Raw genomic sequence first — 57,671 nt, forward strand, 5'->3', positions numbered from 1 at the left:
CCGCTGTCGGCGGCGGTGATCGTCAGGACGCTTGCCCCGCCACTGTTCATTACGGCGCCGACAGTCAACTTGCCGTCGCCGACCGCCTCGTCCACCGCGTCCTGAAGAGAATCGAGGCCGGTCACGCCGCTCAGGTCGACAGTATACGCTGTGCCGTCGAGCGTCAGGACGATGCTCTTGCCGTCCAGGTCATCGTAGCTGGCGGCCACGCTGCCCCGCACAGCGGCGGAGATGCTGGCGCTGCTCGCCCGGCTGGCGGCGGCGGCCAATTGGCTGACCGTGACGGTGTGGCTGGCGGCGGTGGCGGCGCTGGTGTAGCTGGCCGCTACGTCGCTGCTTGACGAGGTGACGGTGAACTGTTTGAAGTTCTTGGCGCTCAGGAGGCTGGTGGAGGAGGTGAGGTTGAAATACTTGTTGGCGAAGGACTGGAGCTCGCCGATGACTTCCCGGTAAGCCTCCTGCCGCCAGGCGGCCAGTTGCTCCTTCTGCTGCAGCTTGTTCAGCTTCTTTTCCTTTTCGGCCGCCATGAGCTGCTCGACGATCGAATCGACGTCGAGGCCCGATGCTAACCCCGTGATCCGCGTCGTCCCGTTGACGGTGGTTGACGTGATGCTGCTGCTGGACATCGTGATCGCCTCCTGCGTTATCCGTGTTTTCCTACGCCATATAATCCACGAGCGTCTTGGTGATCGCCTTGGCCCCTACCGACAGCGACGCCTGGTAGACAGTCTGGGCGGTGGCTTCTTCCATTGTGGCCGTGCTGATGTCGACGTCCTCGTTTTGGCTCATCAGGGTGGTGTAGGTGGTATAGTCGTTGCCGAGACGCTCCGCCACGCTGTTGACGTAGTTCATGCGGGCCCCGAGGGTGGCCTGGATGGTCGTTATCTTCTCCCGGTTGACGTCCAGGTCGTCGAGCAGGTCGTCGATACCGTCGATGGCGGCGGTGGTAACCATGCCGCTGCCGGCGTCATAGGTTTTATAGCTTGTCTCGCCGTCGAGGGCGAGGAGCAGTTTGGCGAACGTGTCGAACAGGTTGCCGGCGCCTTCGCCCACGACGTCCTGACCCTCGATGTTGACGGTTACTTCGTTGTCGAAGCCGATGTTGTACTTGATCGAATGGGCGGACGCGGTCGTGTAGCTGTTGGCGGCTTCGGCGGCGTAGCAGGCGCTGATGTCCGCGTCGGCGACGGAGGACGGCACTACGCCGCACAGGCTCAGCCAGCCGCCCTTGAAGGCGGCGGTGTCGCCGACGGTTGTCGATTCCAGCGCGTAGGGCGGTTCGGCGGTGTTGAAGCCGGCGAACACGTATCGATCGCCGTAGGCGGTGTTCATTATCTCGATCGCCTGGTCGCGAAGCTCGGCGATCTCGGTTTTGATGTCGGTCAGGTCGCTGTCGGTGAGTGTGCCGCCCGCAGCTTTGACGGTCAGCGTCCGTACCTGGGTGATGACGTCGTTGAGGGTGTCGAGCGCGCCTTCGGTCACCTCCTGCCAGGAGGCGGCGTCTTCGGCGTTTTTCTGGAACTGTTCGATCCTGGCCACGTAGTTGCGGTATTTGATCGACCGCGTCGCGATGACCGGGTCGTCGGAGGGCAGGGAGATGTTTTTCTCCGACGAGATCCGCTCCTGGGCCTCATTCAAGCGCCTGGCGGAGCTGTTGATATTGCGGACGGTGTTGGCGATCATCATGCTGTTGGTGATCCGCACTCCTATCCCTCCTAATCGGACACCATGTTGATGGTTGTCTGGTAGATTTCGTTCCAGGTGGTGACCATCGCGGCCGACGCCTCGTAAGCCTGCTGGTACTTGGTCATATAGGCCGTTTCCTCGTTGGTGGAGACGCCCGCGACCGAGGACCGGCTGTCGTCAAGGTAGGCGACGAGGTTGGCCTGCACGTCGCTTTGCCGCGAGGCGTAGGCGGCGGTCGTGCCGAGGGTGGCGATGATGGAGTTGTAGTAGTCCTCGGGCGAGCCGCTGGCGAACATGCGGGCGTCCTGGCAAATACTGAGCAGGTCGTCGCTGTTCTCGTTGTTGCCTTCCTCGCCGCCGGCGGACGAAGCCGCGATCGCGGCGAGGTCTTGCTCGATGTCTGCCGACAGCGAGATACTGGCGGCGGTTATATTGGCGTAGACCGCGTCGGTGGTGGCGCCGCTCGCCATCAGGTCGGCGGACGACAGGCCGTCGCAGGAGAAGAAGCGGATACCGGTCGTGGCGTCGGCGCCGTAGCCGGCGGCGTGGCCGCCGTAGTAGCTGCTGCCGTCCTTGTAGATGCCTTCGTTGAATGCTTTGGCGAATGTGCCGGCGAAGGTGTCGAGCTGCGCTGCGAAGTAAACGATCCCTTTGTATTCACCGTTCGTGCCGCTGCCGTCGCGGAGGTCGAGGTACGCCTTCAGCGAGCCGTTTTTGCCGGCCGCGAAGGCGTCGCCCGAGCCGGCCCAGCGGATGCCGTACATGCCGTACGCCGTACCGCCGCTGACGGTGTAGCACTCCAGTTGGCGGGCGTTGTCGCCGCTCACCAGGGCGATGCCGTTGACCGCCACTGTGTAGGCGGTTATTTCCGTGCCGTCGGCGGCTGTGCCGGTTTTGGTCTTGGTCACGGTCACGTCGGTCAGGGCGGAAAGCTTGTCGATCAACAGGTCGCGTTCGTCGCACAGCTCGTTGGCGGCGGCGCCGTTCGCGGTCGCCACGCCGATGCGGTGGTTGAGATCGGCGATCTGGCGGGCGTAGGAATTGATCTGGTCGACCGCGGTGTTGATTTCGGTGTTGATATCCTGCCTGAGTTCGCTGAGCTGGCTGGCGGCGTTGTTGAGGTATTCGCACACCGCCCGGCCCGTTTCGCGCACCACCGTCCGGGCCGATGTGCTGGCGGGGTCGCCGGACAGCGTTTCCAGCGCGTCGTAGAACTCGTCCATCGTGGTGTTGAACACATCGTCGCTTGATGAGGTGCCGAGAACTTCCTGCAGTTCTTCCAGATAACCCGCTTTTGTTTCCCAGGTGCTTAGGGCGCTGTTTTCCTGCCAGTATTTCTGGTCGAGGCGGAAGCTGCGGATGCGGTCGACGCTGGTGACCTCGGAGCCGGCGCCGACCGTGCTCTTGCTGCTGTAGACCGCGGCCGGGCCGACGGAGAGCTGGGTCGCTGTCTGGCGGGAATAGCCGCTGGTGTTGACGTTGCTGATATTATTGGTTGTCACCGACAGCCCGGCCTGGCTGCTTGACAGGCCGCGGTTGGCGATGCTCAGTCCTGCGAAGGTCGAAGACATGCGGGCTACCTCCTTTATTAGCCGAGTTCGCTGATCATTTCGCCGAGCAGCGAGTCGAGCGTGCTGAGCACTCTGGCTGCGGCGGTGTATGCCTGCTGGTACATGAGCATGTTGGCCATCTCCTCGTCCATGGAAATGCTCATGGTCGCCAGCCGTTCATTGTCCACCTGGGTGGTGAGGGCCGACTGGGTGTCGTAGTTGGTCGCCACGTCGTCGCCGGTCGTTCCCAGCCAGGAGATGAGGTTTTCGTAAAAGTCGCCGATATCGACCGCTAGGCCGCCGTACTTGTAGCAGTCCTCGCCGGCCAGGGCGCAGATGGCGTCGGCGACGGTGTTGTCGCCGGAGGCGTCGCTGCCGGCGGCGGCTAGCTTGTCGGGGTCGTCGGCGATGGTGGGGTTGATCTGAATGTTGGTGATGCTTAGAGGCTTGCCGGAGTCGACGACGGTGAAGAAAGCCTCGCCTGCGTCGCCGTTCAGGTTGTAGCCGGCGCTGTGCAGTTCGTTTATTTCGATGGCCAGGGTGGTGACGAGGTCGTTGATGCCCTGACGGAGGTTGCTGATCGAGCTGGTGGCGCCGGCGGTGAAGTTATAGGGAAGGTCGGCCGCGGTTATCGCCGCGTAGCCCGTTTGGTCGGCGTCCTCCAGGTAGGCTTTGATGCTGCCGCCGGATATCTGCGTTTCGTAGCCGGAATCCGCCCAGGTTATCTGCAGCGGGCTTGTTGTCCCGCCGTCGCCCGTCACCTCCAGGGTGTGGCAGGTGGCGCCGGTCACCATCGTCATGCCGCCGATGGATACCTTCACCGAGCCGTCTTTCTGCTCGGCGGCCGTTATGTTGGCCAGGGCGCTCATCTCGTCCAGCAGGGCGTCGCGCTGGTCGCGCAGGTAGCTGGCCTCGCCGCCGCTGACTTCTTCGGCGACGATCCGGCTGTTCAGGTCGGCGATCTGGCTCGCCAGGTCGTTGAGGCTAGCTACCCCGTCCCTCACCCCGCTGACCGCGTCTGCCTGCAGCTGGCGGAGTTGGTTGTCGAGCGCGCTCAGGGCGCCCAGGAGGGAGGCGGCCGCCTCGGTGACCGACTGGCGCTCGGTGGCGCCGGCGGGGGTTTTGGCCAGTTCCTCCCAGGCGGTGAAGAAATCATCGACCATGCCCTGCAGGCCGTCGGTCGACGTTCCGTCCTCGGCGGCGAATTCGCTGATGATTTCCTGCATGTATTCCAGGTCGCCGTTTTTGACCGACCAGTAGCCGGTTTTGGCGTTCTGCTGGCGGTAGGTGCTGTCGAGCAGTTGGTTGCGGGCCCGGTTGATCTCGGCCACGCTCACCCCCGACCCCACCGACGGGCCCACGAGCTGGTCGGTCGTTTTTTCGGCGGCGGCCACACGCACGCGCGACGCGCCGGTGGTGTTGATGTTGGCGAGGTTGGCGCCGGTGGCCGTCAGGCCGGCCTGATTGACGTACATGCCGCTGTAGGCGATGCTGTAAGTGCCGAAGGTCGAGGTCATGGCTTACACCATCTGGATGACGGACTGCAGCATCTCGTCGGCGGTGGATATGACTTTGCTGTTGGCCTGGTAGGCGCGCTGGCTGATCATCATTTCGCTGAATTGCTGGGCGAGGTCGACATTGGACATCTCCAGCGTGCCGGTGCTCAGCGCCCCCGAGCCGCCGCTGCCGGCGACGACGCCGCCCGTAAAGTTGCCCGAGTTGGCGGTCACGGCGTAAAGGCTGGCGCCGATCTTCTCCAGGCCTTCCGGATTTGTGAACACCGCCAGGGCGATCATGCCCAGCGGCTGGGTCTGGCTGTTGCTGTAAGTGCCGATGATCGTGCCGTCCGAGGAGATGCTGATGCCCTGGAGTTCGCCGGCCGCGTAGCCGTCGTCGGCGGTGCCGGTGACGGCGGCCGTGGTCGTGGTGGTGTTCTGGAGGATGTTGTTCAGGTCCATGTCGACGGTGAAGGCGGCGGTGCCGAGAGAGGCGGCCGGGGTCAGCGTAAGGGTCGGGTCGGTGTCGAATGTGTAGGTGGTGGCGCCGCTGGTGACGGTGCTGACCATCTGGCCGCTGCTGTCGAAGGCGACGTAGCCGCTGGCGGGGCTGACCGTCAGGTCGTCGGAGGTTATCGAGTAATACCAGCTGGTCGTATTTGTGGCGGTGTCGACATAGCACTTCTTCCAGTTGATCTTGATGCTGTGCTCGTTGCCGAGGGCGTCGTAGATGTTGTCGACCGTCGTCGTGCTGTCGTAGGTCGTGACGGCGCCGATCGTCTGCAGTGCGGTGCCGGAGGCCGTGGCCGAGGTGTCGAGGTTGCCGCTGAGCGTCAGGCCGGTTGTGGCTTTGGCGGCGATGACTTTTTTATTGCCGTTGTAGCTGTCGGAGTAGAGGTTGATCGCCTCGACGGCCTTGCTGGTGTTGTAGACGTAATCGCCGCTCGCGGCGTCGACGTCGTAATCCTGCCAGCCGCAGACTTTATAGCCGTTGACGGTAAGATTGCCGCCCTCGTCGACGCTGAAATTGCCGGCGCGGGTGAACTGGTACTGCCCCGACGAGCCGCCGCTGACGATGAAGAACCCGCTGCCGCTGATCGAGCAGTCGGTGTCGACGCCGGTGGACTGGGTGCTGCCGGTCGTCATGATGGTGTCGGTGCTGGAGACGCCGACGCCCAGGCCGAGCTGGATGGCGTTGGTGCCGCCCTTGTTTCCGCTGGCGCCGGTGGCGCCGCTAAGCGTCTGGCTGAGCACGTCGCTGAAGCTGACCCGCTGCTGTTTGAAACCGGTGGTGTTGACGTTGGAAATATTGTTGGCGATAACGTTGAGGCCGGTCTGCTGTGATTTCAGGCCCGAAACCGCCGAGAAGAACGCGGACATCATGATGGTATTCCTCCTGATACACTATTTCGTCTGTCGGTCGGAAATAGTCGTCAGCCTCTCCGCGCGGGGTCCGGCTGAGCGGTGTGCGGTATTTCCCGGCGTTACGCCGTGGCGCTGTCCGTGGCGGCGGCGCCGACTTCGTAGACCGCCGAGAGCTCCACGGAGGCGCCGTTCACGACAACATAGGTGGCGCCATTGGAGGTCATCACCGAAGTGACCGTGCCGGTGGCGGTCGATGTGTCGCCGGCCGCATCGGTGACGGTGTAGGCGACCTCCCGGCCGATCATGCTGAAGGCGGAAGTGTTGTTGATCGCCGCGCTAATCTCGTTCATCTGCGACAGGGTGCTGAGCTGGGCCATTTGGCTGATGTATTCAGTGCTGCTGACCGATTCGGTGGGGTCTTGGTACTTCAGTTCCGCTGACAGGATTGTCAGGAACGAATCGTAGTCGAGGGCGTTATTGCTGGATTCGCTTGTTGTACCGGCGGTCGTCGCGGCCGAGTTGAGCAGGCTGGAAATCGCTGTGCTCATGCTGTAAATCCTCCCTATTGCTTTGAGTGACTCTTCGTCATCCTTGCTTTCGCGGCGGAATGTTAAGTTTTTGTTTAGTAAAGGGCTCAGGGGTGGAGTTGGCGAAAAAAAAGAAGCTCTCTGAGGAAGCTTCCAGGGGAACTGCCGTTTATTTGCTAAGCGACTGTACTTCTTAGAGGCCTTGTCAACGGGGTGATAATGGGATTGAAGAGAATCCCGATGGAATCTTTGTTTTGCCGAGGGCCAACCGGGATTGCGGTTGCTATATTTGTCGCAGAATGTCTTTTTTGCAGGAGCTTTCGTCCATTATACAGAAAACATGGTAAATACGACAATTCGCTTGGGATGTGACGCGCCGATGTTCTCCGCAGGTTTGAAGGCCGCAATAGCCGGAATAGGCATATACCTCCCGGACAAGGTTGTTACGAACGATGACCTGGCGGCGCGGGTGGATACCTCCGACGCCTGGATCCGGGAACGGACCGGCATCAGGGAACGGCGGATCGCCGCGGATACCCAGGCGGCTTCGGATCTCGGCACGATTGCCGCCGCCAGGGCGATCGAGGATGCCGGGGTCGCGGCGGGGGAAATCGATCTCGTCATTGTCGCTACGGCGACTGCCGATATGCAGTTTCCCGCCACCGCCTGCATCATCCAGAATAATCTCCGGCTCGAAAATGCCGCCGCCTTCGATCTGACGGCCGGCTGTACGGGCTTTATTTACGCGCTGGCGGTGGGCAGCCAGTTTATCGGAACAGGCCTTTATCGCACCGTGCTGGTGATCGGCGCCGAGGTATTATCGAAAGTCACCGACTGGACGGACCGCGAAACCTGCATTCTGCTTGCCGATGGGGCCGGGGCCGTCGTTTTGCGGCCCGCTCAGCCGGGGTACGGCCTTTTGGCGGTAAAACTCGGGGCCGACGGTTCGGGCGGCAGACATCTGCTGCTGCCGGCCGGCGGGTCGCGGCTGCCGCATACGCCGCATACGCTGGCCGCAAAGCTTGATAAGCTTCATATGGATGGCCAGGAGGTCTTCCGTTTTGCGATGAGGGCGCTCCCGGAGGCTACGCTGCAGGCGCTGGCCGCCGCAGGCATCCCCAAGGAAGAGGTCGCTCTCGTCGTTCCCCACCAGGCGAACGGGCGCATCATCGAGGCGGCGGCCAGGAGAATGGACGTGCCGATGGAAAAGTTCATGATCAATCTGGACCGATACGGCAACACGTCGTCGGCGTCCGTGCCGATCGCTCTCCACGAGGCGCTGGAAACCGGCCGCCTGAAGGACGGCGATATCGTGGCTCTGACCGCTTTCGGCGCCGGACTGACCTGGGGGTCGGCGATCCTCCGCTGGCAAAGTCGGGCCGGACGCGTTAGCTGAGAGAGGGGAGGGTGCGATATGTCCGAACCATCGTTTAACCTTGTGAAGATTGACGAGCTAAACGCCGGTCTTGTCGGCGAAGTTTTCCGCGCGGCGTACGGCGAAGCCTTCCCGGTGAAATATGTTTACCGGCCGGAAGCGGTTCTGGAGGAAATCCGCCACAACCGGCTGGCGGCCTTATTGGCCGTCGATGAGGGCAACAGAGCCGCCGGTTATGTTTCCGTTTTTAAAAGCGCCCCCAACCCGCGTCTCTGGGAAGCGGGCAATCTTGTCGTCGTTCCCGCCTACAGGCAGACGGATGTCAGCATGCTGCTGGCGGCGACCTACACGGACGGCGCTCTCTTTGCGAAGGCCGCGAGCGACGGACTGTTCGGCGAATCGGTGTGTTGCCATTATTTTACCCAGGTGAGCAGCATCAAGGCCGGCCACGCCGATTTCTCCCTCGAGCTTGACCAGCTCGACGGGCCGAGCTTTAAGGACAACCGGACAGGCAGCGCCCGGGTGTCGTGCGTGCTTAATTTCAAGGAATATTCTTCGCCGACCGGTCCTGTTTATCTGCCGCCGGTGTACGAGCGCTTTATCAGACAACTGGCCCTGCCGCTGGACCCCCGGAATTTCCTCACAGCGACGGCGCCGCTGCCGACGGGTACGCTTACCCGACATGAAGACCGCTATTACGAATCAGCCCAGACCTGGAAGGTAGCCGTCGGCGAGATCGGCGCCGATTGGGCGAAGTTCACGGCCGGGCTGCTGGCCGAGGCGAGACGGCGCGGCGCAATCAGTCTGCAGGTCACGCTGAATACGGCCTGCCCCGGGATCGGCGCCGCTGTGGAAATACTGCGGTCTCAGGGCTTCTTTTTCGGCGGCCTCGCCCCCCGCTGGTTCGGCAGCGACGGTCTGCTGATGCAGCAGGTGCTGGGCATCGATACCGAGTACGAGCACATCAGGCTTTATTCCCCGACCGCCAAAGAACTGCTTGCCTATATTCAGGCTGACCGGGCATCTCTACTGGCTGGGGCAGGAAACTGAAGCCTGCGGCTTCGACCTGTTTCAATATAAAACTAAGGAGGAATTACCTATGTCGACAATCGAGAAGCTGAATCAAGTTATCCTTAAATTGCGGAAGAAAAACATCACCGCGGACATGCTGACCCCCGAAGCCCGTTTCCAGCAGGACCTGGGTTTCGACTCCCAGGACCAGACCGAACTGCTGGTCTTGGCGGAAGACGCCTTCAAGATTTCCATGGAGCTGTCGGATGTTAAAGATTTGACCACCATCGCCGCCGCCGTGGCGTACATCGACAAAAAGCTCGCGAAGTAGGCACTTTGCAAAAAACCGGAGATGGAGGCGGGGTACGTGTCTGACGAACAGTTTCGCCTGGTCCCTGTCGGCCCGGATAACGCCGCCCTTGTCGGGGCGGTTTTCCGGGCGGTTTATGGCGAGGATTACGTCGACTCAGCCGTCTACCGGCCGGAATGCTTGCTGCAAAAAATCGCCCAAGGTCGGCTGGCCGGCCTGCTTGCCTTTGATTCCGCAGGCCGGCCGGCGGGCTATGCCGCCTTGGGGCCCACCGCGCCCAACCCTTTCCTCTGGGAGGAGAAAGGGTTGATTGTCGTTCCCGCGTACAACAAAACAGACGCCGGAACCATGCTTGCCTGCTATTTCGGTGATCCGGCGGTATGGCCGGCGGGCGTCGCCGGTGTTTTCGCCTCGACGGTCTGCCATCATTATTTTTCCCAGGTAATCTGCGCCAAGGCCGGCTGGATTGCGTCGGCCATCCAGCTGGATCTTTTTGACGCCGCCATTCTTCACGACCGGCCGGCAGATATCGACCGCATTTCTTGCGCCCTTTTCTTCAGCCTGATGCCGCCCGCCGGCGGCCGTTCATATTGGCCGGCCGCTTATCGCGCGGTACTGTCGGCGCTGGCCGCCGCCAGGCACGAACCCCAGGGCGAACTATCGACCGAACCGCTGCCCGCCGCTGCGGCGACAGCGCTGGAGATTATACCGGTTACTGCTTCGCGCAGCATGAAGGTCAATGTATTGCGCGTCGGCGGCGACTGGGCCGCCGTGGCCGACAGGCTGGTGGACGAAGCCCGGCGCCGGCGGCTGCTATCTGTCCAGCTTTTTATCGACACTTCCTGCCCCGCCATCGGCGAGGCTGTTGAGATATTGCGCACCCGCGGGTTTTTCTTCGGCGGGCTCGCGCCGCGCTGGTTCGGCAGCGACGGCCTGCTGATGCAGCAGGTGTTCGCCGACACGCGCTATGATCTGATAAAACTCTATACAGATACTGCCAAAAATCTGCTCGCTTTTATCCGCGCCGACCGCCAGGCGGTCGGACAAGAAACGGGGGCGACAACATGATCGGACCTTCCCCGGTCGGCAAAATTAACGCCCGCATCGCCGGCCTCGGCATGTACGCGCCGGAAAAGATTCTCACAAGTTCCGAATTGGCCCGGCAGTTGGATATCTCCGAAGAGTGGATCACTTCCCGCGTCGGTGTCCGCGAACGGCATATCGCCGCTGCGGGCGAGGCTGCGTCAGCCATGGGCGCCGTCGCCGCCGAACGGGCGATGGCGGCTGCCGGCATCTCTCCGGGTGATGTCGATCTGCTCATCGTCGCAACACAAACGCCTGATCGGCAGATACCCTCCTCGGCCTGCATCCTTCAGCGGCGGCTGGGACTGTCCAATGCCGCGGCTTTCGACCTGAACGCCGCCTGCTCAGGCTTTGTCTACGCTGCAACTGTAGCCAGCCAGTTCATCGCCGCCGGCGCTTATCGCAACATCCTGGTCGTCGGCGCCGATGTCGTGACGCGTATCATCGATTGGACCGATTTATCAACCTGCATTTTGATCGGCGACGGCGCCGGCGCAGCCGTGTTGCAGCCAACGACGCCGGATAAAGGAATCCTTGCCTGGAAGCTGGGAGCCGACGGTAGCGGCGCCGACTTTTTAACAATTCCGGCCGGTGGGTCGGAAATGCCGCTGACCCACGAATTACTGGACACCAACCTCGGCACTGTAGTTATGAATGGTCAGGAAGTATTCATGTTCGCCCTGCGCACCGTTCCGGCCATCACGGCCGAGGTGCTGGAAATGGCAGGGCTGTCGCTTGAGGATGTTTCTTTGTTCATACCTCATCAGGCAAACAGCCATATCCTCGAGGCCGTAGCCCGCAGAATGGACCTTCCCGAGGAAAAACTGATGATGAATGTCGATCGCTATGGCAATACGGTCGCCGCATCGGTCCCCATCGCGCTTTACGAGGCCGTGGAGGGCGGGCGGATAAAATCCGGCGATATTGTCGTCCTCGCGGGGTTCGGCGCCGGACTGACCTGGGGCGCCGTTGTCATGCGCTGGTAACGATAAGACCGAGTACGTAAGAATTCGCCGGTAAAACACATAGAAACGCAGAGGCCTTATGCAACAACAAATCGACCTTGGGTCCGGGAAGGTTTCGACGGTGATTTTCCGGTTCGCCGTCCCCCTGATGGTGTCGCTGTTTTTCCAGAACTTATACGCTTATGTCGATACGGTATTCGTTTCCTGGCTGGGGGCGGAGGCGCTGGCGGCCGTTTCGCTGACCGTGCCGCTGACTTACCTGGCGCTGTCGCTGGCCAAGGGGGCTTCGTTCGGCAGTGTCGTCCTGATAAGCTACGCCCGCGGGCAAGGCGACGAGGAGGACGGGCGGGCGATCGCCAGGGCCCTGCTGCCGCTGATGACGCTGTTGATGGCGGTTTTCGCGCCGCTTTTGTCGGCCGATCTGTGCCGGGCCTTTTACGGTTTTCTCGGCGCGACAGACGCCGTGGCCGCGGCGGGGATCGGCTTTACGGCCTGGCTGGTGGCCGGGTTCCCGGTGATGGGGTATGTATTTACCGTCGAGGCGCTGTTCATGGCCCGCGGCGACACTATGACGCCGATGAAGGGGCAGATACTGGGTAATGTGTTCAACGTTTGCCTTGACCCGCTGTTCATGTTCGTTTTCGGTTGGGGCGTGACCGGGGCGGCGATCGCCACTTTCACCGGTCAGCTGGTGGCGGCGGCGTACCTGCGGCGGCGACTGGCGGTGCAGCAGGGGGAAAGGCCGGGTTTGACGCTGCCGGCCGGGGTGGCGCGGCTGTGGCGGCAAATTCTGGGCCAGGGCGTCTTTATAACGGTGGCTTATCTTGTAAGCCCGGTGGGCCTGATGCTGCTGAATATGATCCTGGCCCGGTTCGGCCCGTTGGCCATCGGCGCCTGGAACCTGATGTCGCGCACCGAGATGATGGTGCTGCTGCCGATAATGGGTTTGAGCAACGCGCTGGCCGCGTTCGTAAGCTTTAACTTCGGCCGGGGCGATTATGGGCGGATACGCGAGGGACTGGCTTTTTTCTTTAAATTTGCGCTGGCCATCGTGGCGCCGACGATGGTCGTGTTTTCGGTTTTCCCGCGCGAGCTGACGGCTATTTTCCGGCCGGCGCCGGCGCTGGTGGAATTGGGAAGCGCGGCGCTTGCGGCGTCGGCGGTGGCGGTGTTGTTCATGCCCGCGTTGTTCGCGCTGAACGGTCTGGCGCAGGGGTTCCGGCGTCCGGCCTTTATGCTGGCGATAGGTTTGGTGTATATTATCGCGGCCCGCGTGCCGCTTGCTTATTTATTTGCCGCCCACTGGGGCGAGCGGGGCGTGTTCTGGAGCCATCCCGCCGCCGCCATTCTGGCCGGCGCGCTGGCGCTGGCGCTGTCTGCGCGGCTGCTGGCCGACTGCCGGCGCAGTTTGGCGGCCGCCGCGGCGGCGAACGGGAAAGGAGCTTCAATCGATGGGTGATGAGAACACGGTCGTCCCTGGCGACGATCCGTCGCCGCCGGAGATCGACATTTTCCGGCCGGCCGACGCCGCCGGGGCGGCCGCCCTGTACCGGGCGGTTTACGGCGACAATTATCCGGTCGGCGACGTGTATGACCCGCAGAAGCTCATCAGCCAGGACGAAAGCGGCGAGGCTTACCGGGCGGTGGCCCGGACGGGTGCCGGCGAGGTGGTCGGCCACATCGCCCTGTACCGTTCCTCGCCACCCAACCGCAACCTGTACGAGATCGGCCAGATGATGGTCAGACAGGATCACCGGGTCGGCCCGCTGGCCAGCCGGCTGTTCGCGTATGCGCTGGCCGAGCTGCCGGCCAGCCACGATATCGAGCAGTTGTGGGGGGAGGCGGTCTGCAACCACCTTGTCACCCAGCAGATGTCCGCTGACGGCGGTTTTCTGCCGGCGGCCCTCGAGGTCGATCTGATGCCGGCCGAGGCTTATACCAGGGCGTTCGCGCGGCCTCTGGACACGGTGGGACGGGTGGCGACGCTGGCATTGTTCCGGGCGTTCAGAGCCAAGCCGCAGACGATCTATCTGCCGCCGATGTATGAAGAGGCGCTTGGGTTCGTATATTCGCTGTTCGCGTTCGGGCACAGTTTCGAGGTTTCCCGCCAGGAGCCGCCGGCCGACGTATCGACCCGCGGCCGGACGGAGGTTTTCGCTGCCGCCGGCGTGGCGCGGTTTACTTTATCGGCCGCCGGCCGCGATTTGGCCGCCTATATCGCGGAAGCCGAGGGGCGGGCGCGGGCCGGGGGAACCGTCGTCTTCCAGGTCTATTGTCCGCTGACGTGGCCGTGGGCCGGGGCGGTTGCCGGTATTCTCCGCCGCCAGGGCTATTTCTTCGGCGGCGCTCTGCCCCGCTGGTTCGACGACGACGGGCTGCTGATGCAGAAGGTGCTGGCCGAGCCCGACTTCGACGGGATTTTCCTTTACCGGAAACCGGCTAAAAGGCTGCTGGATTATGTCAGACAGGACTGGCTGGCCGTCCGCGAGAGATAAAACTGCGACCGCCCGGTTGCGGAAAGGGTGAGTGCTATCAGCTTCAAGACTCTCGGCGCCATGCTGTCCGCCCAGGCCGGGGCGCGGGCCGACAAGCCGGCGCTTATCTGCCGCCACGGCCAGGAAATCCATACATTCGGCGAGCTTGAGGGCAGCGCCCGCCGGGTGGCGGCCGCCCTGCTGGCCCTGGGCGCGGCGCGCGGCGAGAACGCCGCTCTCTGGGCCCCGAATATGACGGCGTATATGGGGATAGCGTTCGGCTGCGCCAAGGCCGGCGTGCCCCTGGTGCTGGTGAACACCAACTTCCGGACTTACGAACTGGAGCAGGTGCTGCGCCAGACCGAGGCGGCCACGCTGTTCATTGCCGACGGCGCCGGCCGGCCGGGGGAGTTCCCGGAAGCGCTCGGGGAGCTCTGCCCCGAGCTCGCGGGTGCGGTTGCCGGCCGGGTGGCGGCCGCCCGCCTGCCCTATTTGCGCCGCGTCGTCTTCCTTGGCGAAGAAAGCCGGCCGGGGATGTTTTCCTGGCCGGAGTTCCTGGCGCTGGCGGACGACGCCGACGAGGCGCTGGTCGCCGCCCGCGAGGCGGCGGTCACGGCTGAAGATGTCTTCGCCATCCTGCTTACTTCGGGAACGACCGGCACTCCCAAGGGGGCCATGCTTACCCACGCCAACTTCGCTTATGTTGCCGCGGCGGTGGGGGAGGGACTGGGGCTGACGCCGGCCGACAGGCTGTGCATCCCTTTGCCCTTTTTCCACGCGTACGGTCTTGGGATGGTGATGGCCGCGGTCGCCACCGGGGCTGCCGTGGCGCCGCTGGACCGCTTCCGGGCGCCGGAACTGCTGGCGACGATCGAGGACTGCCGCTGCACGATGGTTTTCGGCACGCCGACGATGTTCGTGGCCGCTCTGGAGGAGCTGGCCAGCCGCGAGTACGACCTGTCTTCCCTGCGGGGGGGCAATACGGCCGGCGCTTTTTGCCCCCCGGAACTGGCCACGGCGGTCATCGACAAGCTGGGGGTGCGGGAGTTCGGCGTCTTTTTCGGCATGACCGAGTCTTATTGTACGATAAACCGGCCGGAGGACCCGACGGGCCGCCGTATCGGCACAATCGGCCGGGCGATGCCGGGCATGGAGATCAGGGTGGTCGACCCGCGGACGGGCCGGGAGGCGCCGGCCGGCGCGGCGGGCGAGTTTTGCATGCGCGGCCCGGCGGTTATGAAGGGCTACTACAAAATGCCGGAAGCTACCGCGCTGGCCATCGACGCCGAGGGCTGGCTGCATAGCGGCGACCTGGCTCAGGCCGACGCCGGAGGCTATTATTGCATAACCGGGCGGATAAAGGATATGATCATCCGCGGCGGGGAGAACATCCACCCCGCGGAAATCGAAGAATTCCTTTTCACCCACCCCAAGGTGGCCGACGCCCAGGTGGTGGGCGTTCCCTGCGACTACTACGGCGAGGATGTGGTGGCCTTTGTCCGTCTCAAGGCGGGTTGCACCGCGACGTCGCTGGAGCTCAAGCGTTATTGCCGCGAACGCATCGCCCTCACCAAGGTGCCGGCCAAGTTTTTCTTTGTCGACCGGTACCCCCTGACCGCCAGCGGCAAGGTCCGGAAGTTCCGGCTGCGGGAGATGGCCGCCCGACTGCTGGCCGCAGATGGGCAGAAGGGCTGAGTGGTTTCCGCCGGCAGCGGGGACAAGGCGCAATCCGTGGTTATTTAGTTAGGAGGATAGGTGTGGATAAACAGCAGATCGAAAACCTGACGAGGAATATCGTCGCCAAACGTCTGCCGCAGGTAAGTCCTGACAGAATTACGCCCGACGCCGAATTCGCCGCCCTCGGGGTCGATTCGCTGGCGCTTAGCTGGATGCTCGCCGATATTGAGGACACCTTCGATATCGAGATGCGGATCGGCGATTCCCTGAAGCTGAAAAATTTGGCCGCTGTGGTGGATTATGTCGCAAAGCGATTGGCGGAGTAACCGGCCCCCGGCCGGCGGCGTGCAGGAGATCGGCCGGGTTGCCCCCAGGGCGGATGCCGCCGCGAAGGTGACCGGGGCGGAGCGGTACGCGGCCGACTACTACCCGGAGAATTATGTGTGGGCAGGCGTGAAGCGGGCCGGGGTGCCCCACGCCCGCATTGCGGGTATCGACACGGCGGCCGCCCGCGCGCTGCCGGGCGTGGTGGCGGTGCTGACCCACAAGGACATCGGCGGGAAGAACCGCCTGGGGATATTCGAGAAGGACCAGCCCATCCTGGCCGATACCTTTGTGCGCCACTGCGGCGACGCGGTGGCGCTGGCGGTGGCCGAGACGAAGGAGGCGCTGGCGGCGGCGCTGGCGGCCGTCAGGGTCGATTATGAACAGCTGCCGGCGGTGTTCACGCCGGAGGAGGCTCTCGTCGCCGGCGCGCCGCTTGTCCACGTCGGCCGGCCGGGCGGCAATCTCCTGAAGGAGAGCGAGATTGTTTTCGGTCAGGCCGGCGAGGCGCTGGCCGCCTGCCGCCATACCGCGGAGCTGACGGTAGAGCTGGGCTGGCAGGAGCACGCTTTTCTCGAGACGCAGGCCGGGGTCGCCTGGCAGGAGGTTGACGGCAGTCTGACGATTGTCGCTTCCACCCAGACGCCTTTCCGCGACCGCCTGGAGGTGGCCGAAGCCATAGGCCTGACTCCAGACCGGATACGGGTGACCGCACCTTACCTGGGCGGCGGCTTCGGCGGCAAGGACGGCGTCACGGTGCAGGGTTTCCTGGCGCTGGCCGCTCTCCACAGCGGCGGCCGGCCGGTGAAGATGTGGTTTTCGCGGGAAGAGAGCATCCTGGCCGGTACGAAGCGCCACCCGGCGACGGTAACCTACAGGCTTGGCTGCGACGCGGACGGCATTATCCAGGGGCTGGACTGCCGGCTGGTGTTCGATACCGGCGCATACGCATCGCTGGGGACGGAGGTTTTCGCCCTGGCGCTCGAGCATGCCGGCGGCCCGTACCGGATAGCCAACGCGACCGTGCGCGGCGCGGTGGTGTATACGAATAACCCGGTGGCGGGAGCTTTCCGTGGCTTCGGCGTGCCGCAGGCGGCGGCCGGGATGGAGCAGGCGCTGGACGAACTGGCGCGGGTAGGCGGTTTCGACCCGCTGGCCCTGCGGCTGCGGAACGTTGTCGGCCGCGGCGATGCGACGCCGACCGGGGTGGTGATCAGCCGGCCGGCCGGCATGCGGGAATGCCTGGAGACGGTGGAGCGGCATCCCCTGTGGCGGGAACGGCAGGCCTGGCGGGAGAGCGCGCCGCCTTTCAAGCGGCGGGGCATCGGCGTCGCCGCCGTTTATCACGGCATGGGCTTCGGCCCGGCGGTCGCCGACTACGCTAACGCTAAGCTGGAACTGACCGCCGACGGGCGGATTATCGTGTGCGCCGGCGTGGCCGATATGGGCCAGGGTAACGCGACTACCTGCCTGCAGATCGTCAGCCACGCACTCGGCCAGCCTTACGAGGCGATGGAGCTGGTGCTGCCGGACACGGCCCGCACGCTGCCGTCGGCTTCGTCGTCGGCCAGCCGCACAACCTTCACGTACGGCAACGCTCTCGTCGGCGCCGCCGGGCTGCTGCGGGAGAGGATCCTGGCGAGGGGGGCGCTGCTGCTGTCCTTCCAGCTAATGGCGGCGGCGAACGCCGCGGATGTCGTCCTGCTCCCCGGCCGCATTTTCCATGCGCCGTCGGGCCGCAGCATCCCGCTGAAGATGATCGCCGGCTTTATGGACGCCGCCGAGCGTACGGTTACATACAGCTACACCAGCCCGGTCAACACGCAGGTTATCCCGACCGGCGAAAATCTCAGGCTCCACGGTTATCCCCACCGGATATTTTCCTACGCCGTCAAGCTGGCCAGGGTGGAGATCGATACCCTGACCGGCGAGACGCGGGTGGGCGATTTTCTTAGCTGCGTCGAGGCCGGCCGGGTGCTGAACCCGCAGCTTTACGAGCAGCAGCTCCATGGCGGCGCTGTCCAGGGACTGGGCTACGCGCTGTTCGAGGATTTTGCCGTCGCCAGCGGGCGTATAGCGACCGGCGATTTGGCCACATACATCCTGCCTACGGCGGTCGACGTGCCGGATATGGAGGTCGTGAGCGTGCCGGTGTGCGAAGACGAAGGCCCCTTCGGCATGAAGGGGGTCGGCGAGATAAGCATAGACGGCGTGCTGCCGGCGGTGGCCAACGCGGTGGCCGAGGCGGCGGGCGCTCGCGTGACCGGCGGGACGCTGACGGCCGAGAAAATTCTGGCGGCTCTGCGGGCCGGCGGGCGGGAGGCGGCGCGATGATCGTGCGGTTCATACTCAACGGCAAGGATGTAGCAATAGAGACAACGGCCGACCGGCGGGTGGTCGACCTGCTGCGCGAGGACCTCGGGCTGACGGGCGTCAAGGAATGCTGCGGCGCGGGCGAATGCGGCGCCTGCACCATCCTGGTGGATGGCGAGAGCCGCCTGTCGTGCCTGCTGCTGGCCGCCCAGTTGGAGGGGCGCGACGTCCTGACGGCCGAGGGAGTGGCGACCGGCGACAGTCTGCATGTCGTCCAGCAGGCCTTTGTGGAGTGCGGCGCTGTACAGTGCGGTTTTTGCAGCCCCGGTATGGTGCTGGCAACCCTCGACCTGCTGCGGCGAACCCCGTCGCCCACCAGGGAGGAGGCCCGCGCCGGCCTGAGCGGCAACCTATGCCGCTGCGGCAACTATCAAAAGATCGTCGACGCCGTTTTGGAAGCGGCTAGGCGGCTTCAAGGAGGGGCGGGCTGATGAAGGTTTTCTTTCCCCGCGCGCTGCCCGAGCTGTGGCCGCTGATGGCGGAATATCCCGCAGGGGCCGTGCTGGCCGGCGGCACCGATTTCCTGGTAAAAATGCGGAAAAACGGCGACAGGCCGCCGGCCCTGTTCGCTCTCGAGCGGCTGGCCGAGCTGCGGCAGATAGCCGTCCAAGGCGGCGAGCTCCATATCGGCGCCGCGGTGACGATAAGCGAGCTGATGGCCGGCGATATCGTGCGCAAGGCCTTGCCGGCCCTGTGGCAGGCGGCCGCCGTTCTTGGGTCGCCGCCGGTGCGCCACAGCGCAACGCTGGGCGGCAATGTCTGCACCGCTTCGCCGGCCGGCGATACGCTGGTGCCGCTTTACGTTTTCGATGCCGAGGTAACGGTCGCAAGCGCCGCCGGACGGCGACGGCTGCCGATCGGCGGCTTCATCGCCGGACCGGGGCGTACCGCCCTAGCTCCGGGGGAAATCGTCACCGGCGTCGTCGTGCCGCTGCCGCCTGCGGGCGCGTTTTCGGCTTACTACAAGGTCGGCAAGCGGCAGGCGATGGCGATTGCCGTGGCCAGTCTGGCCGTCTGCCTTGAGCAGGCCGGGGACGGTTCGGTGGAGAAGATCCGGTTGGCCTGGGGAAGTGTCGGGCCGACCGTGACTTCGCTGCCGGCGGTCGAAGCGTTTCTCCGCGGCAGGCGGCTGTCGCCGGCGGTCCTGCGGCAGGCCGGGGACATGGCCGCGGCGGCCGTGCGGCCGATCGACGATGTACGGGCCGGCGCCGACTACCGGCGCCAACTGGCCGGCAATCTGCTGTTGAAGATTGCCGCCGTGGGCGATCGCGAACAGGAGGATGGCCGATGAACCACGCGCTTGAGACAGAACTGACGGTACCTTTGCAGATAGAACTGCTGCCGGTGGTAACCGGCTGTGTCGAGAACGCGGCCCAGGCCTTCGGGCTGCAGCGGAGCGAGGCGCTGGCCCTGGCGCTGGCTGCGGAGGAGGTTTTCTCCTACCTGGCCGCCAAGACGGCCGCCGGCCAGAGCCTCCGCGTGACCTGCCGCGGCGGCGGTTACTACGCCGAGGTGGTCTGCCGGTTCCCTGGCCGGGCTCTGCCGGTGAGGGCGCTCAACATAACGGCCGCCGTGGCAGACGACGAGGCGTCGCTGGAGGAGATGGGCTTCCTGCTGGCGGCCCGTACCGCCGACAGGCTGGCGATCACTACCGCAGGCGATATTATGAGTATTTCGTTCGTGAAGGAAAGAGCCTACCCGCCGGCGCCGGAGGAAGCTCTTCCGCCGTTTACCGCCAAAGGAACGTTCCGCGAGTATGGCGGCGAGCCTGAGCTTATCAAGCAGTTCGCCAGGAGGGTGGCCGGCAAATACGGTCGGCAGGCGCCGCCGTTTTTCCGCTTCCCCGGTAAGGTTGTCGATATGGTGGCCGGCGGCGAGTACGGCGTCGTGATGCTGGCTGACGAAAACCGCAATGTCGGCGGTGGCATGTTGTGGCGCGGCGACGGCAAAATGGCCGAAGCTTACGGGCCGTACGTTTTCGGCGGGGGCGAAGAGCTGGCCCGCGAGGTCGTCGACGCCTGCCTGCGGAGATTCGCCCGCACCGGTACGCTTTGCCTTGTTATCCCGGCGGCCACCGCAGAGGCTCCACGGGATTATTTCGAGCGACTCGGCGAGCTGCCGCTGATGGTCGACGGCAGCCGTCGCAGCGAGCAGGCTTTGTATCGCGAGCTTGAGGAGGACAATGGCTCGCTGGCTTACGTCCATCCCGCCCTTGTCGATTTCGTGCGGGCCGCGTACGACTGCCTGTGCCTGCCCCGCCAGATCGAGGGGGTCGAGAATCTCGGCGAGGCCCGGTCGCCGCATTCCGCTTTCGCCGCGAGTATGGACCGGGCGGCGGGCAAGGCGGTGCTGTCGCCCCTGTGGGTGGGCGGGGACGCTGCCGAAAGCCTGGCTGAGCATGTGGAGGCTCTCAGGCGGGAGGGCATCGCTAATATCCTGTTCAAGCTGGACGCAGGCGTGGCCGAGCAGGCCCTTCTGGGGCCGGCCCTGCTGGCGACCGGGTTTCTTCCCCGGCTGATATTCCCCTGGGAAGGGCGGGGCGACGTCATTCTTTTCGCCTACCAAGAGGGGGGAGCGTAGTGAGCAGCCGCTTGCCGCCGCTGGAAAGCCTCGTGCCGCCCCACATCCGCTGTATCGAACCTTACATACCCAGCAAGCCGGATGACGTCCTCGGCAAGATGTTCGGCTGCCCGCGGATTTACCGCCTCAACAACAACGAGAACGCTCTCGGGCCGTCGCCCAAGGCGCTGGCGGCCTTGCAGGCGGCGGACCCCGGGCAGGCGTCGGTATATCCGAGCGGCGACGCCTATCACCTCCGCCACAAGCTGGCCGGGCGCTTCGGGCACCCGCCGGACGCGTTTATCGTCGGCAACGGCGCCAACGAACTGATTGCTTTCGTCATTAAGGCTTTCTGCCAGGAAGGCGACAATATCATAACAGCCGACCGCACCTTCGCGGTGTACGAGTGGGTGGCCGGCTTTTCCGGCTATGAGGCGCGGCTGGCGCCGCTGCGCGACTATGGCTTTGACGACGAAGCGATGCTGGCGGCTGTCGATGGTCGCACCAAGATCATTTTCGTCTGCAATCCCAACAACCCGACAGGCACTTACTGGGACGAGCGGCGGCTGCGGCGTTTTCTCGACCGGGTCGACGGCCGGCAGATAGTCGTTCTCGACGAAGCTTACGCCGAGTTTGTCGAAGCCGGCGATTTCCCCGATGGCATGTCGCTCATCAACGAATATCCTAACCTGGTTGTCTTCCGGACTTTTTCGAAGATGTTCGCCCTGGCGGCGCTTAGGATCGGCTACCTGGCCGGCAACGAGAAGGTGGTCGAGGTCATCCGCCGGACGTGCGTGGTGTATTCGGTGAACAGCCTCGCTCAGGTGGCGGCGATCGCTTCGCTGGAGGACGCCGACGAGCATATCGCCCGGACGCGGCGGATGGTGAACGAGGCCAGGGCGTTTCTGCGCCGGGAGCTGTCCCGCCTCGGCCTTTTCCACTTCGGCGACCAGGCGAACTATATGGTCGTCCGCTTGCCGATCAGCGATACGCTGGCTTATCGCAAGCTGATGCGACAGGGCGTCATGGTCAGAACGATGACCGGTTTTCGCTTTCCCAACCATATAAGGGTGACGCTCGGACCCATCCCGGTCATGGAAAAGTTCATCGCCGCCCTTGAGGCGGCTTTGGCCGAGTAGCCGGCAAGGGGGTGCGGAAAGTGACTGACAGGGAAACTACCGAGAAGAGGGCGGCGGGCGGGGATAATGGCCAGGGAGCGCTGCGGCCGGCGTCGGGGATGAGGTATCTCGACCTGGAAGGGTGGCCGCGGAAGGAGCATTTCCATTTTTTCCGCAAGTATTCGTATCCTCATTTCAATATCTGCGCGAATATCGACATCTCACGGCTGTTGCCGTGCGTGAAAGAGGGCAGGCATTCTTTTTACCATACATTCATCTATCTGGTGAGCAGGGCAGCGAACGGCATGGACGAGTTCCGCTACCGCATCAGGGGGGAGGAGGTCGTCGAGTACGACGTGGTCCACCCCGGCTTCACCGTTATGAGCGGCGACGGCCCTTACAGGAATTGCGCCGCCGCCTACGAAAGCGATCTTTACGAGTTTTACCGCTCGGCGGCGCAGGCGGTCGGGGCGCTGGAGCGCGCGGGCCTGGGGAGCGATACCGGGGGCCGGGACGATCTGCTGTATATCACCTGTATGCCGTGGGTCGCTTTCACCAGCTGCATGCATCCGCTCCACCTGGAGCCGCCGGACAGCATCCCCAGGATGGCCTGGGGCGCTTATTTCACCGAGCACGGGGCGGTGAAGCTCCCTCTCTCGGTGCAGGTCCATCACGGGCTGATGGACGGGTATCATCTCGGCAGGTACTTTGCGGCGATACAGGAGCTTGCCGATTACCCGGAGCGGTATTTCTGACAAGCCGCGAGGGGCGCTAGGGGCCGCAGAGGCCGCAGGGGATAAAGATTATTTTGGGTCGGAGGGAAAGCCGGACATGGGTAGAAAAGGGCTGGCGTTGTTTTTATTGATTTTCGGGCTGGCGATTGCGGCCGCCGGGTGCTCGGGGGCGAAGGAGGCCAAAGCTCCGGCGACGGAGAGCCTCAAGGCGGGGATGATTACCGATGCCGGCACGATCGACGACCGGTCCTTCAACCAGGGGACATGGGAGGGCATCGTCAGGGCGGGGAAGGAATTCGGCTTTACGCCCAAGTATCTGCGCCCGGCGGGGACGACGGAAGCGGATTACGACAAGGAGATCGCCAATCTCCATGACGCGGGGTACCGCCTGATCGTCACCCCGGGGTTCAAGTTCGAGAGCTCTATTTATCGAGCGCAGGAAAAGTATCCGGATACGAAATTCGTGCTGCTCGACGGCGTGCCGGCGCCGGGGAACGATTATGGCAAGGCGAAGATCGGCCCCAACACGGTGGCGATCAATTTCGCCGAGCACGAGTCGGGGTTCCTGGCGGGTATCGCCGCCGCCATGCAGGTGAAGAACGGCGAACTGGGTTTTATCGGCGGGATGGAGATTCCGGGCGTACAGAGGTTCAACTGGGGCTTTCAGCAGGGGATAAAGTACGCCAACGCCAACTTCGGCACCGATATCAAGGTTAAGGCCGAGAACTTCATTTATCAGGGGACTTTCAACGATATCGCGGCCGGCCAGCAGCTGGCGGCGCAGATGTACGACCGCGGCGTCAAGGTTATTTTCGCCGCCGCCGGTATCGTGGGCGTCGGCGTGATCAACGAAGCGGTCGCCAGGGCCAAAACCGGCCGCGCGGTCTGGGTGATCGGCGTGGATGTGGACCAATACGCGCAGGGTTACTATGACCAGGGGAAAACAAAGTCGGTTATTCTGACCTCGGCGATGAAGTGCGTGAACCAGGCTTCTTACGATATGGCCAAAAGCGTGGTTAACGGCACTTTCCCCGGCGGCAAGGCGATCGAGTTCAACGTGAAGAACGACGGGGTAGGGCTTCCCGACCAGAACCCCAATCTTTCCGCCGCGGCCGCCGCCAAGGTTAACGAGGTGCTCGCCGCTATGAAGGCAGGCAAGATAGCCGTGGCCGATAAAGGCGCGGGGCTGCTGCGTTAAGGCTGCAAGAATCCGGATGAGGAGAGGGGTCCGGTGGAAGGGGCGCCGTTGAGCGGCTCTTTTATCCGGGCCCGCGTTTATGTGGCGCGGTTATTAGCGGGATGGGGGGGGGGTGGCGGCTTGGCGTATGTCGTGGAAATGCAGGGCATCCGCAAGGAGTTCGCGGGCATCGTTGCCAACGACGACATCACTTTGGCCGTCCTGGGCGGCGAGATCCACGCGCTGCTGGGCGAGAACGGCGCAGGCAAGTCTTCGCTGATGAATATTCTGTTCGGCCTGTATCAGCCTGACGGCGGCCGGATACTGGTGCGCGGGCGAGAGGTGCGGATCGACGGCCCGAACGTCGCCAAGAAGCTGGGGATCGGTATGGTCCATCAGCATTTTCAGCTTGTGCACAATCTGACTGTTGCCGAGAATATCGTCCTGGGGATCGAGCCAGGCAGGTTCGGCGTCGTCGACACCAAGGCGGCGGGCAGGCGGATACGGGAGCTGTCGGCGCGCTACGGGTTGAACGTCGACCCGGAGGCGAAGATCGAGGATATTTCCGTGGCCATGCAGCAGCGGGTGGAGATTTTGAAGATGCTGTACCGCGACGCGGCGATCATGATTTTCGACGAGCCGACGGCGGTGCTGACGCCGCAGGAGATCGCCGAGCTTATCGCGATAATGAAAAACTTCGCCGCCGAGGGAAAGGCGATCATCTTTATCACCCACAAGCTGAAGGAGATAATGGCGGCTGCCGACCGCTGCACGGTTATCAGGCGCGGACGCCGCGTGGGCACGGTGGCGGTGGCGGCAAGCGGCGAGGAGGAGCTGGCCGAGATGATGGTCGGCCGCCGGGTGCTGCTGAAGGTGGAAAAGAAGCGGCGCTCGCCGGGCGAGGCTATCCTGGAAATCGAGAACCTCACCGTCCTCAGCCACAAAAGGCTGCCGGCGGTGAAAAACTTTTCGCTCAGCGTGCGCGGCGGCGAGATCGTCGGCCTCGCCGGTGTAAGCGGCAACGGGCAGGCGGAACTTGTGGAGGCGATAACCGGCCTCCGGGGGATACAGGCGGGACGGATACTGCTGGGAGGCGAAGATATTTCGTCCCTGACGGTGAAGGCGAGGATCGGGGCCGGTCTGGCCCATGTGCCGGAGGACCGTCATAAACGCGGCCTGGTGCTCGACTACAGTGTGGAGGATAATCTGGTGCTGGAGGTGTACGACCGGCCGCCGTTTTCCCGCGGCGGCGTGCTGAGGAGGCCGGCGATCCGGCGCTACGCCGAGGAGATAATGGCGCAGTTCGACGTCCGCGCCCCGCTGGGAGCGGCAACGGCCGCCAGGTCGCTGTCGGGCGGCAATCAGCAGAAGGCGATAATCGGGCGGGAGATAAGCCGCGACCCCAAGGTGCTGATCGCCGTCCAGCCGACGCGCGGGCTGGATGTCGGCTCGATCGAGTATATCCACCGGCGGCTTATTGCCCAGCGGGACGCCGGGCGGGCGGTGCTGCTGGTGTCGCTTGACCTGGAGGAGATATTGACTCTTTCCGACCGCATCGCCGTTATCAGCCACGGGGAGCTTGCCGGCCTGGTGAGGGCGGAGGACGCCGACGAGAACGATCTCGGCCTGATGATGGCCGGCATCCGGAAGGGGGCGGGCTGATTTGCCGATCTTCGACCGGCGCAGCCGCAAGGAGGCCCTGCTGCTGGTGCTGACCATCCTGGCGGGCCTGGCGGCCGGGGCTGTGCTGATGCTTTTGACCGGCAACGACCCGGCCGCCGGCTACGGTTATTTGTTCCGCGGCGGGCTGATGAGCCTGGAACGGGCGGGCAATACGCTGGCGACGGCGGCGCCGCTGATCTTTACCGGGCTGTCGGTGGCTGTCGCTTTTAAGACCGGGCTTTTCAATATCGGGGCAGCCGGCCAGATGCTGATCGGCGGCTTTTGCGCCGTCGCCGTGGGGCTGACGGCGGATTTCCCCAGGCCGCTGCTGCTGGCGGCGATGACCGCGGCGGCAGCTGTGAGCGGCGGGGTGTGGGCGGCGGCGGCCGGCTGGTTTAAAGCCAGGTTCAACGTGCACGAGGTGGTTTCGACGATAATGCTGAACTGGATAGCGTACTGGCTGGTGTACTATCTGGTGCCGGCTTATTTTAAAGGCCCGTTCGCGACCGAATCGCGCAATATTCCGGCGGCGGCTTCGCTCCGCACCGACTGGCTTTCCGGGCTGTTCGACGGCTCGTACATCAATCTGGGCATTTTCCTGGCGATCGCCGCCGTGCTGCTGTGCGCGTTTTTGCTGCAGCGGACGACGCTGGGTTTCGCGCTGAAGGCAGTGGGCTTCAACCGCCTCGCGGCGGAGTATGCGGGGATCGATGCCGGCCGCAGCATCGTGGCGGCGATGGCGCTAGCCGGGGCGCTGGCCGGGCTGGGCGGGATGACGCTGTACTGCGGCTATGCCGCCAGCCTGCAGATTGGGGTGCTGCCGTCGCAGGGCATCGACGGGATCGCGGTGGCGCTGCTGGCGTCCAATTCGCCGTGGGGGGTGCTGGCGGCGGCGCTGTTTTTCGGCGTGCTGTATTCCGGCAAGGGGTTCATGAACGCGATGACCAGCATTCCGCCGGAAATCGCCGATACGATTATCGCCACCATTATCTATTTTGCGGCGACGAGCGCGCTGATGGAGAAGGGCGTCGACAAGGTCGTGAAGCGGCTGAAGGGAGGGGTCTGACGTGTGGGAGCTTGTTGAGCGGATCTCGCCTTATGCGGTCGCATTCACCGTGCCGCTGCTGATAACGGCGACCGGCGGTCTGTACTCCGAGCGCAGCGGCGTGATCAACATCGGGCTGGAGGGCCTGATGGTCGTCGGGTCTTTTGCGGCGGCGCTGACGATAGCCGCGCTGCAGCCGGTCATGGGCGGCGAGGCGCTGTGGCTGGGGCTGCTGGCGGCGGTGGCGGCGGGGGCGCTGTTTTCGCTGCTGCATGCGTTCGCGAGCGTCAGCCTGCACGCCAACCAGGTGATCAGCGGAACGGCCATTAATATGATCGCCGGGGCGCTCACGGTGTTCATCGCCCGCAACGTGACCGGCAGCGGCAACATCCAGGTAAGCCCGTTCGCCCGCTTCGACATTCCGGGGCTGAGCGATTTCCCGGTGGTTGGGAAGCTGCTGTTCGCCAATACCTATCCGACGACCTGGCTTTGTCTGCTGATTTTCGCGGCGGCTTATTTCGTCCTGTACAGGACGGTTTTCGGGCTGCGCCTGAGGGCTTGCGGGGAGCATCCCCAGGCGGTGGCCTCGGCGGGGGTGGACGTCGGGCGGATACGCTATGCGGCGGTGGTGATATCGGGCGCCTGCGCCGGACTGGGAGGGGCCATCGTGCTGACGACGTTTTCGGGGGAGTTTAACGGCACGGTCTTCGGGCTGGGCTTCCTGGCGCTGGCGGCACTGATCTTCGGGCAATGGAAACCGCTCGGCATTCTGGGGGCGACTTTTTTCTTCGGCTTCGCCAGCACGGTCGCGACGTCGGCCCAGGCTATTCCGGCGCTGGCGTATATTCCCGGCGTGGCGCTCAAGACTTTCCCGTATGTCTTGACGCTGCTCGTGCTGGTGGTGTTCTCGAAAACGACCCGGCCGCCGCGCGCGTCCGGCGAGCCCTTCGAGCCGGGGAAACGCTAGCGGCGCGGCCGGGGAGACGGAAGAGATAAGATGACAGGGAAATGGCGTGGGACTGCGGCCCAAGGCATATAATGAAGGAAACGGAAAGGATGATGGGGATGGCGCGGTTGACACGGGATTTTTTCGAGAGCGGCGAGGTGCTGTTTGTCGGCTTTTCGAGCCGGAACGCCGGCTTCAGCCGCAAGCTTTACAATGCCTTCACGGCGGCGGGGATAAAGGTCTATCCGCTGAATCCCAAGGGGAGCGCCGATCCGGCGGTGAAGGTGTACCGCAGCCTGGACGAACTGCCGGCCGTCCCGGAGGCGGCGTACGTACTGCTCGGCGGCGGCAAGGCCGGGGGTCTCGTCCGCGAGCTGGCGGCGGGCGGCGTGAAGCGCATCATGTTCCACCTCGGCAAGACGGCGGACGCGGCCGTGCTGGAGGAGTGCCGGGCGCTCGGGGTGGAGACGGCGGTGGCCTGCCCGCTGATGCTGCTCGGCGGCGGCATCCACCGGCTGCACGGCTGGCTGGCCGGCGTGCGGCGGTAGGATGGATAGGACGAAAGCCCCGGTCGGGAGGTACCCGGCCGGGGTTGTGTTTTTGCGGGTAAGGGCAAGCAGGATAAAAGAACGGCATGCCGAAGGAGTTTGTGCGAGCGTTGGGGGCTAATGTCTACGCAAATTGTGGTGGGAGGCGTCGATATGAAAAAAAGGGTTGCCTGGTTACTGGTGCTCTGCCTGATCGTCCTGGCAAATACGGCGTTCGCCGCGAACTGGGTATATGTTTGTCAAGATGATACATTTGGCTTCCCCGTATACATCGATAGCGAATCGGTGGTCAAAGACGGCGACAAGCTGAGCTTCTGGTGGGAGATAGTGGAGACCGATAAGACGAAGAATGTGTGGAAAATCGAGGCCACGTTGGCAAGCCCCCGCATGTACCGGGAAATATACGACTGGGGCGCCAGCGGCTGGAGAAAGGTGCGGGCCGGCTCCGACCACGACAAAGCAATCACAGCCGCGCTCAAGTATGCCAAAGAAGGCAAAGACAGCGGACAAAAGCCCACGCCATAGATTGCCGCCGTGGGTAGGGGTGCGAACAGACCGGCCGGGAGGTACCCGGCCGGTCTTTGTATCTATCGCCGCTTTTCTACCTACACTATGGATAAAGCTTGGGAAAGGTGGTTGCGCGATGCCGGTATACAGGGTATTTGTGGACGACGAGGATACGGGGGACTATGTTACGGCCTCCAGCCCCGAAGACGCTTACATGGATGTGGCCGCGGCGTGGCCGCTCACGTACGAATCGAAAGTGCGGCTGGAACAGGTCGATTCTCCCGAGGGCCGGCCGGGCTTGCCCGCAGGGCGGCGGACGATAGCGGACGCGGGGCTGTCTCTGCCGGAGCAGGAGCTGAAGCTGCCCGGCCCGCGGCAGGAGGGGTAAGCTGGCGTCTCAGGTGATTTCGCAAGACAGGGGATGGTTTCGTGGGGGATTCGTTCAAGATCGTGCCGACCAAGGACACGGCCAACACGCGGGTGAGCGGCCAGAAGTTCGCCGATTACCGCGGCCCCGACGGCGGCGGCCCGACCGTGCGGCGCAAAACGCCAGCGGGCAGGGGGAAGTGAGGGGGAGCTACAAAGACCGGCCGGGAGATGCTCGGCCGGTCTTTGTTTGGGTGTGTGGGGGTAATGGCCGGCCGCTTATCCGTCGCTGGCAGCCGGTACTGCCCTTCGAGGGCCGCAGGCTTCTTGCTCGTCCTCCGGGCGAACGCGCCGTACGGCTTGGGCCTTCGCCGCGAGCACCGTCGCCTACGGGCGTCCATGCCCGAAGGCTCCTCGCGCGTCCGTCCATGGACGCGCGCACCCGCAGGGGGTAGGCCGCAGTTCTAAGCGCTAAAGCGCCAAGAACATGCGCACTGCGGCGGCGTGCGGCCCTGCGCCAACGGCGCGTATTCGCCCTTCGCAATGAGCAAGCGCGCCTGCGACCCTCGAAGGGCAAGCCTTCAAAATTCTCCCTCAATATTTTGTCCATGTTTGGCGGGGGCGGCGCTGGGTGCGGCCCCGTATAGCGAGCGGAGGCGGCGGCCGCTACTTAGCGAGAGAGCCGGTAGCAGCACCGCGCGAGCGGCCATGGACGGCCGCGAGAACCGACAAATGAACATGGAAGTGATTTTGGCGGTGGCGCGGTGCTGTCGGCGACGAGCTTACGTAAGACCGCCGCCGGAGCGTGGGGCAATCCAGCGCCGCCCCCCGCCGGCTAGATAAGCCCGGAGAACGAGGAAGAGAACCTGTAGGTTTCGAGGAAAGAGAAAAAAACCCGACTGGAATTTACTCCGGCCGGGTCTTTCGTTATTTTACCAGTTCCTGCGCCCGTTCGAGGTCTTCGGGGGTGTTGATGTTGATGAAGGCGGTGTCGTCGGGGAGGAGGGCGCGGATTTCGGTTTCTTGGAGGTAGCGGACGTTGACTTGGGGGAAGAAGGAGATGACGCGCCGGTCGCCGCGGGCTAGGCACGCTTCGGCGGGCGCGAGGCAGGCCGCCGAGTAGATGGTGTGCAGCGGCTCGGGGCGCTCGCCGAACTGCGGCATGACGACGTCGAAGCCGGGGGCGAGGGCGGCCATGTGGCGGACGAGCTCGGGACTGATGAACGGCATGTCGCAGCCGAAGACGAAGATGCGTTTGGCCGGCCATTGTTTGAGAGCGGCGTGGATGCCGCCCAGCGGCCCCATGTCGCGGTAGAGGTCGCTTACCGCCGGCAGGCCGAGGTAGGCGTATTCCTTGGGGGTGTTGGTCACCAGCAGGGGCGGGAGGGAGAAGAGGGCGGCGACTTTTTCGGCGATGATGTCGATGAGCTTTTTGTCGCCGAGGGTGATGAAGGATTTGTTGCGGCCCATGCGGCTGCTTTTGCCGCCGGCCAGGATCACCGGGGCGATGCCCGCAAGTTCCTTGTGCATTCCTTTCGCCTGCCTTAGTTGACGTTATCCGGCGTTAACCAGCCGGCCCGTTCGAAAACGGCGAACATCGCCGGATGCAGGCCGCTTTCCCGCGCGGCGAGGTCGAGCTCCCAGGTTGTGAGGTAGTGGAGGGGGTAGGTGACGATGTCGGGGATGGTTTCGCGCATGTCGGCGACTTTGAGGTAGTGGCCGCATTCGTCGCAGGTTTCGATGAACCAGTCGGGCAGGTCGTCGGCGGACAGGACGGTGGCGCCCCGCTCGGCGACGTGGCCGCACAGCCCGCAGGCCGTCCGCAGGTAGATCCAGGCGGTGTGGCAATGGCTGCAGACAAGGTTCTTCTTGCCGGAGGCGGCGATGAGGCCCATGCCGGCGGGAGCGCCGCAGATGGGGCAGTAGGGTTCGAGCCAGTTGATGGTTTCTTCGTCGCCGGCGACGAGTGTTTCGCAGTAGGAGGCGAGGGCGGAATGGACTTCGGCGAGCACGAAGCCGGCTTCGTCGGGGGTGAGGGCGAGGTCGGCGGCCAGGGGAACGGTCTCGCCCCAGGAGACGGTGCGGGGGACGAGGCCCATGGCGCGACAGAAGGTTTTCGCGAGCGCGTCCAGGTCGCCTGCGCCTAAACGGATTTGCTCATAGGCGAATAACGGTTTTCCCTGGTCGATATTTTGCGGGAAAGCCGAGGTTTTCAGTTTTTGCAGCGCGTCCATCCGGGAGAACAACCCGAAGAGCTCGTCGCGGGCTTTGTTGTACTTCTCCCAGAAGGGGAGGTTGCCTGTGAGGAAGGGGTATTTGGCGCCGAAGTCTTTTAGCTGCATTATTTTCTCCTCATTTCTGACAGGGAAGAAGGCGGGAAGAGGGTAAGTCTTCCCGCCTGCCGTTTATTGGGACGATTTGGCTTTCATTTCCTTGTACCATTTTTCGTTGTGGCCCTTGGCGAATTCCTCGTCGATGTAACCGCTGCCCATCATGGTGTAGAATTCTTTGCTGGAGACGGGGTGGATGGCGGCGAGGTAGGCGTGGACGATGACGCCGCAGCCGAGGAAGATGCCGACGGCCGCATGGATGAGGATGGCCCAGCGCACGACCGCGGGGGGCATGCTGGCGTAGAAGAACATCGCCAGGCCGGTGGCGGCCAGGATGCAGGAGAGGCCGATGACCATCCAGCCGAGGGATTTCTGGCCGGCGTTGTACTTGTCCTGGGGCGGCGGGGTGCCTTTGATGAACGGCGCCAGGTAGCCGCCGGCGATCTTGAACCAGGCGATGTCGTCCTTGGTGATGTTGCCGATGACTTTGAGGAATTTGACGAACAGTTTGGGATAGAGGGCGATGTAGACGAGCGGGGCGATGAAGTACACCCAGCCGAGGTATTTGTGGACGGTGGCGGCGTTCTTGAGGCCGCCGAAGGGGAGGGCGAGGAAAGCGAGGTTTTTGTTGAAGACGGCCAGCCCGGAGAGGAGCAGGAGGACAAAGACGATCAGGTTGACCCAGTGGAAGATGCGGGTCGGTTTTTCGTGTTTCAAGATGTACCCTGGTTTCATCCTTTCATCTCCTCCTTCCCTTTGCTGTCGTCGCCGCCGTGGTGGTGATGGTCGTCCCTGGCCTGGCGGCGGGCCAGCAGGTAGTGGCCCGCGGCCGCGCCGACTGCGCCGGCGAGCATCAGGAGGCCCATCGGGTTGAAGAGGTCTTTCCAGACGAACAGCTCGAGCGGCATGGTCGGGTTGGCCGGCAGCCCGTAGCTGGCGGGCGGGTACTTGAGGACGGACATGACCCCGAGACCGCCGAGGACCTTTTCGCCGTAGAGGTTGGCGTCTTTGTGGCCGCGCGTCTTGAGCCAATCGACCCGCTTGTGGGCTTTGGCGACGAGGGCGTCGCGGTCGCCGAATTCGAGGGCGCCGGCGGGGCAGGTTTTGACGCAGGCCGGGGTGGAGGTTTTCTGCTTGTCGTCGCCGTGCTCGGTGCGGCTGAAGCACATGTCGCATTTGTTGACATGTTTGCCGATGGCCGGGACGGTGAAGGGGCAGGCGCTGTGGCAGTAGCCGCAGGCGATGCATTTGGCGGCGTCGACGGCGGTGATGCCTTTGTCGGTCTTGCTGAGCGCGCCGCTGGGGCAAACCTTGACGCAGGCCGGCTCGCCGCAGTGGTAGCACTGGACTTTAAGGATGTTGAGCTGGGGGATGGTGTCCTGCTCGAAGTTTTCGTAGAAGCGCATGATGGTGCGCGTGTCGGGGCTGAGGGAGGGGGGGTTCTGGTAGCTGCCGGTGAAGGTGGTGCGCGTCGCTTGTTCTTCGTTCCACTGCTTGCAGGCGATCTGGCAGCCGTGGCAGCCGACGCATTTGGAGCTGTCGAAGAGATACGCCAGTCTGGCCATTGCTACGCCCTCCTTACGTTGACCATGAAGGCCTTGTACTCTGGTATCCGTACGTTGGGATCACCGGCCTGGGGGGTGAGCATGTTGGCGCTGGTGACGGTGTTGGCCAGGCCGGAGGGGTCTTCGCCGAAGAAGCCGTAGTTCCAGGGGATGCCGACGACATGGCATTTCTTGCCGTCGATGACCATCGGCTGGAGGCGCGGGGTGACAAAGGCCTTGACCTTGATCTTGCCGCGGGCGGAGGAGACTTCGACGTATTCGCCGTTCTTGATGCCCTTGGCTTTGGCCAGCTCGGGGTCGATTTCCAGGAAGGTTTCGGGCATGGCTTCGGTGGTGGTGAGGAGCTTGCGGGTGATGTTGCCGGTCTGGTAGTGTTCGGCAACGCGGTAGGTGGTGCAGATGTAGGGGAATTCTTCGCCGCCGACGGCTGCCCATTTGTCGCGGTCGGATTTGTAGGTGACAGCCAGCGGGTTGTTCTGAACCGGGCCCATGGCGTTTTTCACCGGCGATTCCATCGGTTCGTAGTGCTCGGGGAAGGGGCCGTCGCTGGTCATGCCGCCGGGAGCGAACAGGCGGCCGAGGCCGTAGGGGACCATGATGAAGGGGGCCGTGCCCAACGGGTCGGTCGGCGCCCTGGTGCCGATGAAGTCGGGGACGTCGATGCCGGTCCATTTCTTGCCGGCGGCGTCCCAGTGGACGAGGTACTTTTTGTCGCTGAACGGTTTGCCGTCAAGGTCGCAGGAGGCGCGGTTATAGAGGATGCGACGATTCATCGGCCAGGCCCAGCCCCACTCGAGGTTAAGGCCGATGCCCTGTTTGTCGGGCTTGCGCCGCTTGGCGAGGTTGCCGGCCGGCGGGTACATGCCGCAGTAGATCCAGCTGCCGCTGGCGGTGGAGCCGTCGGCTTTGAGGGTGGCGAAGCCGGGGAGCTGTTGCTTGGTTTTGACGTCCCAGCCGTTCATTTCTTTGAAGACTTCGTCAGCGTTGTAGTGTTCGCCGCCATAGCCCCAGGTGATGTCGAGGATGGGGCCGGGGAAGACGGCGTTGGCGTCGGCGGCATAGAGCTTTTTGAGCTCCTTGATGAGCATGTACATGACGGCGCCGTCTTCCTTGCAGTCGCCGATGGGGTCGACGGAGCGGTAGCGCATCTGCAGCCAGCGGCTGGTGTTGGTGGCTGAGCCGTCTTTTTCGACCATCGAGGCGGCGGGGAGGAGGAAGACTTCGGTTTTGATGTTCTTGGGGTTGGCGCCAGGGCGCTTCCAGAAGCGGTGGGTTTCGGATTCGAACAGGTCGATGCCCATCATCCAGTCGAGCTTTTCGAGGCCGGCGGCGGTTTTTTCGAAGTTCGGCCCGGAGACGAGCGGGTTCATGCCCCACAGCAGCAGGCCTTTGATTTTGCCGGCGTACATGTCGTCGAAGATGTCCATGAAGCTGTGCGGGCGCGAGAACTTGGGCAGGTAGTCGAAGCAGAAGTCGTTCTCGGGCTGGGCCTTGTCGCCCCACCACGCTTTGAGGAGGCTGACGGCGAATTTCGGGGTGTTTTCGGCAAAGCTGTTTTTGACGGTGATTTTTTCGAGGTAGGTTTTGAGGTCAGGGTGGGCGGCCGCGCCCGGCGCCGCCAGGTAGCCCGGCAGGTTGCCGAACAGCAGGCCGGCGTCGGTGGAGCCCTGGACGTTGGCTTCGCCGCGCATGGCGTTGACGCCGCCGCCGGGGAGGCCCATGTTGCCCAGGAGCAGTTGGACGATGGCGAAGGCGCGGATGTTTTGCACGCCTTTGGTATGCTGGGTGAGACCCATGGCGTAGAGGAGGGTGCCGGATTTGTCGGGCACGCCGGTGGCGGAGTAGGCGGCGGCGATCTTCAGGAAGAGGTCTTGCTTCATGCCGGTGACTTTTTCGACCAGCGCCGGGGTGTAACGGGAGTAGAACTGGGTCATGCGCTGGAAGACGCAGTCGGGGCTCTGGAGGGTGGGGTCGGTGAGCGGCGCGCCGTCAGGGCCGGTCTGGTACTGCCAGGTGGCATAGTCGTATTTCTTCTTGGCGTTGTCCCAGCCGCTGAAGTAGCCGTCCTTGAAGGCGAACTCGGGTTTGAGGAGGTAGCTGGCGTTGGTGTAGTTTTTGACGTAGGGTTCGAAGTATTTTTTGTTGGTGAGGATGTAGTTGACCAGGGCGTTGAAGAAGACGATGTCGGTGCCGGGACGGATGGGGGCGTAGATGTCGGACAGCACCGAGGTGCGGGTGTAGCGGGGGTCGACGGAGATGACGATGCCGCCTTTTTCCCGCGCCTGGTTGATGAAGCGGGCGACGCCGGGATGGTTTTCGGCGGGGTTGCCGCCGCAGACCATGATGACGTCGGCATTGGCTACGTCGGGGATGGAGTTGGTCATGGCGCCGCGGCCGAAAGATGGTGACAAACTTGCCACCGTGGAGGAGTGTCAGATACGGGCCTGGTGTTCCAGGCCGACAATGCCGAGTGCGCGGGCGAACTTCGCCAGCAGATAGTTTTCATCCGTGTCGTGGGACGCTCCGCCCAGTTGTACGAGCGCCTCGGTGCGGTTGACCGCTACGGCGCCTTCCCTGAGTTTGAAGCTGGCGTCACGGGTTTGCTTGATGCGTTTGGCGATTTCCGGGATGGCCCAGCTCCATTCTTTTTCTTCCCATTTGTCGGAGTTGGCGGCCCGGTAAAGGACTTTTTTGAGCCGGCGGGGGCTGGCGTAGACCTCGTAGGCCGACGAGCCTTTGCCGCACAGGCCTCCCTGGTTGTTGGGGTTGTCGGGGTCGCCTTCGACGTTGACGACTTTGCCGTCCTTGGCGTAGACGAGCAGGCCGCAGCCGACGCCACAGTAGATGCAGATCGAGGGGCTGACCTTGGTGTCTTTGAGGCGGTAGGGGCGCGGGGCGGCGATGGCGGGTACGGCGAGGTTGCCGTTCCATACGGTTGCTGCACCGGCACCGGCCGCCATCAGTTTAAGAAAGGTTCTTCTGCTGACGGTTCCCAAGTTTTCTCCTCCTTTGAAGCGTTATATATTTTAAATTTAGTATTCGCACAGTTCCAGCCGCGAGAGGGTGTCCGGCGAGGGCCGTCCTTCCCCGTCCCAGCCGCGGGCCTGGTAGTATTCCTGGAGCATCGCCGCGAGCGGCGGCAGGTTGCCGGCCGCTCCGCCGTCGGGACGCGGCTCTTCGAGGATGTGGCGCGGCAGGGTGTCGTCGGCGCGGCCGATGCCGCACCTGATGTTGTAGAGGCGCTTGAGGTTGAAGATGCGTTCCCCGGTGGCCAGCATTTCCTCGACGGTGTAGTCGAAGCCGGTGAGGCAGTTGAGCCATTCGGTGATTACGGTGAGGTTGACGCCGCCGTAGAGGAGGAATTTGCACAGTTTCATGGAGTCCATCAGGCACATGATGTCCTGGAGGCGGGCCTGGATGTCGCCCTGGTTGTTTGTGCGGAAGCGGTCGAGGATTTTGGTGATGCCGATTTCGGGCATGGTGGCGGCTTTTTCGAAGAAGTAGCTGCCGCCCTGGAGGTGGCACGCGCCCCGGTTGGAGGTGGCGTAGCCGAGGGCCATGGAGTTGAAGGCCCGCGGGTCGTGGGCCGGCATTTCGAGGCCTTTGACGTGGAAGGCGCATTCGTGGGCCCGGCCGCCGATGATTTCGGCGGCGCGCCTGACGCCGAGGCCGAGCACGCGGCCGATGCCCTCGCGGCGGCCGATGGCGTGGATGAGCCACAGCATCGCCTCGGCGTTGCCCCACACTGGCAGGTGACCGGGGGCGACGGGGCCGCCGTGGAGCCTTTCGAGGTCGACGAAGCCCTTTTCGTACAGGTCCATGAGGAAGGCGATGGACGCGCCGGTGGAGATGGTGTCGATGCCGTAGCGGTTGCACAGTTCGTTGGCCTGGGTGATGGCTTCGAGGTCGTCGATCAGGCATGCGCCGCCGAACATGCCGAGGGTTTCGTATTCCGGGCCGGCGCCGTCGACGCTGCCGTAGCGGCTCTTGTTTTTGACGGTGCGGCGGCAGCCGACGGGGCAGGACTGGCATTTGCTGCGGCCGGTTTTCATGGTGGCGCTCATCGTTTGCCCGGATATTTTTTCGACCGCCGGCCAGCTGCCCTGCGACCAGTTTTTCACCGGCATGTCGCCGATGCGCTCGAAGCCGGTGATGCCGCCGGCTGTGCCGTATTCCTGGAGAGCGGCGGTGCGTTTTTCGATGGTGGCGGCGAGGGCTTCGATGCTGCGTTCGAGACGCTGCCGGTCGTGGACGGGGACGGGACGGTCGCCGGCAACGACGATGGCTTTGAGCCGCTTGGAGCCCATGACGGCCCCAAGGCCGCCGCGGCCGGCGGTATGGGCTTTGCGGCCTTCGGTGACGATGGTGGCCATCAGGACCTGGTTTTCGCCGGCCGGGCCGATGGCGGCGACGGTGACGTCGGGGCCGTGGATGTTTTTGAGGGCGGCGTCGGTGTCGTAGATGTCCAGCCCCCACAGATCGAATGCGTCAAATATTTCGACAATTCCGTCGTGGACGTACAAATATACTGGCCTAGTGGTCTGACCTAAAATAATTATGCCGTCATAACCCGATGCTTTTAGCACCGTCCCCCACTTTCCGCCGGCGTCGGCTTCGCCGTATATGCCGGTGAGGGGCGATTTGGTGACGACCTGGTGGCGGCCGGCGCCGGGAATGAAGGAACCGGTCATCGGGCCGGTCGTAAAGATGAGCGGGTTGTCCGGGCCGAGCGGGTCGACGTCGGGCACCGAATGCTCGAAGAGAAGCTTCGCGCCCAGGCCGCTGCCGCCAATCCAGGTGCGGCATTCTTCCCGGGTGAGCTCCTTCCAGGAGACGGTTTTAGCCGTTAAGTTCACATAGGCGAGCTTGTTGTTGTATCCGCCCACGGTGGCGCCTCCGCATCATCCGCCCATTATCGGGGGAATAAATTCCAGTTCGTCGGTGTCGTCGAGTCTGTCGTCGGGGTTGAGCAGATACCGGCCGTTTTTGAACGCCATCCAGACGTAGGGCACGAAGCCGTCGGCCGTGCCGTCGCGGAAAACCTCGGTATGGGAGAAGCGGCCGGCCAGGATGGCGACGATTTCGTCGACCGTGAGCGGCTGCGGAGCGTCGATGGTGCATTCCCCGGCGCCCAGGCGTTTCGCTAGCGGGCTGGCAAATCTGATGCGCATCTTCATACCTCTCGTAAACCGGCAAACGCGCCGGATGAGTTTGTGAAAAAATTCGCAATATCCTGCTGATTTCGGAGTTTTGCTTAATATTTCTCTGCCTTACGATAATCTCCTCTAAATAGAAGCAAAAATTGGCCATTAACAAACGCAATTGCCATCAAAGGATTTTTTGGGCATCACCAAACCCGATTGCCATCAAAGCGGGAGACGGTAAGAGGGGTTTGTCAATCCCACGCCGCAAAGGAGGAGGATTTGAGGCAGTGGCATGGAAAGATATTGATGGCGGGAAATGTCGGAACATTTGGAAAGATGGCAGATAGACGATTTTTGGAGGTGCAAGTGATGAAACGGTTTTTCGGGGCCGGCTTGGTGCTGGTCTGCCTGCTGGCGGTTTGTCTGCCCCTGGCGTCGGCCGGGGATGGCGGGACGGCCAAGGTGACCGCCCGCACGGAGATCTGGAAGGACATCAATGCCGGGGCTACCGGCAGCGCGGCCGTCGCCATCATGGACGACGGGAAGTTCGTTTATTCCGAGGGCTTCGGGATGGCCGACCGCGAGAAAGGCATCCCGGTCGACAGGCATACCATTTTCAATATGGGCTCGGTGAGCAAGGTTTATGTGGCGACGGCGATCATGCTGCTGGTCGACGAGGGCAAGGTGGATCTCGACCAGCCGGTGACAAGGTATCTGCCCGAATTTACGATGGCGGACGAGCGCTACAAGGACATTACGGTGAGGATGACGCTCAACCATACCTCAGGCATACCGGGCACGACCGGAGCGAATAATTTCGGGTTCGCTTTTAATAAGGACGTTTACAAGGATACGCTGGACACGCTGGCGCTGTCCAACCTGAAGCACCGGCCGGGCGAGATGAACCCGTACTGCAACGACGGGTTCACATTGGCGGAGATGATCGTCGTCAGGGTCTCGGGGCAGAGCTTCCCGGATTTCCTGAATGAGCGGGTATTAAGGCCGCTGGGGATCAGCAACACCGGGCCGGGTGTCGGCATGAGGCAGGAGACGAAAACGGTGAGGGCGGCGAAGTATTATCCGCCCGGCAGGCTGCACGCCGAGCCGCTGGAGGTGCTTTCGGTGCTGGCGGCGGGCGGGCTGTCGGCGTCGGCGGAGGATCTGTGCCGGTTCGCCGATTCGTTCGCGGGAAAAGGCCCGCAGATATTGTCGGCCAAGGCGCTGGCGGAGATCAAGAAGGTGCAGTCGCCCGAGTTCAACGGCAAGCTGCGCGGCCCCGATGTGAGCTTCGGGCTGGGCTGGGACGTGACCGACCACGAACGCTACCGGGTTCAGGGGATAAAGGTGCTCGGCAAGAGCGGCGGTACGGGGACTTATACCACGATGATGTTTGCCGTGCCTGACAAGCGGATCGCGGTGGCGGTGATCGCCAGCGGAGCGCGGAGCGGCGCGATCGCCATCGCCGACAGGGTGCTGGAAGCGTATCTTGTCGACAAGGGGCTTATGAAGAAAGAAGTCAAGGCTGTGACGCCGCCGGTCAAAGCGCAGCCCGCGCCCGAATCGCTCAGGGCTTTTGCGGGCTACTACGCCACCGGCAACGCGCTGTATAAAGTGGCGCTCGATATAGAAAAGGGCGCTCTGACCGTCTACAACGTGGCCGGCGAGACGGAGACCCCGGTGGTGACGGGGGTATACAACAACGGCTATTTCCACGCAAAAGGGGAAATGCTGTATTTTACGGTTTCCGGCGACCGGCGTTATTTGGCGAAGCACGATCCGGCCTGGATGGTGGATACGATCAGCAGCGAAAAAATCGAGCCTGTTGCCGCGCCGGTAAAGCTGGCGGCCCAGGTCGAAGGCCGGAAATGGCTGCGGCGGAACGCGAAACCTTTTGAGGGCTCGATGGGCGTGGCCGATTATGTCGTCGAAGGCGGCCTGATCAAGGCGCTGCCGGGCTATATCGAGTTTGGCGGCGTGAAGAGGATCGAGTCGCCGCTTTTCGCCGGGATGCCGGTCAAGTCGATGCGCGATTTATCGGAGCTCCGCCTGGTCGACAGGGACGGACGGCTGTGGGCGTGGTGCAACGGGGCGCTGTTCATGCCTGCCGATATGGCGGCAACGCTGGAGGACGACAAGGCGACCGGCGTGATTGGCGCGGACGGGTTTGCCGAATGGCTGAAGGTGACCGAGGACAGCGTGCTGAGCTTTGCGAAACCGGCGCAGGGCCGGGTGCTGGTGTACGACGCCGCAGGGGCGCTGCTGTATGACAGCGTGTTGGACAGCGGCGAGGTGTTTGTGGCCGCCGGCGGCTTCGTGGCGATGACCGGCAACGCCGGGGATGCCTTTACGGTGATGGCGAAGGCGGCCGGCAATTAGGAACTGATTAAGCCGGCCCCGGCCAGGCGTGCTGCGCCAGGACGGGGCCGTTCTTTCGGTAAAAATTATGTGGCAGGAGGCGTGACAAGATATGGGGATAACGGCGGCGACGGAGGGGAAGATAGCGGTCAGCGGCGGGCAGGTGTGGTACCGGATCGTCGGACGGGAGAAGGCCGGGGCGCCTGTGCTCATGGTGCACGGAGGACCGGGGGCGCCCCACGATTATCTGGAGCCTTTGGCGGCGTTGGCCGACGAGCGGCCGGTGGTTTTTTACGACCAGCTGGGCTGCGGCAATTCCGACCGACCGGACGACCCGTCGCTGTGGACGACCGCTCGGTTCGTGGAGGAGCTGGCGGCGGTGCGGGCGGCGCTCGGTCTGGGTGAGGTGCATATCCTCGGTCAGTCGTGGGGTACGATGCTGGCAGTCGAGTATATGCTCGCCAAGAAGCCCGGCGGGGTCCGCAGCCTGGTGCTGACGGCGCCCTTTCTGAGCGCTCCGCTGTGGATCGCCGACCAGCGCGCTTATCTCGCCGCCATGCCGGACGAGGTGCGGCAGGTGGTGGCGGCGGCCGAAGCGAAGGGCGATTACGAATCGCCCGCGTATCAGGAGGCGGTGATGGCGTTTTACCGGAAGCACCTGTGCCTGCTCGATCCGTGGCCTGAGCCGGTGCAGCGGACATTTGAAAAGATGGGGGTGCCGGTTTACCTGAGCATGTTCGGGCCGAGCGAGTTCACCGCGACCGGCAGCCTGAAGGATGCCGACCTTGTCGGCCGCCTCGGGGAGATAACCGTCCCGGTGCTGTTCACCTGCGGCAGCCAGGACGAGGCGACGCCGGCGACGACGCGGCTGTACCAGCGAGCGCTGCCCGGGTCGGAGCTTGTGGTGTTCGCCGATACTTCCCACCAGCATCACCTGGAAAAACCCGACGAATACCTAGCGGCGGTGCGCGGCTTTCTGGCGCGGACCGAGGGCAGGAAGTAGATTAAGGAGGTGCAATTGATGCGGAAAGTGATAGGGATATTATGCCTGGCGATGTGCGTGCTGGTGGCGGGCGCAGCGCCGGCATGGGCCGGCGGCGCCGATGGCGGCAGCGCGGTGACCGTCGCTCGCACGGAGATGTGGAAGGACATAAACTCCGGGGCTATCGGCAGCGCCGCCATAGCTATCATGGATGACGGAAAAATCGTGTACTCCGAGGGTTTCGGCATGGCCGACCGCGAGAAGAGCGTCCCGGTCGACAAGAACACCGTCTTTAACATCGGCTCGGTGAGCAAGATGTATGTGACGACGGCGATCATGCTGCTCGTCGACGAGGGCAAGGTCGATCTCGACAAGCCGGTGACCAGGTATATCCCGGAGTTTAAGATGGCAGACGAGCGCTATAAGGATATCACGGTGAGGATGACGCTCAACCACACGTCGGGGCTGCCTGGCACAACCGGGGCGAACAATTTCGGTTACTCTTTCAACAAGGATGTTTACAAGGACATCCTGGAAACGCTGGCCCTTTCGAACCTCAAGCATCAGCCGGGCGAAATGAACCCATACTGCAACGACGGCTTCACCCTGGCGGAAATGATTGTGGTCAGGGCTTCGGGGCAAAGCTTCATGGATTTTTTGCACGAACGGGTATTTAAGCCGTTGTCGCTGAACCATACCGGCCCGGGTGTCGGTATGTGGCTGGCGGGTACAGGGGTAAAGGCGGCAAAGTTCTACCCGCCGGGAAAAACGGCCAGCGAGCCGCTGGAAGTCCTGTCTGTCCTGGGAGCAGGCGGACTTTCGGCATCGGCCGAAGATTTATGCCGCTTCGCCGACACTTTCTCGGGGAAAGGCGCCCAGATTCTCTCGGCCAAGGCGCTTGACGAGATGAAGAAGGTACAGCCGGCCACGTTCCGGGGCAAACTCCGCGGCCCCGACATAAGCTGGGGACTCGGCTGGGATGTTGCCGAACATGTGCCGTTCAAGGAACAGGGGATCAAGGTTTTAGGCAAAGGCGGCAACAGCGGCACGTATACCGCGCAGGTGTTCGCCGCCCCCGACAAAAGGGTGTCGGTGGCCATAGTCTCCACCGGGAAGGCCGGCGGGGCCTTCGTTATCGCTGCCGATGTGCTGGCGGCTTATCTTGCCGACAAAGGCCTGATGAAAAGAACGGCCAAAGCGGTGACGCCGCCTGCCAAGGCTGAGCCGATCCCCGCGGAGATGAAGGCTTTTGAGGGTTACTATTTCAGCGGCGCCCTTACGAGAATCGCTTTCGATATGGAGAAAGGGACACTGACTGTTTATAAAGTGGAAGGCAAGACGGAAACGCCCCAGCTGTCGGCGGTTTATAACTCCGGCTATTTCCATAAGAGTGAGGCGAAGGTTTATTTCGCGGCTATCGACGGCAGGCGCTACTTTGTACAGCATGCTCCGTCATTCAAGGCGGATGCGATCAGCGGTGAAAAAATCGAGCCTGTGGCGGAGCCGAAAGAGCTGGCGATCGCGATCGACGGCCAGAAGTGGCTGAGACGGAACGCGAAAGCCTTCGAGGGATCGATGGCCGCGGCCGGTTATGTTGTCGAGTCTTATTCGATAGACGCACTGCCGGGCTACATCGATTTCGGCAGCGTTTTGAAAGTCGAGTCCCCCACCTTCGCGGGTATGGCGGTGAAGGCGCTGCGCGATCTGTCCGAACTCCGCCTGATCGAAAAAGAAGGCCGGATGTGGGCCTGGAGTGCCGGAGTGCTGTTTATGCCTGCCGATATGGCGGCAGCGCTGGAGAGCGGCAAGACGACCCATGCCATCGGCACGGACGGGTATAACGAATGGCTGAAGGTGGCGGAAGACTGCGTGCTGGGCTTCGAAAAGCCGGCGAAGGGCAGGGTGATCGTGTTCGATGCCGAGGGGACGGTGCTGTACGACAGCGCGGTGGATAGCGGCGAGGTGTTCGCGGCGGCCGGCGGTTTCGTGACGATCGTCGGCAACGCCGGGGATTCCTTCACGGTGACGGCAAAAGCCGTCGAGTGAGGCTATTTGGGGAGAATAAAGAGTTGGACCGTTATGGTCCAACTCTTTTGCTTGCAGGAGAGGCCTATTGAGCAGCCAGCGGCACGATCCGCGGCTGGGGGGTACGGTAGTTGTCCGGGATGTCTGGCCTGCCGTCGCCGTCGCGGTCGGGGAAGGCGCCGAGGTATATGGCGAGGGCCAGCCATTCTTTGACTTCCGGAGAGCCAGGGTCGGCGGTGCGGCGGACGACGAGCGCGCGGGGATCGGTGAGCGGGGTGCCTGCTGCGTCTTTGGGCTGGTAGGTCAGCCGGCCGCCGGTGGCGCGGGCGAGGAAGTCGCGCAGGTAATAGCCGTTGAGGTTTGTGCATACCCGGTACAGGCGGTTGTCGTCAAGCGGTTCGAGAGCACCGTCGCCGGTCTCGACCTCGACGGCGGCGACGCGGGCGAAGGGGGGCGCTCCTGGGTCGTAGGCGAAGCGCATGCCGCTGATTTGGAGGCGGGCATCTTCTTTCACGTCGGCGAGGGTGGCTTCGATTTCGAACAGGGAACGGATTTCACGACCGGTAAGCCAAAAAGTGACAAGCGGGTAGCCGGCCCGGCCGTCAAGGCCTATTCCTAACGGCAGAACGCGAAAGGCGTCGTCGACGGTGACGTGGCCGGCGGGCAGCGGGGCGCGGATGAGGCCGTAAGGGGTGACGGCAAGGGATATTTCGCGATAGCGGGGACCTTCTACGGCGCGCACGGCCGCCCGGTAGGCATCGGTGACGAGGTCGCCTTGGCCGGACAGGACGGCATCCGGCCGACCGCGATCCCAGTCGGGGGCGGGTAGGGCAAAGCGGCTGCTGGACAGGAACTGGCCTGTCTTATAACCAAAGGCGGCGAGATAGCTGCGGTCGATATCCTGGCTAAAGCCGGTGACCAATCTGGCGACGGAAGTGTTCTCTGCCGTCGGCGGTGAAGTCGAAGTCGTGATTGCCGAAGGTGGTGGCGTCGTAAGCGAGCGCACCCATGAGCACGAGTTCGGCCGAGCGGGTGGAGCGGATGGTGTGGAAGATTGTGCCCATGCTGAAGTCGCCGGCATCGAGCAGCAGCACCCGGTCTTCACGCCCGCGGCGCTCGGCGTCTATGGCTGCTGCTATTCTGGCGAGGCCGCCTGCACGGCCGGTTATGCCGTCGCCGCTCACGGGGGGGTACTCGGCGATATGGGAGTGGGTGTCGTGGGTGAAGAGGATGACGAGGTTGCCGGCCGCCCCGGCGGCGGAAACAGGAGTCGGCGAAGCCGCGGCGAACACGGTTGCCAGCAGGACAGCGGCAAACCAACGGCTTATTCTGTGCATGGGAGTGACTCCTCTCCTAAGTATGGGAGTGGGCGTTATCACCGGGCGCCGATGGACAGAGGAAACTCCAGGAAGCCGTATACGTACGGGGCGAGCTCATATAGCTGGAAGAAGACGACGGGCCGGCCGTCGGCGGCGAGGTAGAAGTCGGGGTTGTCGGCGACGCCTTTGAAGGGGGCGATGAGGGGGAGGTTGCGGTCTTTGAGCTGGGCGGCGATGGCGGCGTCGATTTTCTCGCGGCCGCCGCCGTCGTACGGGACGAGGTCGGGCAGGCGGTATTCGCGGCCGGTGGCGAGGTCGAAGGTGAGGCCGCGCATGTAGGTCATGCCGTGGGCGCCGCCCTGGTATACGTAGAAGGTCAGGGTGAGGCTGAGTTTGCCGTCGCCGTTGTGGCGGACGGCGTATCTGGCCATAGCGGTTTCGGTGAAAGGCCCGGAAGGGCCGGCTGCGACACCGGCGCGGAATCCCTCGACCCGCCGGGCGATGGCGGCGTTGATGATGTCTTGGGCCTTGGCGTCGGGCATGCCGATCACCCGCGGATATTGGAAATCGAGCACTCCCTGGTGAAGACTCTGGGTGACGACGGACACGGATTGGGGATGGGTTTCGGCGCCGGCCGCAGGCATTGCCAGGAGCAGGAGGGCGCAGGCGAGGATAGTTCTGGCGAGTTTCATTGTTACGGCACCCCTTTCGGCGAGTGTGCGGAGGATAAAAACTCTTTTATTATCAGTATATCATACCGGTATATGGCAGGCATTTCCTGGGGGGAGGATTATGTAGGGGATTGTCGAAATAGAACCGAAAACCCTGCCGGGAGCGCTCTTTACGCCGGTCGGGGCGGCGATTACCGGGGGAGGCATGCCGATGCAAAGCCGGGACGGGGAGTTGTTCGGTCATCCCAAAGGGCTTTATGTGCTCTTTTTTACCGAGATGTGGGAGCGGTTCTCGTACTACGGGATGCGGGCCCTGCTGATTTTCTACATGACCAAGCATCTGCTGTTTTCCCAGGGCCAGGCGTCGCAGGTCTACGGCCTGTACACCGGCTTCGTTTATATGACGCCGTTTTTCGGCGGGATGCTGGCCGATCGGGTGTGGGGCCAGCGTAAGACGGTGATCGTCGGCGGCGTGCTGATGGCGATCGGCCACTTCCTGATGGCGTTCGAGAATCTTTTCTACCCGGCGCTGGTTTTCCTGGTGCTCGGCAACGGGGCGTTCAAGCCGAATATCTCGACCCAGGTGGGCAGCCTGTACCCGCCGGGGGACCCCCGGCGCGACCGGGCCTTCAATATTTTCTATGTCGGCATCAACCTGGGGGCGTTCCTGTCGCCGTTGGTCTGCGGGACGCTCGGCGAGGTGTACGGCTGGCACTGGGGCTTCGGCTTCGCCGGGGTGGGCATGATGATCGGCCTGCTCCTCTATATATGGGGACAGCGGTACCTGTCGCCGGAATGCGCTGTGCGCCGGCCTGCGGCCGACTGCCAGCCGGGTGGCGGCGCATTGACCGCCGACGAGAAAGGGCGGGTGTGGCTGCTGATCTTTATGTGCATGTTCAGCGCCGTTTTCTATATGGCGTACGAGCAGCAGGGCAACACGATGGCGCTGTGGGCCGACGAGGACACCGACCGCCGTATCTTCGGCTGGGAGATGCCGGCCACGTGGTTTCAGTCGTTCAACCCGCTGTTCATTTTCCTGCTGACGCCGCTGGTGACTTCGCTGTGGGCCTGGCAGGCCAGGCGCGGCCGCGAGCCGGACGCGATCGTGAAGATGGCTGTCGGCTGCATGCTGCTCGGCCTGTCGTTCCTGGTGCTGATGCCGGCGGCCGCGATGTACGACGTGGACGGTACACCGGTAAACATGCTGTGGACGATCGGCAGCATCCTCATCCTCACGGTCGGCGAGCTGTATCTGTCGCCGGTCGGCCTGTCGCTGTTCACGAAGCTGTCGCCGCCCCGCATGGTGTCGATGATGATGGGGGTATGGTTTATGTCGTCGTTCGCCGGCAACTTCCTGGCCGGCTATATCGGCACATTTTGGGACGTGCTGCCGAAAGACAAGTTTTTCCTGCTGCTGGCGGCGATCGCGTTCGCGGCCGGCGCAGGCATCCTGGCTTACCGGCGGCTGGCGGGCAGTGCGGCCCGCTGCGCGTAAAGCAGGCAGAAAAGGACTCCGGATGGGCCGGAGTCCTTTTTGCTGTCTTGCCGGAAGAAAAGTCTCCGGCGGGGCGGGGCGGCAGGAATACGCGGCCGGCGACGAGAAATGAATGGCACCGATGTAAAGCTATTATTATTGGGCGGGGGGCGGTTTTTTGAAAACCTATTGCATCGATTCGCTGGCCGCGGTCGGACGCGAGGTGCGGGCCGACATCGTCAGGATGACGGCGGCGGCGGGCTCGGGGCACCCGGGCGGCAGCCTGTCGGCGGTGGAGCTGCTGACGGCTCTTTATTTCAAGGTTATGCGCCATCGGCCGACGGAGCCGAAGTGGCCGGAGCGGGACCGGTTTATTTTGTCGAAGGGCCACGCCTGCCCGCTGCTGTATTCGGTGATGGCGCGTAGCGGGTACCTGCCGGCGGAGGAACTGACGACGCTGCGGAAGTTCGGCAGCTGCCTGCAGGGCCACCCGAGCTGCCTGGCGCTGCCGGCCCTGGAGGTGTCGAGCGGGTCGCTGGGGCAGGGGCTGTCGATCGCCAACGGCCTGGCGCTGACGGCGAAGATGAACGGTCAGGGCTTCAGGGTATACTGCCTGATGGGCGACGGCGAGCTGCAGGAGGGCCAGGTGTGGGAGGCGGTGATGTCGTCTGCCCACTATAAGCTGGACAACGTGTGCGCGCTGGTGGATTATAACGGCCTGCAGATCGACGGCGACGTGGAGAATGTGATGGGGCTGGCGCCGCTGGCCGAGAAGTGGCGGGCGTTCAACTGGCACGCGGTCGAGATCGACGGCCATGACTATGAGCAGGTGCTGGCGGCCTACGACGAGGCGGCGCGGACGAAGGGCAGGCCGACGGTCATCATTGCCAGGACGGTGAAGGGCAAGGGCGTTTCTTTCATGGAGAACGCCGCCGGCTGGCACGGCAAGGCGCCGAACGCCGACGAGCTGGCGCGGGCGCTGGACGACATCTACGGGAAGGGGCTGGGGCAATGAGCGACAAGATGCTGCCGACGAGGGACGGCTACGGCCACGGGCTGTTGGCGCTGGGGGCGGCCAACCCGGATGTGGTGGTGCTGGACGCCGATCTGGCGAAGTCGACCCGCTCGGACTGGTTCGCCGCCAAGTTCCCGCAACGGTTTTTCGATATGGGCATCGCCGAGCAGGATATGGTCGGCACGGCGGCCGGTATGGCGCTGGGCGGCAAGATACCGTTCGCGACGACGTACGGCGTTTTTCTGGCCGGGCGCGCGTGGGACCAGATCAGGACGACGGTGTGTTACGCCAATCTCAACGTGAAGATCGCCGGCAACCACGGCGGCATTTCGGTAGGGGCGGACGGGGCGACCCACCAGGCGCTGGAGGATATCGCCCTGATGCGGGTGCTGCCGAATATGAAGGTGATCGTGCCGTGCGACGCGGTGGAGGCGAAGAAGGCGACGATGGCCGCGGCGGCTGTGCTGGGGCCGTGTTTCCTGCGCTTTGCCCGCGAGGCGACGCCGGTTTTCACGGCCGAGGACGACGGGTTCGAGATCGGCAAGGCGGTGACGCTGCGCGATGGGACGGATGCGACGATCATTGCCTGCGGGCCGATCGTGTACGAGGCGCTGCTGGCCCGCGAGGCGCTGCAGGCGAAGGGCGTGAGCGTGCGGGTGATCAATATGCACACCGTCAAGCCGCTGGACGAGGATGCCGTGCTGAAGGCCGCCGCCGAGACGGGGGCGATCGTGACCGCCGAGGAGCATCAGATTTACGGCGGCCTGGGCGGCGCGGTGGCCGAGACGCTGGTCCGCCACAGGCCTGTGCCTGTCGCTATGGTGGGTGTCGCCGACACATTCGGCGAGTCGGGCACGCCGGAGGAGCTGGCGGTCCGCTACGGGCTGACGGCCAAGGATATCGTGGCCGCGGTGACCGAGGTGCTGGCGCGCAAGCGGGGCTAGGCAGGAAACAAGTTTATAAATATGAAGAGCCAGGTGCTGTACCTGGCTCTTGCTGTTTGGCTTTGACCGGTTCTGTCAGTGGCAGCCGCCGCAGCAGCCGCCGCAGGGGCCCTGCTGACCGGGCAGGGCGCAGGCCGGGGCGGCGCCTTTCGCCATCTGGGCCGGCGATGTGACGGACAGCTGTTTTTTCAGGGCGTTTTCTCCGCAGGCGGGGCAGGGTGCGCCGGCGTCCTGTGCGCCCATTTTCTGCAGCAGCTCGACTTTCTTGCCGCATTTTGTACAGGAATATTCGTAGATGGGCATGGGTTTTCTCTCCTATCTTGGTGGGGTGGTATGGGTATCGTCAGCTATAAAGATTCAATGCCGGGCATGATTATTCCTTTTGGCGGCGAGCGGGCGGATTTCCGGCCGTTTTTTGATTTGTCCGATTGACAGCGAAAACAACCTGGCGGTAAAATTTAAATGGAAACATTTTTCATATCGTGGAAATTGTCGTGGCTGAGGAAAGAGGGGAGAAGATGAAGGAGATAAGATGGCACGGCCGCGGCGGGCAGGGCGGCTTTACGGCCGCGCGACTGCTGGGGATGGCCGCATCGCTGGCCGAGGATTATTTCGTCCAGGCCTTCCCGTCGTTCGGGCCCGAGCGGCGGGGTGCGCCGGTGCTGGCGTTCACCCGCATCGATACAAAACCGATCCACGACCACAGCAAGGTGTACGGGTGCGATTACGTGGTGGTGCTGGACGAGAGCCTGCTGGAGGTCGTCGATGTGTTCGAGGGCCTGAAGCCGGGGGGCGAGGTGCTGATAAATTCCGCCCGCGACGCCGGCGCTTTCGCGGGCGAAGGCCGGCGGGTACATACCATCGACGCCACGGGAATCGCGCTGGCCGTACTGGGGCAGCCGGTGACGAGCACGCCGATGTTCGGGGCGTTTGTGGGCGCGACCGGGCTGGTGGCGCTGCCGGCGGCGCTGGCGGCGGTGGACGAGATGCTGCCTGCCGACAGCCGGGCGAAGAACCGCGAGGTTGTGGAGTGGGCGTATAACGAGCTCAGGAGGAAAATCCATGCCTAAACCGACTGTGAGCGCGTTTCAGTATCCGCGGACGGGGGAGGAGATGCCCCGCGGGCCGTATGCGAAGGCGGCGGTGCTTGTGGAGGCCAACGCCGGCTGGCGGGTGTTCCGCCCGGTGATTCAGACGGCTAAGTGCCGTAAGTGCCAGCAGTGCTGGCTGATCTGCCCCGACGGGGCGATCGACCGCACAGGCGATAATTATGCCGTCGATTACAACTTCTGCAAGGGCTGCGGCCTGTGCGCGGCCGAGTGCCCGGCAAAAGCGATCACGATGGTGAAGGAGGGCGTCAGGGGTGAGTAGCGAAACGCTCGCGGCGAAGCGCGCCTTCATGTCCGCCAACGACGCCGTGTCCTACGGCGTGCGGCTCTGCCGGCCCGAGGTCATTGCCGCCTATCCGATCACGCCGCAGACGTCGGTGGTGGAGAAGCTGTCGGAGTTTATCGCCGGCGGCGAGATGGATTGCCAGTTTATCAATGTGGAGAGCGAGCACAGCGCGATGGCGGCGGTGATGGGGGCGGCGATGATGGGCTGCCGGACGTTCACGGCGTCGTCGTCGCAGGGGCTGCTGTATATGTGCGAGATGCTGCATTATGTGAGCGGCAGCCGGTTCCCGATCGTGATGATGAACGCCAACCGCACGGTGGCGGCGCCGTGGAATATTTTCGGCGACCACCGCGATTCGCTGGCGATGCGTGACGCCGGTTGGCTGCAGGTGTATGTGGAGAACGGTCAGGAGGCGCTCGACACGGTGATCCAGGCTTATAAGGTGGCCGAGGACACAGCTGTGCAGACGCCGGTGATGGTGTGCCTGGACGGGTTTGTGCTGACCCATACGTACGAGGTGGTGAGCATTCCGGGGCAGCGGGAGGTGGACGCCTTCCTGCCGCGATATGCGCCCGGCGAGAATGTCCTCGATTTGGCCAACCCCCGCAGTTTGTGCATTTCCGTCGCCCCCGAGTGGCAGACGGAGTTCCGCTATCAGCAGCAGGAGGCGATGGCGGCGGCCAGGAAGGCGATCGCCATGGCCGACGGCGATTTCGCCGCCGCATTCGGCCGGCGCTGGGGCGGCATGATGGAGGAATACCGCTGCGAGGATGCCGAGTATGTGCTGATGGGTATGGGCAGTGTGATGGGGACGACGAGAATCGTCGTCGACAAGCTCAGAGCCGAGGGGCTGAAGGTCGGGCTGGTCAAGGTCCGCTACTTCCGGCCGTTCCCGAACGGGGAGATCGCCGCCTTGGGCAGGCGGGTGAAGGGCATCGGGGTGATCGACCGCGATGTGTCGTTCGGCAACGCGGGGGCGCTGTACACCGAGGCGAAGGCCGCGCTTTACAGCGCCGGGGGCGCCAATCCGCACACGGTGAATTTCATCGCCGGGCTTTCCGGCCGCGATATAACGAAGGAACACCTGGAGAAGATGTACCGCAAGGTGATCGCCCTGACGGAGGGCAAAGCCGAGCGGGAGATACAATTCGCGGGATTGAGGTGGGAAGAGTGGTGAAGGTGAAGGATTTGCCCGACAGCGAGCTGCTGTACGGCCACAAGGCTTGCCCGGGCTGCGCCGCCGGCACGATTGCCCGCCTCATCCTCAAGGTTACTGGCGAGCGGACCTTTCTCGCCTACCCGGCGAGCTGCCTGTCGACGGTGACGAGCATTTACCCGCAGATGGCGTTCGCGGTGCCGTCGTTCACGGCGCCTTTCCCGGCGACGGGGGCGGTGCTGTCGGGGATGGCGGCGGCGGTCAAAGCGAAGGGGCTGAAGGATGTGACTGTGCTGGGCATCGCCGGCGACGGGGGCACGGCCGATATCGGCCTGCAGGCGCTGTCGGGGGCGGTGGAGCGCGGCGACAAGATTTTTTACGTGTGCTACGACAACGAGGCGTATATGAACACCGGGGTGCAGCGCAGCAGCCTGACACCGTTCGGGGCGGCGACGACGACTTCGCCGGTGGCGGGGGCGTCGGTGGGCAAACGGGGCGTGAAGAAGAACCTGTTCGAGATCCTTATCGCCCACCGCATCCCGTACTGCGCGACCGCCAGCATCGCCCACACCACCGATTTCCTGAACAAGGTGGCGAAGGCGAAGAACACCGACGGCCCGTCGTTTATCCACGTGCTGGCGCCCTGCCCGACAGGCTGGGGCTTCCCGTCCGACCAGACGATGGCGGTCGGACGCCTGGCGGTGGAGACTGGGCTGTGGTACCTGGCGGAGTACGAGCAGGGCCGGGTAAAGATGAATGCCGTGCCGAAGAACTTCAAGCCGGTGGAGGAGTATCTGGGGCTGCAGAAGCGGTTCAAGCACCTCGGCCCGGCGGAGTGGAAGCTGATCGCCGGCCAGCGCGACCGCGAGTGGGCCGATATGCGTCAGAAGTGGGGATTTTGAAAGATTACGGGAGGGGTGAATGAATCATGATGACCAAGGAGCAGTATTTCGACAGCCTGCGCCGGCTCAAGCCGGTTATATATTGCAACGGCCGCAAGATCGCAAGCGTGGTCGACGACCCGATGACGCGGCCGCATGTGAACTCGGCGGGCAAGACGTACGAGCTGGCTTTCGACCCGCAGTATGAAGACCTGATGACGGCCACCTCCAATTTGACCGGTAAGAAGATCAACCGCTTTACCCACCTCCACCAGAGTACCGACGACCTTGTGAAGAAGGTGAAGATGCTGCGGATGATCGGCCAGCAGACAGGCACCTGTTTTCAGCGGTGCGTCGGGTTCGACGCCCTCAACGCCACCTTCATCGTCACCCACAAGGTCGACAAGGAGTGCGGCACCGATTATCACAAGCGGTTTGTCGAATACATGAAGTACGTCCAGGAGAACGACCTGATGGTCGCCGGGTCGATGACCGACCCCAAGGGCGACCGGAGCAAGAAGCCGGGTCAGCAGGCCGATCCCGACCTGTATGTGCATGTCGTCGAACGCCGCCCTGACGGCATCGTAATCCGCGGCGCCAAGGCCCACCAGACGGGGATGGTTAATTCGCACGAGATGCTGGTGCTGCCGACGACCAACCTGGGGGCGGGGGACAAGGATTACGCAGTGGCCTGCGCCCTGCCGGTGGACGCGCCGGGGGTAGTGCACATCTTCGGGCGCCAGACGAACGGCGAGCGCCGCCTGGAAGGGGATATCGACACCGGCAACGCGGAGTTCGCGATCGTCGGCGGCGAGACGCTGACGGTGCTCAATGACGTGTTCGTGCCGTGGGAGCGGGTGTTCATGTGCGGCGAGTACCAGTTCGCCCAGGAGTATGTGGAGACGTTCGCTTCGTATCACCGCCAGAATTACGGCGGCTGCAAGGTGGGGGTGGCGGACGTCATCATCGGCGCTACGGCGGCGATGGCCGACTACAACGGCACAACGGGCGCTTCGCATATCAAGGATAAGCTGATCGAGATGATCCACCAGGCGGAGACGATGTACAATTGCTCGATCGCCTGTTCGGCCGAGGGCCACAAGACGGAGGCGGGCAACTACTACGTCAACACGCTGCTGGCCAACACCGTCAAGCTGAATTGCACGCGAACGATGTACGAGATCTCGCGCCTGGCCCACGATATCGCCGGCGGCTTCATCGCCACGCTGCCGTACGAGGCCGACTACCGGGCGGCCGAGACGGGGCCGCTGATCGACAAGTACTTCACCGCCAACCCGGCGGTGCCGACCGAGCACCGGATAAGGATGGCGAGGCTGCTGGAGAACATGACCGGCGGTACGGCGCTGGCCGAAGCGATGCACGGCGCCGGCTCGCCCCAGGCGATGCGGGTGATGCTGTACCGCGAGGCCAACCTCGAACACAAGAAGAGCCTGGCAAGGAAGCTGGCGAAAATCAAACAATAACGGCATGAAGACCCGCTTTCCGGCGGGTCTTCGTTATGAAGGAGAAAGGATAATTATTATTTAGTGATATTATTTATAAATACATCGCTGTGCTGAAGGTGAGAGGTACGATCGTGTCGAAAAAGAATAAATAATAAAAATAAATGCGCGAACCGGGGGTGTTTCCGATGATCAAATGGCAAGACGCATACAACACCGGGGTGGAGAACCTCGACGCCCAGCACCGGCGGCTGTTCGAGATCGCAAACGAGGCTTACGGGCTGCTGAAGAACGATCTTAGGGTGGACAAGTACGACGATATCGTCGCTATTCTGACCGAGCTGCGCAATTACACCGTATACCACTTCAAAACCGAGGAAGAGTATATGATGAGCATCGGCTATAAGAAGTTCCTGTCCCACAAGGCCGAACACGCCGATTTCATCGCCAAGATCGACGAGGTGAACCTCGACAAGGTTGACGCCAACCAGGACGAGTACCTGCGGACGACGCTCGATTTCGTCTGCACCTGGATCACCGAGCATATCCTCGGGCGGGACAAGCAGTACGCGACGCCCTGATGCCGGCCCGCCGGGCGCGCGAAAAATATCGAATTTTTCTGAGATGACTGGATGGTGCCGCCGAAAGGTTGTATAATGTATACATACTCGGCCAGCCAACCAGAACGAGCTTCTCAGTGAGCCAGGAGGGACGACGCACCGCTAGCGATGCGCAAGAAGCCTGGCAACGGGATCTGTCCCCACCGGGATGCTTTCTCTAAACGGATGTCCGTCCATGATTTTATTATGGAGGTGCATTCGGATGAGCGGACAGGAAGTTCTGCTTTTCGCTGGGATTGCAGCCGGTTGGATTGCCGGGCTGTATTACCAGTCGTGCAAGCTGCTCAAAGAACAAAGGCAAGTTTAGGTACCAGGAAACGAAAAAAGCCGCCAGGCAAGGGCGGCTTTCTTTTTTTGTGGGAAAGCAGATGGCGTCTTATCGGCAACCGTGAAGTTTGTTCAACAGCCAGGCCATATTTTCGCCGAGGTTCTTCATGTTGGCGATGCCCTCGTCGTCCTGGGTCACTTCGCCGATGTTGCGGCCGTAGCCCATGTTCCAGTAGGTCGAGCCGACGAGATACATATCCTTGCTGTGGAGGAAGTGGGTGAGGGTGTCGAAGGCGCCGACCGCGCCGCCCCGCCGCGCGGCTACCACCGCGGCGCCGACCTTGTGCTTGAAGAGGCCTTTGTTGGCGGCCAGCACCATGCTGGCTCTGTCGATAAGGGCTTTGATCTGTGCGGTCGCGCCGGCGGCGTAGACAGGCGAACCGAGGATTATCCCCTCGGCGGCGATCATCCGGGCGAAGCAGTCGTTGAAGAAGTCGTCATCGATGGCGCAGCGGGCGTTTTTCTGCGCCAGGCAGGCGTAGCAGGCGGTGCAGCCTGGGAGGGGCTGGCCGGCGAGCTGGATAAGTTCGGTTTCGATGCCCTGGGCGTTCAGTTCGGCGAAAACTGTCTTGAGCAGGAGCGCCGTGTTGCCGTCCTTGCGGGGGCTGCCGTTGATGCCTACGACTTTCACCTTGTCTCATCTCCCGTTGTTCGCTTGTGACGGACTGCGGCAACGCGGCCGTCAATCCGTATCATTAATCTTTTCGCCTGCGGCGGGGAATATCCTTCACCCGGAGCGGAAGGGGGCAGGTTTTTGTGGGAGGGACGACGGCGGCGAGAAGGTATTCGGCCAGCAAGCACGAAAATTCCTTTGTATGGTAAGCCGTCGTTTTAGAACGCGGCCATGGCGGATACCGGCAGGCGCCGGGAGGTATGCTATGGCTGCGGGCGCCGGGGGAGGCCGGCGGGCGGCCGGGCCGTGAAGCGGGTATTAGGAGGAGATAAAGTATGACCAAGACGAAATTGACCGTTCCCCAGGTCCGGCAATTAAAAGAGCAAGGCAAGAAAGTCAAGATGATTGTCGCGTACGATTATCCCTTCGCGGCGCTTATCGACAGGTCGGACGCCGATATGATCCTCGTCGGCGATTCGCTGGGCATGGTGGTGCTGGGCTACGATACGACGGTGCCGGTCAACATGGAGGAGATAATTTATCACCTGCGGGCGGTAAGAAGGGCGGCCCCCAATACGATGGTCGTCGCCGATATGCCGTTCATGTCGTATATAAACGTGGATGAGGCGATCCGCAACGCCGGGCGCCTGATGAAGGAGGGGGCCGACTGCGTCAAGCTGGAAGGCGGCCTGCCGATGGTGGATAAGGTGAAGGGGATCGTCGACGCCGGCATCCCGGTTATGGCCCATATCGGCCTGACGCCGCAGACGGTATCGATGCTGGGCGGCTTCAAGGTGCAGGGCAAGGACGCCGCATCGGCCGAACGGATGCTGCTGGAGGCCCGTGAATTAGAGGGGGCAGGAGCGTTCGCGGTGCTGCTCGAGTGCGTACCCGCGCCGCTGGCCAGGCTGATAACATCCAAGCTGAGCGCGTCGACGATCGGTACCGGTGCGGGCGCCGGCGTGGACGGTCACTGTCTGAACGCGTACGACCTGACGGGGATTTTCGAGCGGTTCGTGCCCAAGTTCGTCAAGCAGTACGCCCAGGTCGGGCCGCAGATGCTCGACGCTTTCAACGCCTACTGCCGGGAGATCGACAGCGGGGAGTTTCCGGGGGAGAAACACTGTTTTACGATGAAGGAAGAAGATTTGAAGAGGTTGTATTGAAAGAAATTATGCGGCGGGTGCAAAGGAGACGGACGTGAAGAGTCATATTTCCACAAAAGGCCCGGAACGCGCCACCCACCGGGCAATATACTACTCGATGGGTTTCTTGCCTTCCGACCTTGATAAGCCGCTGGTGGCGGTGGTGAATTCGCAGAACGAGACGATGCCCGGCCACACCCACCTGGACGAGATCGCGGCCGCGGTGAAGGCGGGGATAACGGCCGCCGGCGGCACGCCGATCGAGTTCCCGGTCATTGGTGTGTGCGACGGCATTGCCCAGGGACATTTCGGGATGAAGTATCCGCTGGCCAGCCGCGAGCTTATCGCCGATTCGATCGAGGTGATGATGAACGCCCACGCTTACGACGCGATGGTGCTGATCACCAACTGCGACAAGATCACGCCGGCGATGCTGATGGCGGCGGCGCGCCTTAACGTGCCGGCGGTCATGATCAGCGGCGGGCCGATGCTGGCGGGGTTCCACTGCGGCCGTAAGGTGGGCTACACCGACTTGTTCGAGTCGGTGGGGCAGGTGGCGCAGGGCAAGATGAGCGAGGCGGAGCTGGCGGCGTTCGAGTGGGAGTCGTTCCACGGGGCGGGAGCCTGCGCGCTGATGGGCACGGCCAACACGATGAATATGCTGGCCGAGGCTTTAGGCATGACGCTGCCCGGCTCGGGCACCGTTCCGGCGGTGAGCGGCAAGCGGCGCGCGCTGGCGAAGCTGACCGGGATGAAGATTATGGAGCTTTACAAGCAGAATATCCGGCCGCGGGACATCATGACGATGAAGGCGTTCGAGAATGCCATCGCCGTCGATATGGCGATCGGCGGCTCGACGAATACCGCGCTTCATCTGCCGGCCATCGCCAACTCCGCGGGGCTGACGGTCGGCCGCGAGGAATTCGAGCGGATCGCGGCCAGGACGCCGCATATCGTGAAGGTGAAGCCGGCCGGCGAGCATTTCCCCGAGGATGTGTACAACGCCGGCGGGGTGGAAGCGGTGCTGAAGCACCTGCTCGATAACCGCCTCGTCAACGGCGACGCGCTGACGGTGACCGGGGCCACGGTGGGGGAGAACCTCAAGGAGACGGCGGTCAAGGACGCGAGCGTCATCCGCCCGGTTGGCGATCCCTACCAGGCGACCGGCGGCATCGCGTTCCTCGCCGGCAATATCGCCCCCGAGGGGGCAGTGTGCAAGAAGGCGGCAGTGGCGCCGGAGATGCTGAAACACCGTGGGCCGGCCCGGGTCTTCGACCAGGAGGAGGAAGCGGTTAAGGCTATTTACGGCGGAAAGATCAAGCCGGGGGATGTTGTCATTGTCCGCTACGAGGGCCCGCGCGGCGGGCCG

At 63.3% G+C, this 57,671-nt stretch carries 55 protein-coding genes (2 of these 55 cut by a window edge); 37 read left to right on the forward strand and 18 right to left on the reverse strand.

Features of this window, described 5'->3' with window-relative positions:
- From fliD to RIN56_15740, 6 genes are all read right to left on the reverse strand, one after another.
- A protein-coding gene (gene fliD, locus RIN56_15715; protein ID MDR7868244.1) for a flagellar filament capping protein FliD crosses the window boundary here: on the reverse strand, positions 1–626 show its 5' portion. It extends 1,294 nt beyond the left edge of the window; the window shows 626 of its 1,920 coding nt (coding positions 1–626); its start codon is at positions 624–626; its stop codon lies beyond the left edge, outside the window.
- 31 nt (positions 627–657) lie between these two features.
- Positions 658–1,704, reverse strand: a complete 1,047-nt coding sequence (flgL, locus tag RIN56_15720; GenBank protein ID MDR7868245.1) for a flagellar hook-associated protein FlgL — start codon at positions 1,702–1,704, stop codon at positions 658–660.
- Between the two features lie 11 nt (positions 1,705–1,715).
- Positions 1,716–3,257 (reverse strand): flagellar hook-associated protein FlgK, encoded by a 1,542-nt coding sequence (flgK, locus tag RIN56_15725; protein ID MDR7868246.1) that lies wholly within the window; start codon positions 3,255–3,257, stop codon positions 1,716–1,718.
- A gap of 17 nt (positions 3,258–3,274) precedes the next feature.
- The gene (flgK, locus tag RIN56_15730) at positions 3,275–4,753 is read right to left on the reverse strand and encodes a flagellar hook-associated protein FlgK (protein ID MDR7868247.1); all 1,479 of its coding nucleotides are present in this window, start codon (positions 4,751–4,753) and stop codon (positions 3,275–3,277) included.
- A 3-nt stretch (positions 4,754–4,756) separates the two neighbouring features.
- Positions 4,757–6,115: a flagellar hook protein FlgE gene (locus tag RIN56_15735; GenBank protein ID MDR7868248.1), complete on the reverse strand. Its 1,359-nt coding sequence runs from the start codon at positions 6,113–6,115 to the stop codon at positions 4,757–4,759.
- A 101-nt stretch (positions 6,116–6,216) separates the two neighbouring features.
- Positions 6,217–6,645 carry a flagellar hook capping FlgD N-terminal domain-containing protein gene (locus tag RIN56_15740; protein ID MDR7868249.1) on the reverse strand — a complete coding sequence of 143 codons (429 nt, stop codon included), beginning with the start codon at positions 6,643–6,645 and terminating at the stop codon, positions 6,217–6,219.
- Between the two features lie 358 nt (positions 6,646–7,003).
- Between RIN56_15740 and RIN56_15745 the strand changes: the two genes are divergently transcribed.
- The 23 genes from RIN56_15745 (at position 7,004) to RIN56_15855 (ending at position 29,082) form a co-directional block, all read left to right on the forward strand.
- The gene (locus tag RIN56_15745) at positions 7,004–8,020 is read left to right on the forward strand and encodes a beta-ketoacyl-ACP synthase III (GenBank protein MDR7868250.1); all 1,017 of its coding nucleotides are present in this window, start codon (positions 7,004–7,006) and stop codon (positions 8,018–8,020) included.
- A gap of 18 nt (positions 8,021–8,038) precedes the next feature.
- Entirely contained in the window at positions 8,039–9,049 is a 1,011-nt protein-coding gene (locus tag RIN56_15750; protein MDR7868251.1) for a hypothetical protein, read from the forward strand.
- 49 nt (positions 9,050–9,098) lie between these two features.
- Positions 9,099–9,341, forward strand: coding sequence for a phosphopantetheine-binding protein (locus tag RIN56_15755; protein MDR7868252.1), 243 nt, complete (start codon positions 9,099–9,101; stop codon positions 9,339–9,341).
- 36 nt (positions 9,342–9,377) lie between these two features.
- Positions 9,378–10,388 (forward strand): hypothetical protein, encoded by a 1,011-nt coding sequence (locus RIN56_15760; protein ID MDR7868253.1) that lies wholly within the window; start codon positions 9,378–9,380, stop codon positions 10,386–10,388.
- Positions 10,385–11,389 carry a beta-ketoacyl-ACP synthase III gene (locus RIN56_15765; protein ID MDR7868254.1) on the forward strand — a complete coding sequence of 335 codons (1,005 nt, stop codon included), beginning with the start codon at positions 10,385–10,387 and terminating at the stop codon, positions 11,387–11,389. The genes RIN56_15760 and RIN56_15765 overlap by 4 nt, the downstream gene beginning before the upstream one ends.
- Before the next feature lie 58 nt (positions 11,390–11,447).
- Positions 11,448–12,827, forward strand: coding sequence for an MATE family efflux transporter (locus RIN56_15770; GenBank protein MDR7868255.1), 1,380 nt, complete (start codon positions 11,448–11,450; stop codon positions 12,825–12,827).
- A complete protein-coding gene (locus RIN56_15775; protein ID MDR7868256.1) occupies positions 12,820–13,863 on the forward strand; it encodes a hypothetical protein in 1,044 nt (347 codons plus the stop codon). Before RIN56_15770 ends, RIN56_15775 begins: the two co-directional genes overlap by 8 nt.
- A 27-nt stretch (positions 13,864–13,890) precedes the next feature.
- Positions 13,891–15,537: an AMP-binding protein gene (locus RIN56_15780; protein MDR7868257.1), complete on the forward strand. Its 1,647-nt coding sequence runs from the start codon at positions 13,891–13,893 to the stop codon at positions 15,535–15,537.
- A 62-nt stretch (positions 15,538–15,599) separates the two neighbouring features.
- A complete protein-coding gene (locus tag RIN56_15785; GenBank protein ID MDR7868258.1) occupies positions 15,600–15,845 on the forward strand; it encodes a phosphopantetheine-binding protein in 246 nt (81 codons plus the stop codon).
- A complete protein-coding gene (locus RIN56_15790) occupies positions 15,820–18,177 on the forward strand; it encodes a xanthine dehydrogenase family protein molybdopterin-binding subunit (protein ID MDR7868259.1) in 2,358 nt (785 codons plus the stop codon). The genes RIN56_15785 and RIN56_15790 overlap by 26 nt, the downstream gene beginning before the upstream one ends.
- Positions 18,174–18,647, forward strand: coding sequence for a (2Fe-2S)-binding protein (locus tag RIN56_15795; protein MDR7868260.1), 474 nt, complete (start codon positions 18,174–18,176; stop codon positions 18,645–18,647). Before RIN56_15790 ends, RIN56_15795 begins: the two co-directional genes overlap by 4 nt.
- Entirely contained in the window at positions 18,647–19,507 is an 861-nt protein-coding gene (locus RIN56_15800) for a xanthine dehydrogenase family protein subunit M (protein ID MDR7868261.1), read from the forward strand. The genes RIN56_15795 and RIN56_15800 overlap by 1 nt, the downstream gene beginning before the upstream one ends.
- Positions 19,504–20,796, forward strand: coding sequence for a hypothetical protein (locus RIN56_15805; protein MDR7868262.1), 1,293 nt, complete (start codon positions 19,504–19,506; stop codon positions 20,794–20,796). Before RIN56_15800 ends, RIN56_15805 begins: the two co-directional genes overlap by 4 nt.
- Positions 20,796–21,914: a histidinol-phosphate transaminase gene (gene hisC / locus RIN56_15810; protein ID MDR7868263.1), complete on the forward strand. Its 1,119-nt coding sequence runs from the start codon at positions 20,796–20,798 to the stop codon at positions 21,912–21,914. Before RIN56_15805 ends, hisC begins: the two co-directional genes overlap by 1 nt.
- A 20-nt stretch (positions 21,915–21,934) precedes the next feature.
- On the forward strand, positions 21,935–22,648 hold the full coding sequence (locus tag RIN56_15815) for a chloramphenicol acetyltransferase (protein MDR7868264.1): 714 nt from the start codon (positions 21,935–21,937) through the stop codon (positions 22,646–22,648).
- A gap of 76 nt (positions 22,649–22,724) precedes the next feature.
- Positions 22,725–23,825: a BMP family ABC transporter substrate-binding protein gene (locus RIN56_15820; GenBank protein ID MDR7868265.1), complete on the forward strand. Its 1,101-nt coding sequence runs from the start codon at positions 22,725–22,727 to the stop codon at positions 23,823–23,825.
- Positions 23,826–23,945: 120 nt separating this feature from the next.
- Entirely contained in the window at positions 23,946–25,466 is a 1,521-nt protein-coding gene (locus RIN56_15825; protein MDR7868266.1) for an ABC transporter ATP-binding protein, read from the forward strand.
- Between the two features lies 1 nt (position 25,467).
- Positions 25,468–26,532 carry an ABC transporter permease gene (locus tag RIN56_15830; GenBank protein ID MDR7868267.1) on the forward strand — a complete coding sequence of 355 codons (1,065 nt, stop codon included), beginning with the start codon at positions 25,468–25,470 and terminating at the stop codon, positions 26,530–26,532.
- A 1-nt stretch (position 26,533) separates the two neighbouring features.
- Positions 26,534–27,478, forward strand: a complete 945-nt coding sequence (locus tag RIN56_15835) for an ABC transporter permease (protein ID MDR7868268.1) — start codon at positions 26,534–26,536, stop codon at positions 27,476–27,478.
- A gap of 71 nt (positions 27,479–27,549) precedes the next feature.
- Complete coding sequence (locus RIN56_15840) at positions 27,550–28,005, forward strand: CoA-binding protein (protein ID MDR7868269.1); 456 nt, start codon at positions 27,550–27,552, stop codon at positions 28,003–28,005.
- Between the two features lie 153 nt (positions 28,006–28,158).
- Positions 28,159–28,530 (forward strand): hypothetical protein, encoded by a 372-nt coding sequence (locus RIN56_15845; GenBank protein MDR7868270.1) that lies wholly within the window; start codon positions 28,159–28,161, stop codon positions 28,528–28,530.
- 118 nt (positions 28,531–28,648) lie between these two features.
- Positions 28,649–28,900 (forward strand): hypothetical protein, encoded by a 252-nt coding sequence (locus RIN56_15850; GenBank protein MDR7868271.1) that lies wholly within the window; start codon positions 28,649–28,651, stop codon positions 28,898–28,900.
- Between the two features lie 41 nt (positions 28,901–28,941).
- Positions 28,942–29,082: a hypothetical protein gene (locus RIN56_15855; protein ID MDR7868272.1), complete on the forward strand. Its 141-nt coding sequence runs from the start codon at positions 28,942–28,944 to the stop codon at positions 29,080–29,082.
- A 723-nt stretch (positions 29,083–29,805) separates the two neighbouring features.
- Here RIN56_15855 and RIN56_15860 read toward each other — a convergent pair.
- The 7 genes from RIN56_15860 to RIN56_15890 all read right to left on the reverse strand — a co-directional run bounded on the left by RIN56_15860 (position 29,806) and on the right by RIN56_15890 (position 37,944).
- Positions 29,806–30,408, reverse strand: coding sequence for a molybdenum cofactor guanylyltransferase (locus RIN56_15860; GenBank protein MDR7868273.1), 603 nt, complete (start codon positions 30,406–30,408; stop codon positions 29,806–29,808).
- 14 nt (positions 30,409–30,422) lie between these two features.
- Complete coding sequence (gene fdhE / locus RIN56_15865; GenBank protein MDR7868274.1) at positions 30,423–31,220, reverse strand: formate dehydrogenase accessory protein FdhE; 798 nt, start codon at positions 31,218–31,220, stop codon at positions 30,423–30,425.
- A gap of 63 nt (positions 31,221–31,283) precedes the next feature.
- Positions 31,284–31,943 (reverse strand): formate dehydrogenase subunit gamma, encoded by a 660-nt coding sequence (locus tag RIN56_15870; protein ID MDR7868275.1) that lies wholly within the window; start codon positions 31,941–31,943, stop codon positions 31,284–31,286.
- Positions 31,940–32,773, reverse strand: a complete 834-nt coding sequence (locus tag RIN56_15875; GenBank protein MDR7868276.1) for a 4Fe-4S dicluster domain-containing protein — start codon at positions 32,771–32,773, stop codon at positions 31,940–31,942. The genes RIN56_15870 and RIN56_15875 overlap by 4 nt, the downstream gene beginning before the upstream one ends.
- Positions 32,774–32,775: 2 nt before the next feature.
- Positions 32,776–35,769 carry a formate dehydrogenase-N subunit alpha gene (gene fdnG / locus RIN56_15880; GenBank protein MDR7868277.1) on the reverse strand — a complete coding sequence of 998 codons (2,994 nt, stop codon included), beginning with the start codon at positions 35,767–35,769 and terminating at the stop codon, positions 32,776–32,778.
- Positions 35,770–35,805: 36 nt separating this feature from the next.
- The gene (locus RIN56_15885) at positions 35,806–37,659 is read right to left on the reverse strand and encodes an aldehyde ferredoxin oxidoreductase family protein (protein ID MDR7868278.1); all 1,854 of its coding nucleotides are present in this window, start codon (positions 37,657–37,659) and stop codon (positions 35,806–35,808) included.
- 15 nt (positions 37,660–37,674) lie between these two features.
- Positions 37,675–37,944, reverse strand: a complete 270-nt coding sequence (locus RIN56_15890) for a MoaD/ThiS family protein (GenBank protein ID MDR7868279.1) — start codon at positions 37,942–37,944, stop codon at positions 37,675–37,677.
- 342 nt (positions 37,945–38,286) lie between these two features.
- On the opposite strand from RIN56_15890, the gene RIN56_15895 reads away from it, so the two are divergent.
- From RIN56_15895 to RIN56_15905, 3 genes are all read left to right on the forward strand, one after another.
- Positions 38,287–40,293, forward strand: a complete 2,007-nt coding sequence (locus RIN56_15895) for a serine hydrolase domain-containing protein (GenBank protein MDR7868280.1) — start codon at positions 38,287–38,289, stop codon at positions 40,291–40,293.
- Between the two features lie 91 nt (positions 40,294–40,384).
- Complete coding sequence (locus RIN56_15900) at positions 40,385–41,275, forward strand: proline iminopeptidase-family hydrolase (protein ID MDR7868281.1); 891 nt, start codon at positions 40,385–40,387, stop codon at positions 41,273–41,275.
- An 18-nt stretch (positions 41,276–41,293) separates the two neighbouring features.
- Positions 41,294–43,300 (forward strand): serine hydrolase domain-containing protein, encoded by a 2,007-nt coding sequence (locus tag RIN56_15905; GenBank protein MDR7868282.1) that lies wholly within the window; start codon positions 41,294–41,296, stop codon positions 43,298–43,300.
- A gap of 64 nt (positions 43,301–43,364) precedes the next feature.
- Here RIN56_15905 and RIN56_15910 read toward each other — a convergent pair whose 3' ends face one another.
- The 3 genes from RIN56_15910 to RIN56_15920 are packed head-to-tail and all read right to left on the reverse strand — an operon-like array spanning position 43,365 to position 45,290.
- A complete protein-coding gene (locus tag RIN56_15910; protein ID MDR7868283.1) occupies positions 43,365–44,201 on the reverse strand; it encodes a 5'-nucleotidase in 837 nt (278 codons plus the stop codon).
- Positions 44,185–44,616 carry a hypothetical protein gene (locus RIN56_15915; GenBank protein MDR7868284.1) on the reverse strand — a complete coding sequence of 144 codons (432 nt, stop codon included), beginning with the start codon at positions 44,614–44,616 and terminating at the stop codon, positions 44,185–44,187. The genes RIN56_15910 and RIN56_15915 overlap by 17 nt, the downstream gene beginning before the upstream one ends.
- A gap of 38 nt (positions 44,617–44,654) precedes the next feature.
- Positions 44,655–45,290 carry a DUF3298 and DUF4163 domain-containing protein gene (locus RIN56_15920; GenBank protein ID MDR7868285.1) on the reverse strand — a complete coding sequence of 212 codons (636 nt, stop codon included), beginning with the start codon at positions 45,288–45,290 and terminating at the stop codon, positions 44,655–44,657.
- A 190-nt stretch (positions 45,291–45,480) separates the two neighbouring features.
- Between RIN56_15920 and RIN56_15925 the strand changes: the two genes are divergently transcribed.
- From RIN56_15925 to RIN56_15935, 3 genes are all read left to right on the forward strand, one after another.
- Positions 45,481–46,764 (forward strand): peptide MFS transporter, encoded by a 1,284-nt coding sequence (locus tag RIN56_15925; protein ID MDR7868286.1) that lies wholly within the window; start codon positions 45,481–45,483, stop codon positions 46,762–46,764.
- Positions 46,765–46,921: 157 nt separating this feature from the next.
- The gene (locus RIN56_15930; GenBank protein MDR7868287.1) at positions 46,922–47,758 is read left to right on the forward strand and encodes a transketolase; all 837 of its coding nucleotides are present in this window, start codon (positions 46,922–46,924) and stop codon (positions 47,756–47,758) included.
- A complete protein-coding gene (locus RIN56_15935; protein MDR7868288.1) occupies positions 47,755–48,702 on the forward strand; it encodes a transketolase family protein in 948 nt (315 codons plus the stop codon). Before RIN56_15930 ends, RIN56_15935 begins: the two co-directional genes overlap by 4 nt.
- A 75-nt stretch (positions 48,703–48,777) precedes the next feature.
- Here RIN56_15935 and RIN56_15940 read toward each other — a convergent pair whose 3' ends face one another.
- Positions 48,778–49,005, reverse strand: coding sequence for a zinc ribbon domain-containing protein (locus RIN56_15940; GenBank protein ID MDR7868289.1), 228 nt, complete (start codon positions 49,003–49,005; stop codon positions 48,778–48,780).
- A 179-nt stretch (positions 49,006–49,184) separates the two neighbouring features.
- On the opposite strand from RIN56_15940, the gene RIN56_15945 reads away from it, so the two are divergent.
- From RIN56_15945 to RIN56_15970, 6 genes are all read left to right on the forward strand, one after another.
- Positions 49,185–49,772, forward strand: a complete 588-nt coding sequence (locus tag RIN56_15945) for a 2-oxoacid:acceptor oxidoreductase family protein (protein MDR7868290.1) — start codon at positions 49,185–49,187, stop codon at positions 49,770–49,772.
- Positions 49,765–50,073: a 4Fe-4S binding protein gene (locus RIN56_15950; protein ID MDR7868291.1), complete on the forward strand. Its 309-nt coding sequence runs from the start codon at positions 49,765–49,767 to the stop codon at positions 50,071–50,073. Before RIN56_15945 ends, RIN56_15950 begins: the two co-directional genes overlap by 8 nt.
- Positions 50,066–51,274 (forward strand): hypothetical protein, encoded by a 1,209-nt coding sequence (locus RIN56_15955; protein ID MDR7868292.1) that lies wholly within the window; start codon positions 50,066–50,068, stop codon positions 51,272–51,274. The genes RIN56_15950 and RIN56_15955 overlap by 8 nt, the downstream gene beginning before the upstream one ends.
- The gene (locus RIN56_15960; GenBank protein MDR7868293.1) at positions 51,271–52,155 is read left to right on the forward strand and encodes a thiamine pyrophosphate-dependent enzyme; all 885 of its coding nucleotides are present in this window, start codon (positions 51,271–51,273) and stop codon (positions 52,153–52,155) included. Before RIN56_15955 ends, RIN56_15960 begins: the two co-directional genes overlap by 4 nt.
- Before the next feature lie 26 nt (positions 52,156–52,181).
- On the forward strand, positions 52,182–53,618 hold the full coding sequence (locus RIN56_15965; GenBank protein MDR7868294.1) for a 4-hydroxyphenylacetate 3-hydroxylase family protein: 1,437 nt from the start codon (positions 52,182–52,184) through the stop codon (positions 53,616–53,618).
- 167 nt (positions 53,619–53,785) lie between these two features.
- The gene (locus tag RIN56_15970) at positions 53,786–54,178 is read left to right on the forward strand and encodes a hemerythrin family protein (GenBank protein ID MDR7868295.1); all 393 of its coding nucleotides are present in this window, start codon (positions 53,786–53,788) and stop codon (positions 54,176–54,178) included.
- Positions 54,179–54,593: 415 nt separating this feature from the next.
- Here RIN56_15970 and RIN56_15975 read toward each other — a convergent pair whose 3' ends face one another.
- Positions 54,594–55,175 carry a flavodoxin family protein gene (locus RIN56_15975; protein ID MDR7868296.1) on the reverse strand — a complete coding sequence of 194 codons (582 nt, stop codon included), beginning with the start codon at positions 55,173–55,175 and terminating at the stop codon, positions 54,594–54,596.
- Between the two features lie 317 nt (positions 55,176–55,492).
- On the opposite strand from RIN56_15975, the gene panB reads away from it, so the two are divergent.
- A complete protein-coding gene (gene panB / locus RIN56_15980) occupies positions 55,493–56,323 on the forward strand; it encodes a 3-methyl-2-oxobutanoate hydroxymethyltransferase (protein MDR7868297.1) in 831 nt (276 codons plus the stop codon).
- Between the two features lie 34 nt (positions 56,324–56,357).
- Positions 56,358–57,671, forward strand: partial view of a dihydroxy-acid dehydratase gene (gene ilvD / locus RIN56_15985; GenBank protein ID MDR7868298.1) — the 5' portion only. Its footprint extends 369 nt past the window's final position; only the first 1,314 of its 1,683 coding nucleotides appear in the window; the start codon lies at positions 56,358–56,360; its stop codon lies off the right edge, out of view.

This window comes from Sporomusaceae bacterium (assembly GCA_031460455.1).
GTDB lineage: Bacteria > Bacillota > Negativicutes > Sporomusales > UBA7701 > Anaeroselena.

Excerpts from the sequence above, each read along its gene's own strand:
- RIN56_15820 (MDR7868265.1), top strand. The coding sequence starts at position 22,725 with ATGGGTAGAAAAGGGCTGGCGTTGTTTTTATTGATTTTCGGGCTGGCG.
- flgK (MDR7868247.1), bottom strand. The coding sequence starts at position 4,753 with ATGACCTCGACCTTCGGCACTTACAGCATCGCCTACAGCGGCATGTAC.
- RIN56_15790 (MDR7868259.1), top strand. The coding sequence starts at position 15,820 with ATGTCGCAAAGCGATTGGCGGAGTAACCGGCCCCCGGCCGGCGGCGTG.
- RIN56_15745 (MDR7868250.1), top strand. The coding sequence starts at position 7,004 with ATGTTCTCCGCAGGTTTGAAGGCCGCAATAGCCGGAATAGGCATATAC.
- RIN56_15735 (MDR7868248.1), bottom strand. The coding sequence starts at position 6,115 with ATGATGTCCGCGTTCTTCTCGGCGGTTTCGGGCCTGAAATCACAGCAG.
- RIN56_15850 (MDR7868271.1), top strand. The coding sequence starts at position 28,649 with ATGCCGGTATACAGGGTATTTGTGGACGACGAGGATACGGGGGACTAT.
- RIN56_15750 (MDR7868251.1), top strand. The coding sequence starts at position 8,039 with ATGTCCGAACCATCGTTTAACCTTGTGAAGATTGACGAGCTAAACGCC.
- panB (MDR7868297.1), top strand. The coding sequence starts at position 55,493 with ATGACCAAGACGAAATTGACCGTTCCCCAGGTCCGGCAATTAAAAGAG.
- RIN56_15950 (MDR7868291.1), top strand. The coding sequence starts at position 49,765 with ATGCCTAAACCGACTGTGAGCGCGTTTCAGTATCCGCGGACGGGGGAG.
- RIN56_15805 (MDR7868262.1), top strand. The coding sequence starts at position 19,504 with ATGAACCACGCGCTTGAGACAGAACTGACGGTACCTTTGCAGATAGAA.
- RIN56_15740 (MDR7868249.1), bottom strand. The coding sequence starts at position 6,645 with ATGAGCACAGCGATTTCCAGCCTGCTCAACTCGGCCGCGACGACCGCC.
- fdhE (MDR7868274.1), bottom strand. The coding sequence starts at position 31,220 with ATGCAGCTAAAAGACTTCGGCGCCAAATACCCCTTCCTCACAGGCAAC.
- RIN56_15795 (MDR7868260.1), top strand. The coding sequence starts at position 18,174 with ATGATCGTGCGGTTCATACTCAACGGCAAGGATGTAGCAATAGAGACA.
- RIN56_15860 (MDR7868273.1), bottom strand. The coding sequence starts at position 30,408 with ATGCACAAGGAACTTGCGGGCATCGCCCCGGTGATCCTGGCCGGCGGC.
- RIN56_15965 (MDR7868294.1), top strand. The coding sequence starts at position 52,182 with ATGATGACCAAGGAGCAGTATTTCGACAGCCTGCGCCGGCTCAAGCCG.
- RIN56_15800 (MDR7868261.1), top strand. The coding sequence starts at position 18,647 with ATGAAGGTTTTCTTTCCCCGCGCGCTGCCCGAGCTGTGGCCGCTGATG.
- RIN56_15905 (MDR7868282.1), top strand. The coding sequence starts at position 41,294 with ATGCGGAAAGTGATAGGGATATTATGCCTGGCGATGTGCGTGCTGGTG.
- RIN56_15775 (MDR7868256.1), top strand. The coding sequence starts at position 12,820 with ATGGGTGATGAGAACACGGTCGTCCCTGGCGACGATCCGTCGCCGCCG.
- RIN56_15940 (MDR7868289.1), bottom strand. The coding sequence starts at position 49,005 with ATGCCCATCTACGAATATTCCTGTACAAAATGCGGCAAGAAAGTCGAG.
- RIN56_15840 (MDR7868269.1), top strand. The coding sequence starts at position 27,550 with ATGAAGGAAACGGAAAGGATGATGGGGATGGCGCGGTTGACACGGGAT.
- RIN56_15770 (MDR7868255.1), top strand. The coding sequence starts at position 11,448 with ATGCAACAACAAATCGACCTTGGGTCCGGGAAGGTTTCGACGGTGATT.
- RIN56_15845 (MDR7868270.1), top strand. The coding sequence starts at position 28,159 with ATGAAAAAAAGGGTTGCCTGGTTACTGGTGCTCTGCCTGATCGTCCTG.
- RIN56_15925 (MDR7868286.1), top strand. The coding sequence starts at position 45,481 with ATGCAAAGCCGGGACGGGGAGTTGTTCGGTCATCCCAAAGGGCTTTAT.
- RIN56_15765 (MDR7868254.1), top strand. The coding sequence starts at position 10,385 with ATGATCGGACCTTCCCCGGTCGGCAAAATTAACGCCCGCATCGCCGGC.
- RIN56_15900 (MDR7868281.1), top strand. The coding sequence starts at position 40,385 with ATGGGGATAACGGCGGCGACGGAGGGGAAGATAGCGGTCAGCGGCGGG.
- RIN56_15895 (MDR7868280.1), top strand. The coding sequence starts at position 38,287 with ATGAAACGGTTTTTCGGGGCCGGCTTGGTGCTGGTCTGCCTGCTGGCG.
- RIN56_15875 (MDR7868276.1), bottom strand. The coding sequence starts at position 32,773 with ATGGCCAGACTGGCGTATCTCTTCGACAGCTCCAAATGCGTCGGCTGC.
- RIN56_15755 (MDR7868252.1), top strand. The coding sequence starts at position 9,099 with ATGTCGACAATCGAGAAGCTGAATCAAGTTATCCTTAAATTGCGGAAG.
- RIN56_15920 (MDR7868285.1), bottom strand. The coding sequence starts at position 45,290 with ATGAAACTCGCCAGAACTATCCTCGCCTGCGCCCTCCTGCTCCTGGCA.
- RIN56_15870 (MDR7868275.1), bottom strand. The coding sequence starts at position 31,943 with ATGAAACCAGGGTACATCTTGAAACACGAAAAACCGACCCGCATCTTC.
- RIN56_15915 (MDR7868284.1), bottom strand. The coding sequence starts at position 44,616 with ATGCACAGAATAAGCCGTTGGTTTGCCGCTGTCCTGCTGGCAACCGTG.
- flgK (MDR7868246.1), bottom strand. The coding sequence starts at position 3,257 with ATGTCTTCGACCTTCGCAGGACTGAGCATCGCCAACCGCGGCCTGTCA.
- RIN56_15970 (MDR7868295.1), top strand. The coding sequence starts at position 53,786 with ATGATCAAATGGCAAGACGCATACAACACCGGGGTGGAGAACCTCGAC.
- RIN56_15935 (MDR7868288.1), top strand. The coding sequence starts at position 47,755 with ATGAGCGACAAGATGCTGCCGACGAGGGACGGCTACGGCCACGGGCTG.
- RIN56_15890 (MDR7868279.1), bottom strand. The coding sequence starts at position 37,944 with ATGCGCATCAGATTTGCCAGCCCGCTAGCGAAACGCCTGGGCGCCGGG.